Source organism: Oceanobacter mangrovi (assembly GCF_019740315.1).
Lineage (GTDB): Bacteria > Pseudomonadota > Gammaproteobacteria > Pseudomonadales > Oceanobacteraceae > Oceanobacter > Oceanobacter mangrovi.
This window is the reverse complement of the sequence record NZ_JAHXZR010000002.1, coordinates 576,714-634,384: the sequence shown is the minus strand read 5'-3', so window position 1 is coordinate 634,384 and position 57,671 is coordinate 576,714. Positions and strand designations below refer to the sequence as shown.

Sequence of the window (57,671 nt, the reverse complement as noted above, 5' to 3'; positions counted from 1 at the left end):
GGCACCGCCAATACCAATCCAGATTATTGCCATCAGTACTCCCCTTTATCGGCTGGTGTATTGGGCTGTTGCGGATAACGCTGGCGTTCGGAGGCCCGATTGAGACCCTCAAGATAGGCCAGCTTCTGACTGATCTTGCCTTCTAGGCCGCGATCCGACGGATAATACAATTTCAGACCTTTCAGCTCCGGCGGAAAGTAGTTCTCGCCGGCGGCAAAGGCTTCGGGCTCATCATGGGCGTAACGATACTCAGTGCCATAGTCGAGCTCTTTCATCAATTTGGTGGGCGCATTGCGCAAGTGCAATGGCACCTCATAACTGGGCTGTGAAGCCACCAGAGCCAATGCTTGCTTGTAAGCCGAATAAACCTTGTTGCTCTTCGGTGCTGAAGCTATGTAGGCAACGGCCTGGGCCAGACATAACTCACCTTCCGGCTGGCCCAGTCGCTCAATGGCATCCCAGGCCGCCAGACACAAAGGCAAGGCGCGTGGATCAGCATTGCCAACGTCTTCACTGGCCATGGCGACAATGCGACGGGCGATATAGAGCGGATCGCAGCCGCCGTCGATCATCCGTGCCAGCCAGTACAGTGCCGCATCCGGCGCCGAGCCGCGTACGGATTTGTGCAGCGCCGAGATCTGGTCGTAAAAGGCTTCGCCGCCCTTGTCGAAACGCCGGGCGGCCGTTCCGGCAATGGTGTTAACCGCTTCCAGGTCAAGCGGCTGACCGGCTGCCAGCTGCACTGCGTATTCCAGCTGATTCAGCGCCCGGCGGGCGTCGCCGTCCGCCAGCAAGGCAATCCGCTCCAGCGCACCTTCAACCGCCGGATACTGAATGTCGCCATCCTGCAGCAAGCGCTGCTCGGCCTGCTGCAAGATGGTCCGCAAGTCGTCTTCGGCAAGGCTTTTCAACACATAAACCCGCGCCCGCGACAGCAGAGCGTTGTTGAGTTCAAACGACGGGTTTTCGGTAGTCGCACCGATAAAAATCACCGTGCCATCTTCAACGTGAGGCAGAAAGGCATCTTGCTGGGATTTATTGAACCGATGCACTTCGTCGATAAACAATACGGTGCGTTTGCCCATGGTGCGATACTGCCGCGCTTGCTCAACCGCTTCACGAATATCCTTGATGCCCGCCATGACCGCACTCAGGGTGACGAAGCGAGCGTCGATATAGTTGGCAATCAGCTTCGACAGTGTGGTTTTGCCAACGCCCGGTGGACCCCAGAAGATCAGCGAATGCAGCTGCCCGGCTTCGAGCGATTGGCGTAGCGGCGTGCCGGGGCCGACCACATGCTGCTGACCAATATATTGATCCAGCGTGGTCGGGCGCATGCGTGATGCCAGCGGCTCATAGCCACCGGATCTGGAGCTATTGGCCTGAGTCTGGCCAAGTTCGCCGAACAAGTCTGAATTCATCAGAATTCGGTCCGCGCATCAATCACGTCAGCACCTTCCGGTACGTCAAACACAAACGCCATGCGGTCCAGTTTGACGTTGCGCTCAACGTTATTCAGTTTGATCAGCGTCAGCTGGCCGGTCGCGTCCATGATTCGCATTTCCTGCAAATCATTGCCGTTGTAGCCAAACTCCAGCGCGGTAAACAGCTGGCTGTGATCTTTTGGGGTCAGGCGATAAACCATCAGGCCATTGCGAGAGAAACGCTCAACATCAAAGTTGCTGGCAACTTCATCCGCTTTGCCACTCAGCAATAACGCCGGGGTTTCCTGTACTTTCATCTCCAGATTGCGAATGGTGACCTGTTCCAGATCTTCGTCAAATACCCACAACACTTCGCCGTCAGACACCACCAGTTGCTGAAATGGTGGTGCGGTTTCCCAGCGCAGCTTTCCCGGTGTGGCAAGCGCCAGATGACCCGTGACCGCCTGCAATTGTTGCCCCTGTGCATCCGTTACTGTCTGGCTGAAATCAGCCGTCAACGTAGTGGTGCCACCAAGACGCTCAACGAATCCATCCAGAGCGGATTTTGGCTCTGCCGCCAGGCTGGCAACACTGGCCACTAACAACATAAAGGACATCAAAAAGCGTTTGCTGCCAGCTAACATATTTGGCAATTTCCTGTTCCGTTTTTCTGATTGATCGTGAATAAACAAGCGGGTTCCGAAAAGACTCAGGGCATTTCCGGTGGCGGTGGCGCCAGAACCTCACGGCTGCCGTTGTGAGCTGGCGGTGAAACCACGCCAGCGGCTTCCATCGATTCCACCAGGCGCGCAGCACGGTTATAACCAATGCGCAATTTACGTTGTACGGAAGAGGTCGAGCATTTGCCGGTTTCGGTCACAAAGGCCACAGCCTGATCAAACAGCTCATCCTGTTCGTCACCACCACTGACAGCGCCACCCTCTCCGCCAGCTCGCTCTTCGGCGGTCTGGGTGATTTCTTCGATGTAATCCGGTTCACCACGAAGTTTCCATTCAGCGACCACACGATGCACTTCGTCGTCATCAACAAAAGCACCATGAACCCGTTCTGGCAAGGCCAGCCCCGGCGGCATAAACAGCATGTCACCATGACCCAGCAACTGTTCGGCACCGCCCTGGTCCAGGATCGTACGAGAGTCGATGCGCGATGACACCTGGAATGCGATACGGGTGGGTACGTTGGCCTTGATCAGACCGGTGATCACATCAACGGATGGGCGCTGAGTCGCCAGAATCATATGTATACCGGCGGCCCGGGCTTTCTGGGCGATACGCGCAATCAGCTCTTCAACTTTTTTGCCAACCATCATCATCATGTCGGCAAATTCATCGATCACAATCACAATGTACGGCAGTGGTTCCAGCGTGCGGGGCGTGGTGTCGTAGGACAGTGTGATATCCCACAACGGATCAATCATCGGCGTGCCGGCTTCGATAGCGTCTTTCACCTTCTTGTTGTAACCCGCCAGGTTACGAACGCCAACGGAGGCCATCAGCTGATAGCGACGCTCCATCTCGGCGACCGACCAGCGCAAACCGTTGGCGGCTTCCTTCATGTCGGTAATTACGGGCGTCAACAGGTGCGGAATCCCTTCATACACCGACAGTTCAAGCATCTTCGGGTCGACCATGATCATCCGCAGCTCTTCAGGCCCGGCCTTGAACAGCATGCTGAGGATCATGGCATTGATACCAACAGACTTACCGGAGCCGGTAGTACCGGCAACCAGCAAGTGCGGCATTTTGGCCAGATCTGCCACTACCGAATTGCCACCAATATCATGGCCGAGGGCCAGGGTTAGCGGCGATTTCGACTTGTCGTATTCATTGGAGGCCAGCACTTCCGAGAAAGACACTACCGCCCGGTTTTCATTCGGCACCTCGATGCCCATCACCGACTTGCCCGGAATCACTTCCACTACCCGCACACTGATCATCGCCATCGAGCGCGCCAGATCTTTCGCCAGGTTGGTGATTTTGCTGGCCTTCACGCCCGGTGCAGGCTGAATTTCAAAACGGGTGATCACCGGGCCAGGAGCTACCGCCACTACTTCAATCTTGACGCCAAAGTCAGCCAGTTTCTGCACCAACAGCTTCGACATTTCCTGCAGTCGCTCTGGTGAGAAACCACTTTTCTGGCCCTCCCGTGGCGGGTCCAGCACGGCGATAGACGGCAGTGGCGTTTTTTCCTTGAACAAATTGCCCTGTAAATCCTGCCGGGCGCGCTCACTGACACCAGAATCACGTTTTTCCAGTGGCGTGATTGGAATTTCTGCGGGTGCTGGCGTTACTGCTGCACTTTTGGGAGCTGCAGGAGTTGACGCAGGCGCTGCGACAGAAGCCAGCTGCTGGGCAAGTTCTTTTTTGAACTGGTCTGATCGGGCTGCGGATTCAGGTGCCGCTACCGGCGCAGAATCCTCTTCGTCAACCAGCCAGGGGATTTCATCATCGGTATCATCATCGTCAGCCAGTGTGGTTGCGGCAGGCACAGGCTGGCGGATATTCGCGGCACGACCTGCTGATTCCGGAGTCGAGGCCCTGACGGCCGCTTTGGCCGGTGGCTGAATCACAAGCGGGGCTGGCTCAGAAGTGACCTCCGGGATGTCAGTTACCGTATCCCGGGCTGTGTCGGCTGTCGAAAAATGGCCGCCTGCAATTGGCGCTGAAAGATCCAGCGTTGGTTCCTGACGGTCGTACAAAATCGCCAGGCTGTCACCCGTGTCTGCTGGATCCTCACCATCATCATCTTCTGGTTCTTGTTTGTGGCGCCTTCCCATTCCTTTCAGTCTGGCCAGCAAGCCGAGACGAGGTTGTTCGACGTCTGGTTCCGCAAAATCTGCTTCAAGACTCTCGACAATAACGGGAATGTTGTCCTGTTGTCGTTTTTCCTTTTGCAGCTCTTCCTTTTGCAGCTCCTCGTCATGCTGTTCATAGCGCTGTTCATCAGCTGCCGATTTGCGACGCTCAAACAGCCGAATGACAATCGTGCCGATTCTTTCAAACAGCAATAACCAGGAAAATTCGAGAAACAGCATCAAGCCAAGTGCCAGCATGCCCAGCAGAACGACCACGCTGCCGGGAAAACCAAACAGGGGCAGCAAGGCCTTGAATTCAGACATGCCGACCAGGCCGCCAGCTCCCAGTGGCAACTCTTGCCCGGGCCAGATGCTGATATGAGCCAGACTGCACAAAGAAGACACCGTTAATACCAGCCCGAGCGTACGTAATGCCCAGACGCCATAGCCGCTACGACTGCGTTTTCTGAACATTAACGCCAATTTCGCCAACACCAGCGCAGGCACAGCAAAAGCCAGATAGCCGAGCCCATGAAACAGCAGATCAGCGATGGTAGCACCGACCAAACCTGCCGCATTGCCTGAACTGCGACCAGCAAAGCTTGACCAGCCATCATCAGATGGTGAATAACTACCCAGCGCCATGAACAGCAACAGGCACACCAGAGTCAGGACAACAAACCAGGCATCCTGCTTGCGGCTCCAGCCCATCGGCATTTTCTCTGATGACGAATCAGGAGATTCCTTCATCGGCGGTGTATCCTTTTGCAAATCAATACTATGCGACAATATACGAAGACTTGAGTTTATCACGGATAGCGAATGATTGACTGGCTTGATGAGCGAAGCTCCCCACACTTTCCGGCGACCTCCCGGGCACTCAATGAGCCGGATGGATTACTGGCGGTTGGCGGTGGGCTAACACCTGTATGGTTGCATACTTCCTATCGCCAGGGGATCTTCCCCTGGCCAAGCGATGGCTTGCGCCTGTGGTGGACGCCAGCGCCGCGGGCGGTGATTCTAGCGGAATCATTTCGCATTCCACGTACCATTCGCAAGGAATTGCGCAAAACCCCTTACCGCTTTACCGCCAATCAGGCTTTCAAACGCGTGATCAGCTCCTGTGCCAAAACCCACGACATGGCGGGTGGCACCTGGATTGAGGCGGAAATGCTTGAGCAATACAATCGCATGGCCAAAGCCGGATTCGCCCTCAGTGTCGAATGCTGGTCTCCAAGTGGTGAGCTGATTGGCGGATTTTATGGCATCCGGATTGGCTCAGCCTATTTTGGTGAGTCGATGTTTTCACTGGCAGCAGGTGCCTCAAAACAGGCATTTGCGATTGCCGCCAGTCAGATGTTCGCCAACGGCATTCAAATCATCGACTGCCAGATGAAGACGGATCATCTGGATCGCTTTGGCCTTATCGAACTGAACCGCCAGGATTTCGAACAGCATCTGCATCGGGCAACCCGCACACCGCTGGCACGACCACCCTTGCCTGCCATCCTGAACCACTTCCCGGAACCAGCATCGACCACAAGAGCTAGCGGCTTATGACCCGAATCACCCTGTTAAAGCCGGAGCAATCCCATGATTGCGGATATTTTCCGGATCGTAAGGCGCAAAGCCTGTATGTCGACCCGCGCCAAAAGTGCGACGTCCAGCTACTCACCCAATTGAACCTGAACGGTTTTCGGCGCAGCGGCAAACTGATTTATCGCCCGGACTGCCCTGATTGCAACGCCTGTCAGCCGGTGCGCATTCCCGTGCAGCAATTTCAGCTGAGCAAGCGCTTTCGTCGCATCCTGAGAGGGGCTCGCCACTGGCAAATCGGAATCGAGCTACCCAGTGACAGCCTGTATGGCGATTACGCCAACTACATTAATCAGCGCCACGCTGATGGCAGCATGTATCCGCCCAACAAGGATCAGTTTTACGAGTTTTTGGTGGAAGGCCATCATAATCATCGTTTTCTGGTCGCCAGGGAGAATGGTGAGTTTCGCGCCTGCCTGGTAGTGGATCTGTTTCTTGATGGCTTGTCGTCGGTTTACTGCTTTTTTGACCCGGCTTACGAGAAGCTATCCCCTGGCAGTCTGATGATTCTGAAGACCACCCAGCTGGCGCAGTTGCTGGGTTTACCCTGGCATTACCTGGGCTACTGGATCGCTGGCAGCCGAAAAATGGAGTACAAACAGCAATATCAACCACTGGAAATATATAAAAATGATCAGTGGACGCAGTTTAAAAGTATATAACTTTGATTATTGCCGGGAATTAAGGCAGAATGCGCCCCGCTCTGCTCAATATCTAGACAGGTGATAAATGGCGAAAGATGATCATATTGAAATGGAAGGTGAAGTTATCGACACTCTTCCGAACACCATGTTCCGCGTGAAGCTGGAAAACGGCCACGTTGTGACAGCTCACATCTCTGGCAAAATGCGCAAAAACTATATCCGCATTCTGACTGGCGACAAGGTAAAGGTTGAGTTAACTCCCTACGACCTGAGCAAGGGTCGGATCACTTATCGCGCCAGATAAGAATTCAAAAGGCCTCGCAAGAGGCCTTTTTATTTGGGACTGCAGAAGTTTAACCGGCGAACCGGTTAAACAGCCGCGAGGGTTTCAGGTACGGCGATAACCAGCTCGCCATCTTCCACCCCAACATTGATGTCACCACCACCTGACAGTTCACCAAAGAGAATCTTTTCAGCCAGCGGCTTTTTGATCTTCTCTTGTACCAGGCGAGCCATTGGTCGTGCGCCCATTTTTTCGTCGTAGCCATTGGCTGCCAACCAGCGACGAGCCTCGTCATCCACATGCAGAGTGACGCGCTTGTCATCCAGCTGACCTTGCAGTTCCGCCAGGAACTTGTCGACCACGTGCAGAATGGTGTCGCGACCCAGTGCGGTAAACTGCACCACCGCATCCAGACGATTGCGGAACTCAGGCGTGAAGAATTTTTTCAGTTCTTCAGCACCATCCAGGCTGTGATCCTGCTGGGCAAAACCAATACTGGCGCGACTGATACGCTCCGCACCGGCGTTGGTGGTCATAATCAGGATAACGTTACGGAAATCCGTCTTGCGACCGTTGTTGTCCGTCAGGGTGCCGTGATCCATTACCTGCAGCAGAATGTTGAAGACTTCCGGGTGAGCCTTTTCAATCTCATCCAGCAGCAACACACAGTGCGGGGTTTTGTTCACCGCTTCGGTCAGCAAGCCACCCTGGTCATAACCCACATAACCCGGAGGCGCACCAATCAAACGGGAAACCGTATGGCGCTCCATGTACTCGGACATATCGAAGCGAATCAGCTCCATCCCCATAACATTGGCCAGCTGGCGTGAAACCTCGGTTTTACCCACACCGGTAGGACCGGCAAACAGGAATGAACCGATTGGCTTCTGTGGCGAGCTGAGACCAGCACGAGACATCTTGATCGCTGTAGACAGCGTCTGAATGGCTTCGTCCTGACCAAATACCACCATGCCCAGCTTGTCTTCCAGCTTGAACAGTAGCTCCTTGTCGTCGGCAGAAACACTCTTAGGCGGAATGCGGGCAATCGCCGCAATGACCTGCTCGATCTCAGCGACATTGATCTGTTTCTTGCGCTTGCTGAGCGGTAGCAGCTGTTGCAGGGCCCCCACTTCATCAATCACGTCAATTGCCTTGTCAGGCAGATTGCGATCAGTGATGTAACGATCAGACAGCTCGGCAGCTGCCTTGAGCGCCTTGTCGGTGTACTTGATGTTGTGGTGTTCTTCGAACTTGCTCTTCAGACCCTTGAGAATCTTGTAGGTATCTTCAACCGATGGCGCAGCCACATCAATTTTCTGGAAACGACGAGTCAGTGCACTGTCTTTTTCAAAAATGCCGCGGAATTCGGTAAAAGTTGTTGAGCCGATACAGCGAATTTCGCCAGAGCTCAGCATTGGCTTGAGCAGGTTGCTGGCATCCATAACGCCGCCAGAAGCTGCACCCGCACCAATGATAGTGTGGATTTCGTCGATAAACAGAATGCCATGAGGCTGACGTTTCAGCTCGGCCAGCAGGGACTTCAGACGCTTCTCGAAATCCCCCCGATACTTGGTGCCAGCCAGCAAGGCGCCCATGTCGAGGCTATAGACAACAGCATTCTCGATCACTTCTGGTACTTCGCCATCAACTATACGCTTGGCCAGACCTTCGACAATGGCGGTCTTGCCAACACCGGAGTCGCCAACCAACAAGGGGTTGTTTTTACGGCGACGAGACAGAATCTGTACCAGTCGACTGACTTCCTGATCACGGCCGATCAGAGGATCGATCTTGCCGTCTCGAGCCAGTTTGTTGAGGTTGGTGGCGTACCCTTCCAGCGCATTGCTGGCACTGCTTTCACCCTCTTCGTCCATTTGTTCGCTGGCCGGATTGGCGCCGGCATCACCTTCCTGACCAGCCACTTTGGAAATGCCATGAGAGATGTAATTCACGACATCAATACGTGCAATGTTCTGTTGTTTGAGGAAATAAACGGCCTGGCTTTCCTGCTCGCTGAAAATCGCGACCAGGACATTGGCTCCGGTGACTTCTGCCTTGCCGGATGACTGCACATGAAAAACGGCTCGTTGCAGAACGCGCTGAAAGCCCAGGGTTGGCTGGGTTTCACGCTCGTCGTCGGTTTCTGGAATCAATGGAGTTGTGGCATCTACAAAGTCGGTCAACTCCTTGCGCAAGCGGGGCACATCTGCACCACAGGCGCCCAGCACCGCAGATGCGGCTTCGTTATCCAGCAAAGCCAGCAACAGGTGCTCTACCGTCATGAACTCATGACGTTTGGAGCGAGCATCCTTGAACGCCTCGTTAAGAGTAAGCTCGAGCTCTTTGTTCAGCATTAATCGTCCCCCTAGTCTTCCACGGGTGCTATCTCGCACAGCAATGGGTGCTGGCACTCTCTTGCATATTGATTCACCAATTCAGATTTGGTTTCCGCAATATCTTTGGTGTAGATAGCGCAAACCGCACTTCCCTTGGTATGAACCGCCAGCATGATATGCGTCGCCTGTTCAGGGCTTTTGCTAAAAAACCGCTGCAGCACTTCGACGACGAACTCCATTGGAGTGTAGTCATCATTGAGCATGATCACACTGTACATGGCAGGGCGCTTCAGTTGCGGATCGGCATGTTGCACAGCAACACCACCATCCGAATCATCGCCTGTCTGTTGGCTCATGATTAAGTCTAGTTGAGTTTCAGATGTGAGGTACATAGCAGTATTCAAGATTAACGTGTCAGGAAATCATACCGGGGGTTGCCGCCGCACTCTAGCCGCTTGACGGCTGCGGCGATGAGTTTTAGTGTATTGCCACCCAACCATTGCCCCATGTGTGCAGTCACGAACAAGGAGGTGTCGCAATGAAGACCGGGAAAGTCAAATGGTTCAACAACGCCAAAGGCTATGGATTTATCCTCGCAGATGACAGCGAAGAGGATCTTTTCGCCCATTATTCCACGATTATCATGGATGGCTACCGCACTCTGAAGGCGGGCCAGGCGGTTCAATTCGAAACCAAACCAAGTGACAAAGGCCTTCACGCGATCAATATTCGCGCCCTCGACGAAGAGCCGGTCAGCAGCGAAAGTGAAAATTCCCAGCAAGCCTGATGTTTTGACGATGCCGACAATTTGTTGGCATCTGCCATTCATGACACTGATCATCATGACGCTCAGTGGAACTGTGTTATTTCGAGCCGACTGAATATTTTTTGAAAGACATAAAAAAAGACCGCCATTTGGCGGTCTTTTTTGTTGCCCGGTGACTGATTAACCAGCCAGACCATCAATAATGGCATTCAGGGTCGCGCTTGGGCGCATCACCTGAGCCGCCAGGGTGCGGTCGATCTTGTAATAACCGCCGACGTCAGTGGACTTACCCTGAACAGCCAGCAGTTCTTCAATGATCTTGCCTTCGTTGTCAGACATGGCTTTGTAAACATCAGCAAAAGTTGCTTTCAGTTCAGCATCGTCATTCTGTGCTGCCAGTGCTTCTGCCCAGTACATAGCCAGGTAGAAGTGAGAGCCACGGTTATCAATACCGCCAACACGACGTGATGGAGACTTGTTTTCAACCAGGAATTTGGCGGTTGCCTGATCCAGGGTTTTGCCCAGGATTGCGGCTTTAGGGTTGCTGGCGAAATCAGACAGGTGCTCCAGGGAAGCAGCCAGTGCCATGAACTCACCCAGTGAATCCCAACGCAGGTAGTTTTCGCTCAGCAGCTGCTCAACGTGCTTCGGTGCAGAACCGCCAGCGCCAGTTTCGAACAGGCCACCACCATTCATCAGCGGAACGATGGACAGCATTTTGGCTGAAGTGCCCAGCTCCAGAATCGGGAACAGGTCAGTCAGGTAGTCACGCAGCACGTTACCGGTAACAGAAATGGTGTTTTCACCTTTCTTCATACGCTCCATGGAGAACAGAGTCGCTTCTTCCGGAGCCATAATGCGGATATCCAGACCAGCGGTGTCGAACTCTGGCAGGTAGGCGTTAACTTTCTTGATCAGCTCAGCGTCATGCGCACGCTCAGGGTTCAGCCAGAAGATGGTTGGCCAGCCAGTTGCGCGAGCGCGGTTAACGGCCAGCTTCACCCAATCCTTGATTGGCGCATCTTTCACCTGACACATACGCCAGATATCACCCGCTTCTACTGCGTGAGACATCAGCACATTGCCATCTGCATCAACCACGCGCATGGTGCCAGCGGCGGCAGCTTCGAAAGTCTTGTCGTGTGAACCGTATTCTTCAGCCTTCTGAGCCATCAGACCAACGTTTGGTACGGTACCCATGGTGCGAGGATCGAAAGCACCGTTCTTCTTGCAGAAGTCGATAGCTTGCTGGTAAACGCCAGCGTAGCAACGGTCTGGAATCATCGCGATGGTATCTTCCAACTCGCCAGCCTTGTTCCACATTTTGCCAGATGAACGAATCATGGCAGGCATGGAAGCATCAACGATCACGTCGTTTGGTACGTGCAGGTTGGTGATGCCCTTGTCGGAGTTAACCATCGCCAGGTCGGCACGAGCTGCGTATTCAGCAGCGATATCCGCTTCGATTTCGGCGCGTTCTGCTTCTGGCAGAGTGGCGATCTTGGCCAGCACGTCACCAAAACCGTTTTTGGTGTTTACGCCCAGCTCGGCAAATTTGGCAGCGTGCTTTTCAAACACGTCGCTGAAGAATACGGAAACTGCGTGGCCAAACATGATTGGGTCAGAAACCTTCATCATGGTAGCTTTCAGGTGCAGAGACAGCAGTACGCCTTCGTCTTTGGCTTCCTGGGCGGCCTTGGCGTAGAACTCACGCAGCTTGGCAACGCTCATGCGGGAAGAGTCGATTACTTCACCTGGCAGCAGTTTCAGTTCTTTCAGAACCTTGACGTCATCGCCTTCAACCATTTCGATACGAACGGTTTTGGCGTCAGCAACAGTGACTGCCAGTTCGCTGCCGTAGAAGTCGCCGTCTTCCATGTGAGCAACACGGGATTTGGAATCAGCAGACCATTCACCCATGGAGTGTGGGTTGGCACGAGCGTAGGCTTTAACAGACTCTGGAGCACGACGGTCGGAGTTACCTTCACGCAGTACAGGGTTTACAGCACTACCCTTGACGCGGTCGAAACGGGCCTGGATTTCTTTTTCTTCAGCAGTGTTGGCAGAAGCCGGGTAATCTGGCAGAGCGTAACCCTTGGCTTGCAGTTCTTTAACTGCAGCAACCAGCTGAGGAACAGAAGCACTGATGTTTGGCAGTTTGATGATGTTGGCTTCAGGAGTCTGGGCCAGCTCGCCCAAGTAAGCCAGATCGTCAGACTGACGCTGTTCTTCCGTCAGGTAGTCAGGGAATTGGGACAGAATGCGACCGGCCAGAGAGATGTCACGCACTTCCATTTCGATGCCAGACTGGGAAGCAAAAGCCTGAACAATCGGGAGCAAGGAATAGGTCGCCAATGCTGGCGCTTCATCGGTCTCGGTATAAATAATCGTTGGATTCTTGGTAGACATTCTTACTCCTAATTGAGCTGTTATTGCTATGGCGCCTGGCCCCTCCCACAGTCGCTTGTGGCGATTGTGCTTTGGTAGGAGGCCCAAAACGTAGGTTAAACAGGAGCAGGGTTGCCGCCCCTGTTGGAACACTGCCGGTCCCGGCGGCATTCCAGTCTCAAAATCGGCGCATAATTTGTAGTTTTTCTACAAAAAATGCAAGCTAGACCATTGGTTAAGTAGTTTTCTTACAACAGTATCGACACATGTCCAAATTGATTCTTTTGAATAAGCCATTCAATGTTTTGTCGCAGTTCACTGATTCCAGCGATCGGGCCACACTTGCGACCTACATCGACCTGCCGGGTGTCTATCCGGCCGGACGACTGGACCATGATTCCGAGGGATTACTACTCCTGACCGATGACGGCCAGCTCCAGGCTCGCATCGCCAACCCCAATCACAAGATGGAAAAGACCTATTGGGTACAGGTCGAAGGCACTCCTTCCAGTGAATCCATTGATCAATTGATTCGCGGCGTTACGCTCAAGGATGGCCCCACCCGACCCGCCAAGGTCCGACTACTACCAGAGCCACAACTGTGGGCAAGGAATCCCCCCATTCGCCAGCGTCTGAATGATGAAACCAGCTGGCTGGAAATCAAGATCAGTGAAGGTCGTAACCGTCAGGTTCGACGTATGACGGCACATATTGGTCACCCAACCTTGCGTCTTGTCAGGGTTCAGATTGGCCCCTGGACCATTGAGGGGCTGCAGCCCGGCGAATACCGTGTCGAACAGATCAACATGCCAGCCCCGGCAAACAACGCCCGGCCGAAGCGACCAGGCAGCTCAGGCACGAGCAAACCCCGTAATAGCAATCAGGCGACCAGCAAGACTGGTAATAAACGCAGCCGGCAAACGCCGTCGACCAAATCAACCAAACGACGCTAGCGCTGTCATTCAGAGGCCATCCCTGTTGGGCGACCGGGCAGCTTTCGTATATCATGGCGACCCAATTTGATCTGGAGTAACTATGAGCGAACGCTGGACGCCCCATGCAACGGTTGCCGTTGTTGCTGAACGCGACGGTAAATTCCTGATGGTGGAAGAGATCAGTGATGGCCAGCGTGTCATCAATCAGCCTGCGGGCCATATCGAAGCGAACGAAGCCATCCTGGATGCCGTCATTCGCGAAAGCATTGAAGAAACCGGCTGGCAAGTAAAACCAACCGCCCTGATTGGCCTCTATACCTACACCGCACCCGCCAATGGCATCACCTATCATCGCTATTGTTTTGCCGGTGAGCCGATTCAGGCGATTCCGGATGCACAGCTGGACGACGGCATTGTCGGACCACGCTGGATGAGCATTGAAGAATTGCGCGACTGCCCCAACCTTCGCAGTCAAATGGTTCTGACTTGTATCGAAGATTACCTGTCAGGCAAGCACTACCCACTGGATGTGATTACAGAGCACCCTTAAGCAGATGTCTAACCAGAACACCAAAGTCATCGTCGGCATGTCCGGCGGGGTCGACTCTTCCGTTTCAGCCTACCTGTTGATGCAACAGGGTTATCAGGTTGAAGGCCTGTTTATGAAAAACTGGGATGAAGATGACGGCACGGAATACTGCACCGCCAAGGAAGATCTGGCCGATGCCCAGGCCGTTTGTGACAAGCTGGGCATCAAGCTGCATCAGGCCAACTTTGCCGCCGAATACTGGGACAATGTGTTCGAGTACTTCCTTGCCGAATACAAGGCTGGCCGTACACCAAATCCGGACATCCTCTGTAACCGCGAAATCAAGTTCAAGGCATTCCTCGAATACGCCAAAGTACTGGGTGCTGATCTGATCGCTACCGGGCACTATGTCCAACGCCATGACACCGACGACGGCAAGACATTGCTGTTGAAGGGCCTTGACGACAACAAGGACCAGAGCTACTTCCTGCACGCCGTCGCCGGCACTGAAATCGCCCAGACCCTGTTCCCCGTCGGTGAACTGGAAAAACCGGAAGTACGCCGTATCGCCGAAGAACAAGGTCTAGCCACAGCCAAGAAGAAAGACTCCACTGGCATCTGCTTTATTGGTGAACGTCGCTTCCGCGACTTCCTCAAGCAGTACCTGCCAGCTCAGCCGGGGAAAATCGAAACGCCAGACGGCGACGTCATTGGTGAGCACCAGGGGCTGATGTACCACACTCTCGGCCAGCGTCAGGGGCTAGGTATCGGCGGCTTGTCGAACTACTCCGAAGACCCCTGGTTTGTGGCAGGAAAAGACCTAGAACGCAATGTGCTGATCGCAGTACAGGGCAAGAATCACCCGTTGCTGTTCAAGGACTGGCTCACCACCGGCGAAATTTTCTGGGTCAATGGCGAACCGGCTGAGCTGCCACTGCAGTGCACCGCCAAGGTCCGTTACCGCCAGGACGATCAGGACTGCCGCATCGAGCGGGCCGACCAGAATGGTAAAATCGGCTACCGCATTGTTTTTGATCAGCCACAGCGTGCTGTGACGCCCGGCCAATCCGTTGTGCTCTACTCCGGCAACGTTTGCCTGGGTGGCGGCGTGATTGAAACCACTGGCACTGCAGACCAAACCACAGGAGGCAACCATGGCTGATCGTCGCGAACAAGCCATCGCCATGGCTGCCATCGTCCAGGCCGCAACGCTGGTTGAAGAGCTCGCTCGCACCGGAGACATGTCCAACAAGGACGCAGCCCCCCTGCTTGCCAGCCTGTTTGTGCAAAACCCGGATCGCTTCGATGATATCTACGGCGATGCTGCGCGCACGCTGGAACCCGGCATGCGCAGTTTTGTAACCCTGGCCTCTGGCCAGGGCTCTGGCATCAGCCCGGACGTTACCCGCTACGTCGTTGCCATCCTTAACCTGGAAGGCAAGCTACGTCGCAACCAGGCCATGATTGGCGAACTGGGCGACGGCATTCAGCAGGCATCACGCCAGGCTGAGCACTTTGACATCACCCACGAAAACACCGTTGCAGCACTGGCGGATCTCTACAAGCGCACCCTCAGTAATCTCAGCTACCGCATTCACGTCACCGGCAACCCAACCCACCTGCAGAACCCCCTGACCGCCAATCGCGTCCGGGCACTGCTGCTGGCAGGTATCCGTGCGGCGATCTTGTGGCGCCAGGTTGGCGGCCGCCGCTGGCAGCTCCTGCTGTCTCGCAAACAGTACCTCAACGAATTGAAATCCCTGCTTGATCGCTCGTGACCCTGACGCTATGACCCTCAATCGACGTTTTACCACCGCACCCATGATGGACTGGAGCGACCGCCACTGCCGTTACTTCTGGCGTCAGCTCAGCAAAGATGCCGTGCTTTACACTGAAATGGTGACCACTGGCGCGTTGATTCACGGCAATCGTGAGCGTTTTCTGGAATACAACGACATTGAGCACCCGCTGGCATTGCAGCTCGGTGGCAGCAAGCCGGATGAGCTGGCCCAGTGTGCCCGCTTTGCTGAAGAATGGGGCTATGACGAGGTCAACCTCAACGTTGGCTGCCCCAGTGACCGGGTGCAGAATAATATGATTGGCGCCTGCCTGATGGGCCACCCGCAACTGGTGGCCGACTGCATCAAGGCCATGATGGACAGCTGCACCATTCCGGTCACCATCAAGCACCGCATTGGCATTGATGAGCTGGACAGCTACGAATACATGCGGGACTTTGTTGGCACAATCGCCGAAACCGGTTGCAACGTATTTATCGTTCACGCCCGCAAGGCGATTCTGCAAGGCTTGTCACCCAAAGAGAATCGAGAGATTCCGCCGCTGAAATACGATTACGTTTATCGTCTGAAACAGGAGTTTCCGGAACTGGAAATTCTGATTAACGGTGGCCTGCAGACTCATGAGCAATGCCAACAGGCCTTGCAGCACGTCGATGGCGTAATGCTTGGTCGTGAAGCCTACCACTCGCCGGAAGTACTGATGCAGGTTGATCAACGCTACTACCAGCAAACCAATGAAGCAGCGCTGACAGAGGTGGCTGGCGAGCAGAAAGCAGCAGCTATTCGTGCACTCTACCCCTACATTGAAGAGCAGCTACAGCAAGGTGCACTATTACATCACATCAGTCGTCACACGCTGGGGCTGTTTCAGGCTCAATCCGGTGCTCGTCTGTATCGCCGCCATTTGAGCGAAAATGCCCATAAAAAAGGCGCTGGCCCGGAAGTCATGGACGCCGCGCTGGCGCACATGGGTTACTGAGCCCTGCCAATACAAGCCTGGCCAGCAAATCACCACCGGCCAGGTTCTTCTGATTATTGTGGATGCGCCACTTGCCAGCCCCTGGCACCATCCAAATCCCGCACATTGGTCATATTGCTATAACCCATGGACTCCAGGGTTTTAATGGCCATGCCAGCACGACGGCCAGAGCGGCAATAAACCACCAATTCATCATCCTGCTTTAACCCGGCAGCCGCCGCTCGCTCACCAATTTGATCAAAGGGAATATTGATCGCCCCTTCCAGATGCCCTTGCTGAAATTCCTGCGGCGTTCGCACATCAAGATATACACGGTCAGCCAGCGCAGCGGCCGAAAAGCTGCTCAGAGCTGCCACCACGGCGGTTATCGAGCCAATGGAACAGAGTTTTTTAATCATTTGTAAATTCTCCGGTTTTACTGCGTTATCCGGCTTGCCGAGGCATTTCTGCATCAAAGACACCATTTTGAGCCAAATTCTGGCCATAATTCAATCGATCCATACTTGCGACCTATCACATAAATAAAACGAATAACGAATATTTATGATAGGCTCTTGCCCTCGCTGAGATCCATGTCCATCTAGCAACAGGAAACAAGATGTCACGTTCAAGCTTCAGACCCGTAAATCGTCCAGTCCGCACCCCAAGTATGGCCGCGCCACGCTTCGCTCAAGCGAAAGAGCAGCACCATCAGCCGACATCCCAAATGAACAACAATGTAGCCAAAGGAAATAATCAACCGAACAAAGGCTGATTATTGATTCGTTGCATAGTTATATCCAAACGGTAAAATCACCGAATTCCATTTATCCGGATGATTTCTATGGATTTATTATGCGGCAGACCAACAGGAATGGCCCTCGCGGCTGTGGTTATCACCCTGATGACCAGCGCTTGCTCAAGCCCGGGCCATAGCTCAGAAGGCGAAGAGCCCGTCACAGCAAAAACCGACACCGCACAGCCGGTAAAAACCACCACCCTGTTTTATCAGGGTCACGGTGAATCCCGCTCGGTAACGACTGCCGACTAATCGGCAGCCGCCCCACTTTTCAGCCGAACTCCGCCATAAAATCCAGCCCCGCCTGGTGGCGAATGGTCTTGCGGTGGTTGGCCCACAATTCCTGAATGCGTTCCTGGTTACATTTCTGCCGGTCAACCAGAACACGGGTCTTCAATTCACCGGTCTGCTGGTCACCCAGCAACGGAATCTTGCTGAACACAAACTGGTTGGAAATCATGTCCATAAACGGCCCGGACTTACTGGTCGGCATAATAAACAACAACTGTAAACCAAGGCTTTCGGTCAGATAGTTGATCACCTCTTTTGAGCGCGCCTCGTCCATTTTCGAGAAGGCCTCATCGACCAGTACCATACGCAGGTGGGTGTCGCCTTCATTGAAACGGAATGCCGAAGTGATCGCCGCAGAGCGAATAATGTAAGCCGGTGTTTCCAGCTGGCCACCAGAGCCGGTGCCGTACTGACTCAGGGCAATCGGGTCCTTGTTGGCCGGCTGCTTGTAGATTTCATAGCTGCGGTAGTTGCGATAATCAGATATACGCTCCAGCTCGCGCATGGCCTTCTGTTCATCTTCATCCAGCAGCATGGCAATCAGGCGGTCTCGCACCTTCAGCGCAGACTTTGGCAAATCAGCATCAAACAGCGTTGCCCCTTCACCCAGGGTCGGGTTTTTGATCACCTCTTCGAAGAACTGCCAGTATTCCTTGTATTCCGGCACCCACTCCCAGTCAAACCAGTAGCATTCCTGGTCAGCACCAAAACGGTGGTGCGCCAACTCCCGATTCAGCTCTTCCAGCACCCGCTTGCCGTCGTTAATCGACTGATAGATGGAGTGGCAGAGGTTGGTCACAAAGGCGTTGTTAAAGCTCTCGCGCAGCTTTTGCAGCTGATCCTGCTTGGCCACCAGAATGTTGTTCTTGAGGCGGTTATGAACCCGTTCAATCTCCCGCGTCAGGCCACAGAGGGTTTTGAAAAACACCTCGCTGTGTTCATGACGGTAGTCCGGGCTGTAAACAATCGCATCAATGGTCTGGCAGCTCTGGTTGTGTTCGGCAATATGCCGCTCGACTTCGTAAGCGATTGAATTCAGTTCCTGCACAATCGCCTGTGCCTGCTTCTGCAAGCTGTCCGCCGAGTTGGATGACGCCTCACGGTCGGCATTTTCCAGCGCCTGCTCAAGATCCAGATCCGGCCACAGGGAAGCCACCTGACGCAGCGCCGCTTCGGCTTTGTCAGCCAGCTCGGAGGTCTGCTCCTGATGATCACTCAACTGCTTGCAGCGCAGCTCGATGTCCTTTAATTGCTGCGCCAGGCTGCCCAGCAAACCATCCAGTTCGCGGATGCGCAGATCCTGCTCATCCGCTTTTTGCTTGAGTTGATCAAATTCATGTTCAACTTCAGAAAAGTCTGACAAGTCTATGTTTTCAAGAGATTTTTCTGATTTCTGAAGCTGGTAGTGCGTATCCAGCATCTGCTGCATCTGGTCGCCAAAGTCGAGCTGGCGCAGCAGGTTGATAGCATCCAGTAACTGACTGGCTTCTTTCAGACTGCTGGCGGCCTCATTGGCCTGCACACCGAGCAGCTGCAATTCATTTTGCTTGGCCAGCATCGCCCGTTCACGGGCAGCAGCACCAAACACCAGCTCGGCATCGTCGATATCACAGCGATAGATGGAATAGGAACCGGAGCCGAGGCCATCACAGGTCAGGCCCCGACGGGTCGACTTCAGCGCCTGTGCATCAGCCACCTGCTCGACGCTGCCGTAGCTGGCATGCAGATAAGCGCGCGCTGTAGCGTGTTCGAATTCCAGCACGTCCATGATGGAGTTATCCGGCAAGCGGATACGATCAGCATCCTTGCGAGCCTTTTCGCCCTGGATGACCCGCGCCTTGCTACCACCCGGAATCGCTCGCAGAATGCGTGCCGCCTCGGCTTCAAATTCCGGCTCCACAATAATGCTGAAACGGGCCCCGCCAATATAGCCTTCGATGGCACTTTGCCACTCGCCTTCGGTCACCGAGACGTAATCCGCCAACACCCTTGGGTCAGCTTCCGGGCACTCGCGCCGGATAAACTCCAGCGCCTGGCGCACGAAGCCGGGATAATTCATCTGACGGGCTTCAAGGCTGTCGATGTCGGCCTGCTTCTGCTCCAGTCGAGCGCGCAGCTGCTGCAGTCGCTGCTCGCGACGATCCACCACCCGGCTGATCTGCTCACGAATCGACAAACCGGAAGACTCCAGCTCGGCATCGTGGAACCGCATACGCCAACTGTTCATCAGACCCTGCTGCAGGCGGGCGGCATCCAGATGCTGCTCCAGCGGAGACAGGTCAATCCAGTCCTTGCCGAGCAGCTTGCGCAGGTCAATGCTGTCCTGGTCCTTGATCGCCAACACCTGTTTGATTTGATCGCTCAGGCCACGACTGGCCAGTGACGGAATCTCCAGCGCCAGGCTGCTTTTCTGCATGCTGTTATGGATCAACTCAGAAGCGCGCAAAGAGGCCTGCAGCAACTGATCCTGCTCCAGCAATGGCAGCGCCTGACGTTGCAGGTCCTGCTTGCATTGCTCAATCGACTTTTCAGCAGCATCCTTGTCCTGCAAGGCACTGATACCCAGACGCTTGGCTTCCAGACCAATCAACTGTTCCCGCAAGCTGGTGCGCCGTTGCTGGGCAACTTCCCGCTCCTGCTCGGCATTTTTCAGTTGCTGACGCAGATTCTGTTGCTGTTCCTTGGCACCGAGATAACCCTTCTGATCTTCCAGAAAACGGCTTTTGGCGGCGGTATAACCCAACACCTGATGCTCAAGCCACTGGTCGATGTAACGGGAAGACGCCCCGGATGCCAGATTCAGCCGTTCAATAGTGGCCGCCAGCTGACGGGATTCGGACTCCATCGCATGGATGGTTTTCATCAGGTCAGATACCGAGCGAATGGCATCGCCCAGATCGCGCTGTTCGAGAATCTCGTTGGCGACAAAACCATTGATGCTTTTGACCGGCTTGTAGGCCATAAAGCGCGAAAAGGTACGCGCTGCGTTGATAGCTTCGCGTTCGCTGACGGCGTCAAACCGCCCACGCAAGGCACCGTACAGGCGGCGCAGGTATTGTTTTTTGGTGTCGTACTGTTCGACGTTCAGGGCACCGGCAGCGTTATCCCGGCCAAGACGGTTCTGCAGCCAGTTCCGAAGCTTGCCGAGCGGTACAACCAGGCGCTGCCCTTGCTTATTTTCCTGCAAAAAATCCGACAGTGTCAGCTGCTCACCCGCAACGACGTAGAACTGGATGTCATTCTGGCGGGCTACCGGCTGACTGCCAGCCCGATCCAGCGAGGCTGACACCCCAATAATGGCCGTAAAAGCTTCACCCGGTTCGTTTTTGGTGGGATGAAACACCGCTGCCAGATAACCCACTGCGCCCTGGGGCCGCGCATAACTGCCGTCGTCACAACCGAGCACATAACTGGCGAGCGTGCGGACATTCTTGCCGCGCCCGCGCTGGGTTGCTTCATCCTGACCCGGGTTGTAGTTGAACAGCGTGTCGTGTGCGGCCGTCATAATGGTCTGAATCGCGTCGGCGGCCGTGGTCTTGCCAGAGCCGTTACCACCTGACAGCAGATTGATCGGACCGAATTCAAATTCACTGGCCGGAATATTGCCCCAGTTCACATAGATAAATTTCTTCAGAAACATAACCTAGTCCTGTTGCTCCGGTGCTTTGGGTGTATTGCTTTCAGCTACGCTATTTGCAGTTTCGTTTTCGTCATCCAGCCCATCCGACAAATCACCAAACAGGCTTGGGGTGGAGACTGACGCTGCCGCTTCAAGCTCAGCTTCAGCAGTGTCAGGGCGGGTGTCATCTGCCTGGTTATCTGTTTCGTCATCGGCAGACTCTTCATCTGCAGTATCAGAAGCAGCTGCATCAGGATCGCCTTGCAGTGCCGACAAGACCTCATCAGAAACATAGCTCATGATCATCGGCCGAATTCGCAACCAAGCATCGGTATCGCCAAGTTGATCGTCGTTAACGATCTGCACCAGCCGCAGTTGGCGCAAGCGCCGGAACAGTGCCTTGCGTTCGGTCAGCTGGTCTGGCAGAGCCCGCTTGAGCAGGTTTTTCATGGCAATGCCGAGGGTTTCCAGCGACACCATCACGCAGCCATGCTCGTCGACTGCACCTTCGCGCAGGGCCTTGTCGTACTGGGTGCGCAGCACCAGCGTCAGGGCCACTTCGTTCTGGTTCAGCCGCATCCGGAAGGACTGTGACTGGTCAAAGCCGTCCTGTTCCAGTCCCGGCACCACAGCACCCGGCGGCACCAGCCGCAAAAACTGAAAGCGGCGGTCGTGCAGCACCCGCAAACCGATGACCTGCAGATAGTCCTGCACCAGTTCTTCAAGTCGCAGGTAACGGTCGTACAGTTGCTGCTCGATCTGGCTTTCGTCGCGACAGATCACGCCATAGTCGAGCAAGCGCATCAGCAGCTCGGTCAGGTCCCGCATGCCCAGACCCTGCTTTTCCAGTTGTTTATCAATCAGATGTAACATGATTTATTCCGTGGTATCCGGCTGCCTTGGCAACAGCTCAAACACAAAGTGATCCTTGAATTCGAAATAACGACCAACGTCGCCTGACTGCGGTCCATCCACAGCAACGCCAGTCGCCGGGTCTGTCTCCGGGGCTGCCGCCTCGGTTTCCGGCCGCACCACAATGCGATATTCACTGCTGCTATTGGCGACCGCGCTGTCAGCGGCGCCCAAGCCAATGGCATGAGCCACTGCCAGCAAATCGGCGGCACTATTGACCGGTAGTTCACGACTGGAAACCGCTGCGCCGCTGCGAAATTGCTGACCGAGATACTCCCGTAACGCTTGCTGGTTAATCAGGAAAGCCTGGTCCAGCACCTGGCGGATATAGGTTTCCTTGCGAGCTTCGGAATCAAGCTGACCGCGTTCTTCCGATAGGGCGGCAGCAATCTGATTACGCTGACGGGGTGCCGTCAGCCGCACCTGGGCCGGATCGACGTAGCCAAATTGCGGCACCCCCATCAATTCGCCGGCTTTCGCCAGTAATTGGTCCTGTTGTGCGGCCGAGGTCGCCGCCAGTTTTTTACACACCGCCAGTACGTCGTTGTGCTGCTGCGATGCCAGATAGCTCATCTGGCGAATAATGATGTCGGCACGCTTGGTAAAGCTTTGCAGTGCCTTGCGCAGCGCTGGCAACATGATTTCCGAGGCGTTACGCAAGCGTTGCTCAATGCCGTCCAGCACCCACCATAACAGCGACTGCCCTGCCACCGCCTGCTCCGGCAGCAACTCGCGCAAGCGTCGTTCGGCATTGGCCTTGAAGTCGGTGTCCTGACGCCGAATAGTGCGGATCAGCTCTTCGATACGATCACGATGGCGTTCCACGTTATCGGCGGACAACCGCACGGACAGGTCTGGCTGGAAGCGGTTTTCCATAAAATCAAAGAAGGCGTCACTGGCGTGCTGCACCAACAGCTGATCTTCCATTTCCTGCACCAGCTCGCGTTTGCGCTCATCCAGTTCAGCAATCACGTCGGTGAAATCACTGATGATACGTTCGGAATATTCAAAGGCATCCAGCAGGTCATACACATCACCGCGCTCAACAAAGCTTTCCAGCGAGTTACGGGTGTTGCGGGTATTGCGATGGCGGGTGCGGGCGGTGGTACGATTTTCAGCCCCGAAGGGTTCAGTGAACTCACGACCGTACCGTGTGAACGAAAATGAGCTGTGCAGCGTCGCCTGATCAACCTGCTTTTCGATCCAGCCATGTTCGAGCAGCTGGTTAAGAATCCACACTGCCTGTTCGCGAGTGGAGCGAACCTCTTCTGCAGCCGAATCATTACTGCCGTCACTGATGCCATCATTGAGCAGCGATTGCGGCCCGCGCACCAGCGCTTCCTGGAAAATTTCGATCAGCTGGTCACGCATCAGTGCATGGCCGTAGTCAGCATTGGCAGAGCTGTAGAGACGCTGATAAAGCTCCTTCAGGCACTCAACGATTTGCTCGCGGTACTTGCCTGTCAGCGGCCGAAAAAAATGCTCGCGTTCCTGTTGAAAAAACATTCAGCAAGGGGTCCGTGTAGTCAAAACAGAAAGAGGCTGAAGTATAGACTCCAGCCTCTGGCATGTGTGGCGTATAGGTGGCTGAAATCAGCGCTTTTTTGCTACCCGGTTCAACAACTCGATCGAAGCTTCCACTTCAACCTTGCGAACCGCAACACTTTCAATGTTGCAGCCAACCGGAATGCCTTTTTCGTCAGCAAAAGCCTTCAGCTCCAGCCAGTTCTGCTCGGAATGTTTAACCGAGGTTTCCAGAATGTCGCGGGCATGCACCAGCTCATTTTCCAGCCAGCGAGGAATACTGATGCCAAGCCATTTCATAAAATTCAGGGTCTGGATTGAACCGCACGGGGTCAGGGTGAAAATCACCGGCACCAGTGGCAAGTCGTTGTCGCGACCGTAGTAATAATAATCCGACAGGAAGTTCTTTGACGCCTGCAGATCGTAAACGCCCTGCGAAACAAAGAACGAGCAGCCTTCACGAATTTTTTCGAACACCCGCAGATGCTCAGAACCCTTGGCGTTATGACGCTCCGGAATGGTTACACCGCCGATAAGCAGGTCTGGCCGCACACTGCGCTTCAGCGCATAGGCTTCCGTCATGGTCATGGTAACCGGCTGGTCTTTCGACGCTGCTCCGACAAACACCGTCATGTTATTGGTAACCGATGCTTGCTGCAGGAATTCGCTCAGCTCCGCTTCACTGTATTTACCGGCTGCGCGATAGATAATTTTCGGCAAATCCAGACTTGCCAGCTGGTTACGGCTGTAATCAAAGCTGTCGAGAGTTTCGATGTAGGGGAACGGCCGCTCTTCATCAGTACGGCTGGCTTCATCCTGAATATCGTACAACACCAGACCGTCAATCGGCTGGCCTTCCAGGCGGGACATCTGTAACGCGGCGATTTCCTCTACCCGTTCTGGCGCTGTGCCCTTTTTGGGCGGCACAATGCCGTATAAAACAATGCCGGTTTCGCGGTTACGGATTTTATCTGCGAGCATGAAGAACCTGTTATTGGAATGGGTCAAACACAAAGCGCTAGTTTAACCCAGCCAGCCACGCGGCACGAATCCTTATGCCGCCCGGAATGACAATCCTCAGCACAACTATCGATCAATCCTCAGTGCTGCAAGGCGCCGCTGCTGGCTAAGCCCCTCGCGAGTCCCCAGCAACAGCGCAACCAGAACGCCCGCAGCAACAAACGCAATCAGGGTTGCCATGATGTCGGAATCAATGGCTGCCTCATATTGCAGGTCCTGCAGGGTTAACGTGGCAGGCAGGCCATAGTTCATGTGCATCGCCGCCATGCCGGTATAGTGCATACCACATACGGCCACGCCCATCACCATGGCACTGAGTAGCTGCAACCTGAAGCCGTCAACATTAAACGCCAGCCACAGAGCGCAAATAGCCGCACCAACCGCAATCAGAATTGACACCAGAAACAGGGTCGGTTCATAACTCATGCTACCCGGCATCACCATGGCAGCCATGCCGGTGTAATGCATCACTGCAACCCCGCAACCGGTAATGGTCCCAGCCAGCACCAGATGAATCAGACTGCCCGGCCGCTTGCCAACCACGAACAACCCCAGGCCAACAACAAAAACCGCCAACACAAGCGACAGCAAGGTCATGGGCAGGCTATAGCCAAAATCCAGCGGCGTGTTATACGCCAGCATGCCAACAAAATGCATCGCCCAGACAGCGCCGCCACCAAGGGCAAACGCCGAACCCACCAGCCAAAACCAGAACAGCCGGCCACTGGTGCCAGGGATTCCAGTGGCGAGTTTGAGCGCCGTATAGGATCCAAAGACCGACAGTAAATAAGACAGGGCAACAAGCCCCAGATTGTATTCAGAAGACATGGCAGACCTCGGCGTCAGGCATAAATGAGCATTCACGAACAGGATCTTTCGTGATTATCTTTTATACATTTATTGACAGAGATCAAGTTTTTTTGTGAACTAGTTCAAGTGATCAAGGAGGAATCGTCCATACTCCCCCTTGAAAATCAGTCAGTTATCGAGCGATCTTAAAGCTGCGCTGCCAGCTCGCTGGCCATTTTTATTGCGCGCTTGGCATCCAATTCGCCCGCTTTTTCGGCACCACCAATCAAGTGCAGGCCAAAGGCTGGCTCAGCCGCCTGCAGTTCCTGATACAAGCTGTTGACGGACTCCTGACCGGTACACAGCACGATATGATCAACGTCCAGCAGTCGCTGCTGAACAGCATCACCATCCGTCACTTCGATATGCAGACCCTGATCATCAATACTCAGGTAGTTGGCACCGGTAATCATTTCAACCTGCTTCATCTTCATCGCCGCCTTGTGAACCCAGCCGGTGGTTTTGTTGAGTCCTTTCCCCATAGAGGAAGTCTTGCGCTGCAGCAGATATAATTTACGCGGTGAAGGCTCAATATGTGGTCGGGTCAAGCCGCCAGCCTGCTGACTGCTGATGTCCACACCCCACTCTGCCCGCCAGAGTTCAGCATCCAGTGATGGTGATTTACCTTCCAGCGACAGATATTCCGCCACATCAAAGCCAATGCCGCCAGCTCCCATGATGGCAACCCGGCCGCCCAGTTGGCGCCCTTCTGCCAGCAACTGCTGATAACTGACCACCTTGGCATGATCCACCCCTGGCAGCTCTGGAATGCGCGGCTGCACACCCGTGGCAACCACTACTTCTTCAAAACCGGCCTGCTGCAGTTCGGCGGCACTAGCACGGCAAGCCAGTTTCAATTCGATACCCAGTTTGCTGATCATGGTCCTGAAATAACGAATGGTTTCGAGGAATTCTTCCTTGCCAGGAATTTTGGCAGCCAGGTTGAATTGGCCACCAATCTGCTCACGAGCCTCAAAAATCGTCACCTGGTGACCACGCTGCGCAGCGACCACCGCACACGCCAGACCTGCCGGGCCGGCACCGATAACGGCGACCTTTTTGACTTGCTCCGCCGCCAGATACTGCAGGCGGGTTTCGTTACAGGCGCGCGGATTAACCAGACAGCTCGACAACTTGTTCTCGAAAGTGTGATCCAGGCAAGCCTGGTTACAGGCGATACAGGTGTTGATTTCGTCCGCCTGTCCCAGCGCCGCCTTGGCGACCCAGTCAGGGTCAGCCAACATTGGCCGTGCCATTGAAATCAGATCGGCCTGACCACTGGCCAACACAGCCTCTGCCACATCCGGCATGTTAATCCGATTGGAAGCAACGACTGGAATTTTCACCTGCTGCCGGATATTGGCCGTTACTTCGGCAAAGGCAGCACGTGGTACAGACGTCACAATGGTCGGCACCCGGGCTTCATGCCAGCCAATACCGCTGTTGAGAATATTGACACCTTCAGTCTCCAGCGCCTGTGCCAGCTGGACGATTTCAGCATGAGTGGAACCGCCTTCAACCAGGTCCAGCATCGACAGGCGGAACATCAGAATAAAGTCCTCGCCCGCCTGGCGGCGAATCTCACGCACAACCTCAAGCGCAAAACGAATACGATTTTCGTAACTGCCACCCCACTCATCTTCACGCTGGTTAGTACGCAGACTGATCATCTGGGTGATCAGATAGCCTTCCGATCCCATGATCTCAACACCGTCATACCCGGCCTGACGCGCCAGCCGGGCAGCCCGGCCATAATCACGGATGGTTTGCCACACTTCCTCGCCAGACATGGCCTTGGGCCTGAACGGACTGATGGGAGATTTAATGTCACTGGCTGACACACACGCCGGGGTATAGCCGTAACGACCAGCATGCAACAATTGCAGCAGAATTTTACTGTCATGCCGATGCACGGCCTCGGTCACCAGTCGATGCCACGGCAGCTGGGATTCATCGACCAGCTTGGAGCCAGCCGGAATCAGGTCACCTTCGGCATTAGGGGAAAAGCCCCCTGTGACAATCAGGCCAACGCCACCACGGGCGCGCTCTTCGAAATAGGCAGCCAGCTTGTCGAAATGCTCAGGCTTGTCTTCCAGGCCGGTATGCATGGAACCCATAACAATGCGATTACGCAGCTGGGTAAAGCCCAGATCAAGGGGTTGGAAAATATGTGGATAGGCGCTCATTGGGGTGTCTCTGATCATTATTATCAGAGCTAGTGTAGAGCGCCCGATCCTATAAGACGATCACTTCACAGACCAGAAAAGCAACCGCACAGAACAAATAAGGGCATTCTACGCCAGCAACAGCCAGAGACCGGACCCGATAAACAGTGCTGCCGTAATCCGGTGAATCCACACCATCGGCAAACGATCAACCAATGCCCGACCGAACCACACCAGTGGCACGTTTGCCAGCAACATACCAATAGTGGTACCAACAGCAACGGTCAACGGCTGCTGGAACTGGGCTGCCAGCATCACGGTCACGATCTGGGTCTTGTCGCCCAGCTCCGCCAGTGAGAACAGCACAAAGGTCGCCACAAAAGCACCAGCGGCCATCCACTTTTCGTTAATACCGTCTTCTTCATCCGGCACCAGCAACCAGATCCCCATGGCAATAAAACAGCCGGCCATAATCCAGTTCAGCCACTGGCTTGATAGCCACTGATCCATATTGACGCCAAGCCAGCCACCGGCCAGCGCCGACAAACCATGATTAAGCACTGTCGCCAACAGGATGCCGAAAACAATACCAGCACGATTTCTGAAACGGACAGCCAGCAGCAAAGTCAGCAGTTGGGTTTTGTCACCCATCTCTGCCAGAGCAACAGATGTAATGGAAGGAATTAATGCGGAAGGAATTACAACAGGATCCATAATCTTTTCCGGGTGGCGCAATTCCAAAGACATACCCTGATGGCCACCCATGGCATCAGTGAATGTCTCAGGTCTTGTCAAACACCTCAGTGTCTCCTGCACCACGGGCTTGAGGCCCAATTATGTTGATACAGGATTCGCGGCGCTGTGTTGTAGCGCCAGCAAAAGACTACTCCCCCAAGAGTGCGCGCATCCTAACGGGAAACGCGCCCTGGTTCAAGCATCTAACGCCCAGTCAGGCCGTCAGACTGCGAGAGGCCCGCTGACGGGCGTCCGAACTACCGTCTGGTTCTGGCAAGGCGCCGACCAGCAGATCAATACAATCCAGCACCTGCAGAATCGATAATAAGTTGGCCAGGCTGACACTATCGGTTCCGGCTTCCAGCCGCTTGATGGTGGAACGGCTAACGGCAGCTTCCCTCGCCAATTGTTCCTGACTCAGATTCATAGCCAGCCGAGCAGCCCTGACACGGATTCCCACTTCTGCCAGCAGACCGTTCACACTGAATTCGCGATAACTCATATGAGGCTTTCCGCTTTAAATAATTTTATTGTCCTGCAAACATCTTGCGATGCGCACACCTCAACCATAGTCAGGATTCCGCGATAAACAAGTGTTCAGATTTGTCGTCTGACACATTCCTAGCTATAAAGGCTCCCCAATCCTGTCCACCGGAGTCAGTCATGGCCCTCAAAGCCACCATTTGCAAGGCATCCATCAACCTCGCCGACAACGACAGAATGCTGTACGAACAGCTGACACTGACGGTTGCATTACACCCGTCAGAGACCCCTTTGCGGATGATGAGCCGGATTCTGGCGTTCTGTCTGCATGCTACCGAAGGCCTGACTTTCACCCGCGGCCTCAGCACAGACAACGAGCCCGACATCTGGCGAAAGGACGACATCAACGCCATTACCGACTGGATTGAAGTTGGCCAGCCAACCGCCGAGCGCCTTAAAAAAGCAAGCCGCCAGGCCGCTCAGGTGTGGGTTTATGGCTATAGCGATAAAAATCTCAGCAGTTGGCTCAGCGATTGCCAAAAGCAGCTCGGCAATATCGACAACATTCAGATTGCCGGGTTTCAGCCAGCCGCCATGCAGCAACTGGCAGACCTTCACAATCGCAACATGGATCTCGCCGTTCAACGGGATGGTGACGATCTCTGGATTACCGCCGACAACCAGCTGCTGCATGTACCGATACAGCATTTCAGCCTGAACGACCAATAACCCCTTCCACCGCCGGTAGTAATGACCGTTTTTTTGATGTGACGGCCGTCAAAATCCCCGGCAAGGTCTAGTATTGGGAGTGACCCTGTCACTCCTTTTACTTCCTTTGCGCCGGAGGTCATTCTGGGGATTCGCAAACTGTTGCTGATCAGCTCGGCAATTTACATGCTGGTACTGTTAGCCGGTCTGATTGGCATCCGGCTGGTGTGGCTATATCCACAGGAACTGGCTGATTCCGTTAACCAGCAACAACAGGAAATATCCGGACTGGCGGAAATTATCGATGCCAGCCTGGACGAGCTCGGCTATCTGGCAAGAGGCTATGCCGAAAGCAGTGAAGTCTTGCAAATGCTGCGCAATGATGAGGCCAACCAGATATTTGAGCTGTTTTCAGTCAATCAGCTAATAGCCCTGGGACTGACGTCGGCCAGTTTGCTGCGGCTTGACGGCTCAACCCTCTTTCGAGCCCACCTGCAAGGTGAAACAGAAAGCATTAACCTTGACTCCAACAGTGAGTGGCTGAAATCAAAACCGGGCAAGGCCTCTGGCGGCGGCATGATTCTGGATATTCGCCAGATTGATGATCAGCCAACCCTGATCGCTATCAGCCCAGTGCTTGCCGACCCACAACATCAAGAGCTGAGCGGCTGGATTGTACTGACCCGACCACTGCAGAACCGCCAGCTAAGCCAGTCGTTCAGCCAGGCCCGTATCCTGGCAGAATTGGTCAGCCCGGCATCTTTGCCAGCAGGTCAGCCAGTCACCGATTTGCGCGCTCCCATAGAGCGACCAGCCAGCCAGCACCAGCGTTGCCTGACCAACCTGGACGGCAACGCGGAACTCTGCATGATAATCCATCATCATGTTGCACCACCGGCGTTTTTCGATCAGCGACTGGGATATACGCTCGCCTTCGCCTTGCTACTGCCCATTCTGCTGCTCTTGCTGATCGACCACGCCTTGCTACCTCCAATTCGGCAGGCCACACGCATGCTGGAACGCAACGCCCGTAACAATCAGCTCAAGCCCGTCTTGTTCAACACCCGTATTCCGGTGCAGGAGCTTAGCCAACTGAAAGATGCATACAACGAACTGGTGTATAAAGTCATGCGCCAACAAAGCCAGTTAAAAACCCTGTCGGCGACCGACCCGCTGACCCAAATCCCCAATCGACTGGCCTTCGACCGCACACTGGAGGCAACCTGGTCGCGAATATTGCGCCGTTCGTCATACGTCGCAATGGTGCTGGTAGACATTGATCACTTCAAGGAATACAACGACCACTACGGCCACCAGGCTGGCGACCTGGCATTGCGTCAGGTTGCCAGCGCCCTGATGGAATGCGCCAAGCGCACCGATGAACTGGTAGCCCGCTATGGTGGCGAAGAATTCGCCATGATTGTTTACCTGCAGGATGCAACCGAACTGGAAAATTTCCGCAAGCTGATACGCCGTACCATCAGGAAACTGGAAATCTGTCACGAATATTCCCCAACCTCTCCTCAGCTTACGGTTAGTGCCGGTATCGCCTGGATTCTGGATTCCGGTTTATGGCTGCAAAAATGCAGCCCGCGCGATTGGGTGCAACTGGCAGACATCGCCTTGTATGAAGCCAAGCGCGAAGGTCGTAACTGCAGCATGTTGCAACTGATGCACAGGGAAGTACCGAAAACCAGTCATCACGCGTTCTTCAACTCCGGCCATAAGCGCGACTGAAGAACAAACTGGCGGACGTTTCGAAATTCACTAAGCTTGAGTGATACCGCTCAGCACAGGAGACAAGACCCTGAGAGCTCTGGATATTTCCATCAAGACCCTTTACCTGACTCTGGTATTGGGCTATCTGCTGTTCTGGCTGGCAGGACTGGTGAGCTTTCGGACCCTGGTGGTTCACCCGAAGGAGGTGGCCGACGTCGTGCGCCACCAACAGGCCAGTATGGGGAGCCTGGAGGAAGCCTTTGACATCGATCAGGAGCAGCTGGAAGTTACGGTACAGGACTATTCCGTCTGGGATGACACCTGGAATTACATCCGCAACAGAGACGCCATATACATCGAATCCAATTTTGTTGCTGACACTTTTGTTTCCCTGCACCTGAATAATGTAATCATCCTTGATGCACAACAGCAGCCAATCGACATCTTTCTCTATGACGCGGAGGAAGAGCGGCTGTCGACCCCCAAAAATCTCGACAACGATACCTTTCAGGAGCTGCAGCAGCTGCTAAGTCTCGATGGACCTCGCAGCGGCATCATCAAAATTAACGGCCAGGCCAGCATTGTTGCCGCCCACCCTGTGCTGCCCTCTAATCGTGACCAGCCCTCCAACGGCTGGCTGATTTTCAGCCGCAGCATCGAAGCCGACAGCCTGGCAACCAAGGAGCGGCTGACACGTTTGCAAGTTAACCTGTTGCCCTGGGTCGATAATTCCCCTGCTCTGGACGCACCGGTCGATGAACCCAGAACAACCTTTGTTCGCTGTCTCTACTCACCGCTGCAAAAACCGGTTTTATGTTTGGAAATCAGCGACCCCAATACCCGCGTACCAGACTTGCTGGGGAGTGAAGTATGGAAAGAACTGGTGCTACTGGGCATGGTGCCAGCGATGATTTTTGCGCTGATTTTGCGCCTCATCGTCTCTCCGTTAAAACGGGCAGAAGCCCACCTGAGGGAGACGGCCGAAACTGGCAAAATCACACCATTCCCGGTTCGGGGTGGCTTACGCATTGCTGAGCTGGTACGAGCTGCCAATTCCCACAACCAGATGGTCGAAACCATTCGACTGCAAAACACCCAGCTGAAAGAGTTGAGCCGCACGGATTCGCTGACATCGGTTCTGAATCGCCGCGGTTTTGATGATCGCCTGCTGAAAGCCTGGGAGCGATTGCATCTCCAGCCGCTGTCAAAAGTGCTGATTCTGGTCGATATCGATCATTTCAAGCGCTACAACGACAGTTATGGCCATCCACGTGGTGACATGGTGCTGCAGCAAGTGGCACGCGCATTGGGCGGTATCGACACCAACGAATCATTGGCACGTTGGGGTGGCGAAGAGTTTTCGCTGCTACTACAAGCCGGCACCCGCAAGGAAGTGGAAGAAATTGCCCGCCGGATTCATGAGCCGATTGAGCGAATTGCCATTGCCCATCACAGCTCACCAACGGCAGCACAGTTGACGATCAGCGTTGGTATTGCCTGGATTCACCAACAGGAAGGCGATGACTGGCTGAACAAATTTCAGCTGGCAGACTGGGTCAAGTGTGCTGACCTGGCGCTCTATGACGCCAAGGCCAGTGGTCGCAATCAGAGTTGCGTGCGGGAATTACGCTATTGTCAGGAATTGATCGCCGAGACACCGACGCCCAACCCCTCCTGAATTCAATCAAAGCGTGACATCAATCGCTGTAGCGCTGCGGGTGGCTTTCTGGCGCGCCTGCTCGATGTTTTCATCAAGTGCCAGCGCCACGCCCAGACGACGTTTGCCCGACATCTCCGGCTTGCCAAACAAACGCAGCTGCGTGCCCGGTTCTGTCAATGCAGCAAACAGATTACCGTAGGTCATAGTCGTTGACTGGCCTTCAACCAGCAGCACTGCCGATGCCGACGGGCCGTACTGGCGAATGAACGGAATCGGCAGCCCGAGAATTGCCCGTGCATGCAGGGCAAACTCTGACAGCTCCTGCGAAATCAGCGTAACCAGTCCGGTATCGTGAGGACGTGGCGACACTTCACTGAAAATCACTTCATCGCCTTTTACAAACAGCTCAACGCCATACAAGCCCCAACCACCCAGTGCTTCAGTAACCTTGGCAGCAATCGCCTGAGCGGACTGCAGCGCGGCTGCGGTCATCGCCTGCGGCTGCCAGGACTCCTGATAATCACCATCTTGCTGACGATGACCGATCGGCTCACAGAAGCTGGTAGCGGTACCACCCTGGCCATCACTATGACGAATGGTCAGCAAGGTGATTTCAAAGTCAAAATCAACAAAGCCTTCAACGATTACCTTGCCCTTGCCAGCACGACCACCCTGCTGAGCGTATTCCCATGCAGCTGCCAGCTGATCTTCGTTACGTACGAAGCTCTGGCCCTTACCGGAAGAACTCATGATCGGTTTGATCAAACATGGCAAACCGATTTCAGCAACTGCCTGATAATATTCGGCCTCATCAGCAGCAAAGCGGTAACTGGAAGTTGGCACTTGCAGTTCTTCAGCAGCCAGACGACGAATGCCTTCACGATTCATGGTCAGCTGGGTGGCGCGGGCAGTAGGCACCACATTGAAGCCCTGCTGTTCCAGCTCTGCCAGCGTATCGGTAGCAATGGCTTCGATTTCAGGCACAATCAGATGTGGCTGTTCAGCCTCGATCACCTGACGCAAGGCCGCGCCGTCCAGCATGCTGATCACGTGGCTGCGATCAGCCACCTGCATGGCTGGTGCATTGGCGTAACGATCAACCGCAATCACTTCGCATCCCAGGCGCTGCAACTCGATAACCACTTCCTTGCCCAGCTCTCCGGAGCCACACAACAGCACACGGGTAGCGGTTGAAGAGAAAGGGGTTCCAATAACCGCTGAACGACCGTAATCAGACATAGTTTTTAACTCGACTAGCAAAAAAAGGGGGAGAAAGGCCTAGTCCTGATCGACTGAGAAAATCATCAGATTGCCGGAATCCTGTTCACGCTGCTGACAGGCTTGCAATACCAGCTGCTTCTCAGCGTTGTCCATTCGCCCCCAGCGACTGATTTCCATACCCGTGCGATAACAGCCTTCGCAGACATCATCATTATTGAGAATGCATACATGCACACAGGGGGATTTGACCGGGATTAAGGACGTCACAGGCAGTCTCCACTTTGAAAGGGGGCGAATGCTAACGCGCTGCTTGCCAGAGCTCAAGTAAACAGCCGTTTACTCTTCGTTGCTGTCCTGACTGGCGGCAGCCACCCGACCCACATTGATAGAGGCATCAAAGTAGCGATTCATCAACTCGGCAATCATGTAGGCAGTGAGCCCCCAGATACGGAATTTCTCGTAGCGCCAGGTTGGCATCACAATGCCATCACGCTGAAAATACTCATCGGGCTCACGGGAAAAGAAGGACAAGGGCACCCGGAACATACAATCGAGTTCACGACTGTCGGCGACCAGTTCGACGTCATGAGGAATGACCGCCAGCACTGGCGTTACCAGAAATCCAAACTTGGAAATCACCTGATCCAGTTCGCCAATCACCCGAACACGTGAAGGATCCAGCCCTACTTCTTCTTCGGCTTCACGCAAGGCAGTGGCGATATGGTCAGCATCATACTGTTCACGCTTGCCGCCAGGAAAGGCAACTTCACCTTTGTGGGTCGGCATTTCAGTAGTGCGACGGGTCAGCAGCAGTGACAGCTCACCCTGCTCTTCGGAAATAGCAATCAGGACCGCAGCTTCGCGCAGCCCGGTGCGGATAAATTTACGGGGCGAATGATTGCTCCACCGATCCGCCAATCTGGACAACAGTTCTTCGTTCGTCATGGTGTTTAGTCTAGTGTCGTCAGACCTGCTACTCCAGCAATTAATTCAAAGCGCCAGCGGCTGCACTGAAATGGTCTATTTCAGTAAAGATTCAAAATCAGACCCTTACCAGATTCCAAAGGCCAAACTATAGAATTCTCACAGTTTAGACAGGTTTCAAAACATAGAGATAAGTTTTTTAACACAATGTAACTGAGGTAGACTAAATCCACTCAAATGCAAGTTCGATTATGACTTTTTACGAGGTAGTCGTTGTGGAAATGCCGTCTTTTGATGAAATGGTGCAACTTGCGCAGTCCAACCCACAGGAGTTTGAACAGTTGCGCCAGCAACTGATTGCGGATCTTATCGATAACTCACCAGTTCACAGTCAGCGACGCTTGCGCGGCCTTCAGTTCCGTATCGACATGGAACGCCAGCTGGCCAAAACTCCGCTGAACACCTGCTTGCGGGTGTCGCGCATGATGCATGACCAGCTTGACCGTCTGCGTCAGGCCCTGCTTAACAGCCCTCAATCCGAAACATCAGTCAGCGGTCAGTCCGCCGATCCGGTTGCCAGCATCATTCCGTTCCGCCAGATTGCCAATCGCTAAAGCAGACAAACGGGGTATACTCGCGACTGATTTGTAGCCTTGGGTCCGAAAGCGAGGAAGGGATGAAATACTGCAGCCAATGCGGTGGTGCTGTCGAAGTACGCATACCGGAAGACGATAACCGGCCACGCCATGTATGCACTCAATGCAACACGATTTTTTATAGCAATCCGCGTATTGTTGCTGGCACTATTCCGGTCTATGACGGCAAGATTCTGCTGTGCAAAAGAGCGATTGAACCCCGCTACGGTTACTGGACCCTGCCCGGTGGTTTTATGGAAAACCACGAAAGCACCGAAGAAGCCGCCTTGCGTGAAACCTGGGAAGAAGCGGCCGCCAAGGTCACTTTGGGGCCGCTTTACAGCATGGCCAGCGTGATTCACATCAGCCAGGTGCACCTGTTCTTCAAAGCGGAATTACCCGAGCCCGTGTTTGCCTCCGGCCCGGAAAGCCTGGAAGTGCGGCTGTTCGAACCGGCTGAAATCCCTTGGGATGAACTGGCCTTCGCCACCGTATCAGAAACCTTGCGACGCTATCTGCAAGACCCGTCCCCGGCCAGCCCACAACTGTTCGATATTCGCACCAATCAGGGCTGATTTTTCAGCAGTGCTCACTCCACTGGCAGACTGCCCGACTCAGGGCAGTTCGCTTTCTTCAACCAGCCTCACAATATCAAAGGCTGGCTCCTCATAAGGATGCGCCAGCTTCATGGCCGCCAACACCGCTCTCACCAGAGCATCTTCCACGACCAATTCAACCCGATATTCATCCACCGTCTCCAGTTTTCCGGGTTTGCCAATAAACGGATTGGCCGCTGCTCCAGCGCGAAACTGCCCGACACCGGCAACCTGCCAGCAGCAGTGTTCATAGTCACCGATTCGGCCGCCGCCAACATCAAAAACGGCCTGCTTGACCAACTCAAGGTGGCTTTCTGGTATGTAAAATCCAAGTTTGTACACGCGTTTTAAACTCCAATGATCAAAGCTGCGAAATGCGAGCAATTTCAATTTACTGGGCTAGTGTTAAGAATAACAAAACCTCTATTTGCTTCAGATCGGTCACAAGGAATCCAGAATGACCATTCAAAACAAGCTCAATCTTGCCCTCGCGGGGATCCTGTTACTGGTGCTGGTTATTGCCGTCCGGGTCAGCATGCAGTCAGAGCAGGAAATCAGCGACACCATGGTTCACGACCTGCTCCATGACAAGGCCAGTGGCTATCTGGATTCCATGAATATGCTGATGGTTTCGGGCGCCATCAAAAATCGCGAGCTGCTGCGCGAAAAACTGCTTTCCGACAAGCGTATTCTGGAAGCCCGCATGATTCGGGCACCGCGTATCGATTCTCTCTACGGCAAAGGGCTTGACCACGAATATCCCAAAGATGAGTTGGATCACCGCGCCCTGGCTGGCGAGTCGCTGTCGGTTGAAAAGAATGGTCCCGATGGCCGCTCTATCACTTATGTGACACCGGTAGTGGCCTCGTCCAACTACCGTGGCACCAACTGCTTGCTGTGCCACCAGGCCAAGGAAGGAGAAGTCATTGGCGCTACTCGCATCACCTATTCGATGAATGAGATTGACCAACAGATCAACAGCAACATGATCGAGCTGGCGTCGCTACAAGGTGGCATGATGCTGGCCGCGCTGGTGATTTTGTCGCTGTTACTGCGCAAGCTGATCGTTTCACCAACCCACAAGATGCAGCGTACTCTAACCCAGATTGAAGAAAGCTCAGACCTGACCCTGCAACTGGACGCTTCCAGCACTGACGAAATTGGTCAAACCGCCAAAACCCTCAATCACATGCTCAACCGCATCGCCAACTCACTCAAGGCGGTAGCCAGCTCATCCGGCCAGGTCGAAACCAGCGCCAGCAATATCCTGACGAGCGCTGAACAAGCTCGTCAGGCGGCTGAAAAGCAACGCGCCGAAACCAGCCAGATTCTGCACGGTATTGATGATCTGATGTCCAGCACCGCAACCGTCACCGACAACGCTCGCGCCAGCAGCCAGTCGGCGCTGGAGGCTCGCCAGGTCGCCAATGACGGCATGAGCAAGACCTCGGTGGCCGTTGATCACATCATGGCAATGAAAGACTCGATACTGGAAACGTCCGGCGTTATTGGTTCGCTGGATGAACGTAGCAACAACGTCGGTAGCGTATTGGTCGTTATCAAGGAAATTGCCGAGCAGACTAACCTGCTGGCACTGAACGCTGCCATTGAAGCAGCGCGGGCTGGCGAATCCGGCCGCGGGTTTGCCGTTGTCGCCGACGAGGTACGCACTCTGTCCCAACGTACCCACGACTCTGCCCGTGAAATTGAATCCATGATCGCCCAGCTACAGACGGAAGCCCAAAAAGCCGTTGGCACCATGCACACCGCGCGGGAAACCGCTGAAGAAGGCGTATCACGCATCCAGGACGCCGCCGAAGCCCTCAACCTGACGATCGAACGCATGGACCAGATGACCCAGCTCAGCCAGTCAACCCTGGCCGATATGGAACAGCAGGTGCGCATCAGTGAGCAACTGTCATCCAGCATTCACCGGATCAGCCGGGAATCAGAAGCCACCGTTGGCAGCGCCGACTCCACTTGCAACACCGCCAACGAACTGCAGGTGCTGTCGCAGCAATTGAATGCACTGATCCGCCAGTTCAGACTATGACTGCAGCAGCCGGATCAGGTGATTTGCTCCAGATAGATCAGATTGTCGAGCGCTTGCTGATCGGTCTGGCCGCAAATCGCCGCCTCCGCCTTGAATCCAGCGCAGACGGCTGGTCTCTCCGACTGACCGAAGATTCGACAGAGGTTGTGCTCATCGAGCTGAATACAGCGCACCCCCGCCGGTTTACCATTTGGCATTCCCGGGATTGCGGAACTGATGGATGGTGCAATACAACAGGCTCCACAGCCTAATCGACATTCCAATCTGAAAACCTCAAGTAGCCAAATCCCATACTCCGCAAGGCGGAATGGATCGCTGTTTTTCGTCAAACACATCACAAACCACTGTTTGTAAATACAGTGGTTCTAAGAAATCACCTTGAACCGCGAAGCACGCTGGTTTAGCCTTCGCGACATAATCATCTGCAGGGATTTTGCCATGAAGGCGATCATTGTTGGTATTGGCAGCAGCCTGCTGCTCAGTACATTTTCCGCAACGGCAGCCGCCGCTGACAGCGAACCCACCAATTTCCGCGTTGGTGTCACCAGTACTGCGCTGGATGTATCCCCTTCTGCTCCGTCCTTTCCAGACAGCAGCCAGCGTGGCTTTGGCCTGTATGCTGAATTTCCGCAGAGTAACCACGCCGCCTCCCGTTTCATCTGGTATCGTATCCACGACGACGATCAGGATGTCACCGGCTTTGAAACCCAGTTAATGTGGGGCTGGGGGCTGGCACAACCGGGTTTCCGGCTTTACACAGGCCCAGCCTGGCACCGCGACAAGGTCCTGATCCAGCGCACCGCCGGCTCCCACACCGGAATTTTTAACGGCTGGGGCTGGCAAATTGGTACCGGCTACCAGCTTGGTCCCGTCATTCTGGACGTTGCAGCCACTTTCCGCGACGATCAGGACTATCGTAATGAAAATCGTCGGGCGGGCATTTCCGGTGAGCGCCCGAACGTCTGGCTTACCAACGCCATGATCAGCTACCGCTTCTGAGACCCTGTTATGACCAATGCAGTAACCGTTCGCTATATGTCACGCTCCGAGATCGAGAGTCTGATGTATAGCCTCCACGCCGCCAGTGACAACGAGCAAGCCCAGCTGTTTGAAGCCATTGCTCGCCGCTTGCTTGAACTTATGGAAGAAGAAGCCCGTCGCTGATTATATGAATTGTCCGAGTTTTACCACCCTGCAGGAAACCGACGACTGGCTGGCGATTTACAAGCCAACCGGCATGAGCATGCACACTGAGCACGACCAGCCTGGCGCTGTCGTGCTGGCAAGCCAATATTTCAATCGCCCGCTGTGGCCAGTACACCGACTCGACAAGGTCACCTCTGGCATTTTGCTACTGGCCAAAAACAGTGAATGCGCCAGCCGCTTTGGCGAACTGTTTTCCAACCAGCAGATTCGCAAGTTCTATCTTGCCCAATGCAGCTCCAAACCTTCCAAAAAGCAGGGCTGGATCAAGGGCGATATGGAAAAAACCCGTAACGGCAGCTGGAAACTGTTGCGCTCTTGCAGCAATCCGGCGATCACCCGGTTTATGTCGAGCTATGACGAAGCCAGTGGCAAACGCTTGTTCTTGCTGGCCCCGAAAACCGGCAAAACCCACCAGATTCGGGTTGCGCTGAAAAGCCTTGGTAGTCCGATTGATGGCGATGGCCGTTATAAGGGCGCTGCCGCTGATCGCACCTATTTGCACGCCTACGGCATGGCCTTCACCGATGGAGATCAGGACTGGCAGATCCTTTGCCCACCACAGTCTGAATCCAGTGACCCGACTGAAGCCGCCAGCAATGGCCGACTCTGGTGTCCATTGCCAGCAGAATGGCTGTCACCCTGGGATATCTTCGGCCGCCGCTGACTCTGTTGCTGAGGCCAATCCCAACCGCTGTTCGATCTGCTGACAGACAATTTTCAAGGCTTTCACCCGCGCAAATCGCTTGCTGTTAGCCTCGATCAAATGCCACGGCGCCAGCTCGGTGCTGGTGCGCTCAACCATATCGTTAACCGCCACCTCATAGTCGGACCAGCGCTCACGATTTCGATAATCCTCATCGGTGATCTTGTGGCGCTTGTAACTGATTTTCTCCCGCTCCTTGAAACGACTGAGTTGCTCATCCTTGTCGATGTGCAACCAGAACTTCAGCAACACAGTGCCGTGTTCGACCAACTGGGATTCAAAGTGGTTGATCTCACTGTAGGCGCGCATCCATTCCGCCCGGCTGGCAAAGCCCTCTACCCGCTCTACCAGCACCCGTCCATACCAGCTGCGATCATAGATGGTGACCTTGCCGTCGCGGGGAATATGCCGCCAGAAACGCCAAAGATAATGGTGTGCCCGTTCTTCATCGGTTGGTGCCGCAATCGGAATAATCTGATAGTTACGGGCGTCCAGCGCGGCGACCAGCCGCCGAATCAAACCACCCTTGCCAGCCGCATCCCAGCCTTCCAACACCAGAACCATCGACACCCGCTGCCGCTGCGCTTCGCGCGCCAACTCGGCCAATCGCCCTTGCCAGAGCTCCAGCTCGTGGTGATAGGCCTGTTTGTCGATGCTCTGGTGAAGGTCGAGACTATCGAGCAGGGTTTTCTGCCGCTGAATCAGCGGCACATTTTCGACGTCACCTTCCTGTTGCTCTGAACGAGCCTGCAGATGATATTCAACGCGCTGGAGAATGTGATTGGCGACGGTAATGTCGCGGTAGTTGGTGTCGGCACTTTCAACCACTACCCAGGGCGCTTCGGCGCTACTGGTCTGACGCAATGCATGTTCAGCAATGCCACGAAAATCGTCGTAGGTTTGCAGGTGTTTGCGATCAAGCTCGGTCACTCGCCAGGACGTCAGCGGGTTGGCTTCAAGCTCGTCGAGGCGTTTGGCCTGGGCTTCTTTCGACAAGTGCAGCCAGACCTTGATGACCAGTGCGCCATCATCAGCCAGCTCGCGCTCGAACAGTCGAATCCGTGCCAGATAGCCGTCCAGTTCGACGTCGTTGATCCGGTGACTGACCCGCAAGGCGATCGGATCGCTATACCAGGAGCCAACGTACAGGCCAATACGACCTTTCTGGGGCAGCTTGCGCCAGAAACGCCAGTAATCAGGCCGCTCTCGTTCGTCCTGGGTTTTGTCGCCAAAGGCAAAGGTGCGCATGTATCTGGGATCGAGCCACTCATTGAGGCGATTAACCATTTCGCCCTTGCCTGCGCCGTCACTGCCGGAAATCAGTACAACAACCGGAAAGTCTGCCTGGCTCAGTGTCTGCTGGATTTCCAGCAGCCTGGTGCGCAAATGTGGCACCTGATGATCAAACTCATCCTTGTCAATTGCCTGTCCCAGTTCGGCTACTTCAAACATCCATTATCCCCGTTCATGCTTTGGTTTGGTTCAAACTCTGGTTTGGCTCAAGCATAGGCCGGGATAGCCAATCAGGTCGAGCAATTCCCCAAATGCAAAAAAGCCGACCATCCCATGGCCGGCTTTTTTGACTCGCTGCCCGCAGACAGCGCATTCCAGGGTGCGGAATTCTGTTAGCGGCCGTTAATCATAGCCGCAAATTCGGTGTAACCACCGACATGCTTCGAGCCTACAAAAATTTGTGGCACGGTATGAACTGGCTTGCCAATGGTTTTCTCCAGATCGGCCTTGCTGATGCCTTCTTCGATGATATCAACGTACTTGAAGTCAAAATCACGGGTCTCACACAGCTCTTTGGCACGACGACAGTAGCCACAACCTTCCCGACCGAAAATAGTTACTCGTTGCATGTACTGGTTCCTCAATTCTGTTAGCCAACGGTTGATGCATTCTGGACTCGGTTCAAAATCCACTCCGAATGCATCAGGCGTTCTCAATCTATGGTCATAGTGTATTTCTTGACTCTGAAGCTGATAAATCAAAAAAAACTATTCTGGCCATAGTCGACGTTCCTGTCACACGCGCAAGGCAGTATGGTTAGCGCACTACCTGAGCGACTTGTAACAGCCTGCGTCGAGCGCCAGCACCCCATACAGGGCTTCAAACAGAGGCTCGCGTAGCAGGATGCGGCCCCGGACTTTGCCCGCCCGGCAAGCCGCATAAAGACACCGCAGCTGTTGCATTTCAAATATTAGTATATTCTAATGCAGTAATATTTAAATCTGCCGATGTCTGGCGTATCCGGAATTTTGAGGAAGTCATCATGTCCCGACCATCTTCGCTGCCGCGCAATCGACTCAGCCTTGCTGCCGCCCTGCTTGTGACCGCCACCGGTGCTTTCACTATGAATGCCCATGCGGTCGAAAGTTCGGTGATTCAACCCAGCACAATTGCTGACTTTTATGACCTTGAGGCAACGCTGGAAGCGGTCAACGAAAGCACGATCTCAGCCCAGACCAGCGGCCAGATCCTGACCGTTCACTATGACGTTAACGACCAGGTCAGCAAGGGCGCCTTGCTGATCGAGATCGAAAACTCCCAGCAGAAAGCCCAGCTGGCGCAGGCCAATGCCAACCTGGCACAGGCCAAGGCCCAGAACGAAGATGCCCAGACAGCATTCAAACGCAACGCACGGCTGTTCAAGCAAGGCAGTATCTCCCAGGGCCAGTACGACAGCTCCGAGGCCCAGGCCAAAAGCGCCGCCGCCGCCGTTGAAGCCGCTACCGCTGCGGTTGAACAAGCGCGCCTGGCACTGTCCTACACTCGCGTCACAGCCCCTTATGCGGGTTACGTCAAGGCCCGCCTGGTTGAAACCGGCGAACTGGTTAACCCGGGCCAGCCGTTAATGACCGGCATGGCGTTATCGCCGCTGCGTGCCGTTGCCGATGTACCACAACGACTGGCCAGTCAATACCAGTCCGCCAGCCAGGTTTCCGTTCAACTGGGCGAACAAAGCATCGAGCCGGTCAAAGTAACCCTTTACCCCTATGCCGACAGCCAGCTGCACAGCGTACGCCTGCGTGCTGAACTGCCAGCCAACACGGCCGGCACCATGCCTGGTATGTGGACCAAGGTTCGACTGCAAACCGGCGAGCGCCAGGGGTTGCTGGTGCCAGAATCTGCCCTGATTGAGCGTTCGGAAGTCACTGCACTGTACGTCAGGGACGGTAGCCAGTGGAAAATGCGCCAGGTTCGCACAGGTCGTGTCGAAGCTGGTCAGGTAGAGATTCTGGCAGGTCTGAAAGCCGGTGACAGCATTGCCATCGACGGTTATGCCGCCCTTGCCGAGCTGGCCCAGGCCGCCCGCAACAGCAGCCACGGGGAGTAACTCTGATGACCGATAACGCTCAGACACTGGGCATTTCCGGCCGGATTGCCCGCGCCTTCCAGAATTCAGCGATCACCCCGCTGCTGGCCCTGCTCGGCCTGCTGCTGGGCTTCTTTGCGGTGATGATCACGCCGAAGGAAGAAGAACCACAGATCGACGTGACCTTCGCCAACGTTTATATCGGCTACCCCGGTGCCAGCGCCCGCGAAGTCGAACAGCTGGTATCAATTCCGGCCGAACAGGTGCTGTCTGAAATCAAGGGTGTCGACGACATCTTTTCGATCAGCCAGCCTGGCCAGTCGATTCTGACCGTGGCCTTCGAGGTCGGCGTACCACGAGATACCGCCATTCTGAACCTGTACAACCAGGTGATGATGCACAAGGACTGGTTCCCGGCCAATCTGGGCGTTACCGATCCGGTGGTGAAGCCCATGGGCATTGATGACGTGCCGATCATGTCGATTACCCTGACGTCAAAAGATCCGGCAGTCAGTGCCGCCGACCTCACCCAGGTTGCCCACGCGCTGGAAACCGAACTGAAAAAAGTCCCGGGGACCCGTGATATTTACAGCATTGGCGAGCACTCCGGCGTGGTTCAGGTCAAGCTCGACCCGGCCCGCATGAACGGCCATGGGCTGGCCTTTGACGATGTTCGCAACGCCCTGATGAGTGCCAATGCGGGCGGCTATCGGCTGCCGGTTATCCAGAATGGTGAAGTGATTCAGGTTCAAGCAGGCGCCTTTCTGAAAAACACCACCGACGTCGGTCAGTTGATCGTTGGCAAAAATGCTGGTGGTCTGGTCTATCTGGCAGATATTGCCGATATCACCATGCAAGCCGACGTGCCGGACCAAACCGTCATGTATCGCGCTCTGGGTGATGCCGCTGCCAGCCCGGCGGTGACCATCGCAATTGCCAAGCAGCCAGGCGAAAACGCCATCGACATTACCCAGATGATTGATGAGCGCCTGCAACAACTACATGACCGGGTTATTCCGGACAACGTCCAGGCCGAAGTCACCCGAGACTACGGCATCACCGCCAAGGCCAAATCCGACAAGCTGATCGCCAAGCTGCTGTTTGCCACGGCTGCCGTTGTGGTGCTGGTACTGGCAACCATGAGCTGGCGCGAAGCCATCATTGTTGGTGGTGCTATTTTTATCACTCTCGCCATCACCCTGTTTGCCAGCTGGGTGTGGGGCTTTACGCTCAACCGGGTGTCGTTGTTCGCGCTGATTTTCTCGATTGGTATTCTGGTTGATGACGCCATTGTGGTGGTCGAAAACATCCATCGACATATCCATATGGGTAGCAAAAAGCTGCTGGAAGCGATTCCCTGCGCAGTTGACGAAGTCGGCGGTCCAACCATTCTGGCCACCTTCACCGTGATCGCGGCTCTGATGCCAATGGCGTTTGTATCCGGTCTGATGGGGCCCTACATGAGCCCGATTCCGATCAACGCCTCCACCGGCATGCTGATTTCACTGGCCGTGGCCTTTATCGTCACCCCCTGGTTGTCGTACAAGCTTCTGAAGCGTCATTTGCCAGACGGCAATACTGCCCACGACGAAGAACATCCTGAAACATCGAAACTGCACAGCTTCTTCCACAAGTTGATGTCGCCGTTCCTTGGTCCCAAAACCGCCGGTCGTCGGGTCGCCCTGTTTGCCGGCATTACCGGCCTGATCGTGCTGGCGGTGGCCTTGCCTGCCACCGAACTGGTGGTGCTGAAAATGCTGCCGTTCGACAACAAGTCTGAATTCCAGGTGATCGTCGACATGCCAGAAGGCACGCCGGTAGAAGAAACCCTGACGGTACTCGACCAGCTCTCTGACGAGCTGATGAAGGTGCCGGAAATCAAGGACGTACAGATGTACGCAGGCACCGCCGCGCCGATCAACTTCAATGGTCTGGTGCGTCAGTACTATATGCGCGCCCTGCCCAACCAGGGTGATATTCAGGTTAACCTGGTCGACAAGCATCACCGCGACCGCCAGAGCCATGAAATTGCCCTGTCGGTGCGCGAGCCACTGCAGGCGATTGGCAAAAAACTCAACGCCAACGTCAAGGTGGTTGAAGTGCCTCCTGGCCCGCCAGTGATGTCGCCAATCGTTGCTGAAATCTATGGCCCGGAATACAGCCGTCAGATCGACGCTGCCAAACAGCTGCGCACCCTGTTCGAGCAAACGCCGGATATTGTTGACGTGGACGACTATGTCGAAGACAACCAGCAAAAATGGCTGGTGCAAATCGACCGTCAGCGCGCAGCCATGCTGGGCGTCGCCCAGTCCTCCATTGTGCAGGCGATCAGCACCGCACTGGGTGGCGAAGACGTTTCCTACCTGCATAACGACAACTCCAAGTACCCGCTGCCAATCCGGCTGGAGCTGAGCGAAGGTGACAAGGTTGGTCTGAACCAGTTGCTGGTAATGAAGGTAAAAGCCCAGGACGGTTCGTTTGTGTCACTGGCTGATCTGGTCAGCATTGAAAAATCCGTCACCGACAAAACCATCTACCACAAGAACATGCAGCCAGTGGTGTTTGTGGTGGCAGATATGGCCGGTGAACTCGACAGCCCACTGTATGGCCTGTTCGGTATTTCCTTCGGCATGGCAGACGCAGGCATGAACTGGGAGCAATGGTTTATCCAGCAACCGGCACTGACCGACGACATCAGCATGAAGTGGGATGGTGAATGGCAAATCACCTATGAAACCTTCCGTGACATGGGTATTGCCTATGGCGTTGGCATGATCCTGATTTACCTCCTGGTAGTTGCCCAGTTTCGCAGCTATCTGGTGCCGCTGATCATCATGGCGCCGATCCCGCTGACCGTGATTGGCGTCATGCCGGGTCATGCCCTGTTTGGCGCCCAATTCACCGCCACCTCCATGATCGGCATGATCGCGCTGGCCGGGATTATCGTGCGCAACTCCATCCTGCTGGTGGACTTTATCAATCAGCAGCTGGGTACCGGTATGAAGTTTGAAGAAGCCGTTATCAGCTCTGCCGCCGTACGGGCACGCCCGATTGTACTGACCGCAGTCGCCGCCATGATTGGTGCTTTCTTCATCCTCGACGACCCGATCTTTAACGGCCTGGCGATTGCCCTGATCTTCGGCATCATGATCTCGACTCTGCTGACGCTGATCGTCATCCCACTGCTGTATTACAGCTGGATGCCAAAGAATCTCGGCGAACGGATTCGGGGTGAAGTGGTAGAGGACTAATATCAATCCCGTGAAAATCAAAGCCCGCCAACCAGATGGTTGGCGGGCTTTTTGTTTGGATCACAGCCAGCTGTCGTTTCTTTTGTAGCTGCTGTTGAGGCTGCTTTTGTCGTCACTGCTGCCGACGACGGGCAAACACCCCTCCCAGGCCCAGCAACGCCAGAATCCAGGCTCCCAGTGCACCACCGCCGCCAGAACCACCACCAACCGAGGGTGCTGGTGCGGTGTACAAGGGCTGCTGCTGGTCAACCCTGTGATCTTGCACCGGCTGTGCGGCACGTTGCTCGCGAGCTTGTTGTTCAGTAGCCACCCGCTGCTTGTTGGTTTGCTGGATCCCCTTGGCCTGAAACACGTCCTCTCGCAACACAATCATTGAGGTGTAGTCCGTCACCAATCCATATTCCTTGGCGATATCAACGATGGACTGTTTGGTATCGGCATTGGCGCCCAGATAGTCTTGCTGGTCCTGCAAGCCTTCAATGGCGGCGTAAGCCCACAGCCGTTCAAGTTCCGGATAGGCATTATCTTGCTGCGGAAATTCGATGCGGGTTTGATAAAGCTTTTGTTCAGCACCGATGCGACCACGGATTTTCACGTCGGCACTGCCGCCCTGCCAATAATGCCCGAACAGTTGCAGTTGCTGGCCCTGATACAGGCTGCCGATGGTTTGTGGTTGCAGATCCTTGATACGCACGCCATCAATTTCGACCTGCACATCACGCAACGCCTGATGTGTGAGCTTGGCAGTGGCCAGCATAATCTGGCCAACCAGATCGTCGGCGTTGGACACTTCCTGATAAAAGCCCTGGGAAACCTTGCTCATACCCTGCAGTAACGGCCGATTGGCCTGGTTACCCATAATGAAGGAAAATAACCGTACGTCAGTGCGTTGCAGCAGCTCAAGAAACGCCCGTTTTTCGGTGGTGCCCACGTTGGCTACGCCGTCGGTTACCAGCACGATACCCGCCGGACGATCAGCATCCAGATGCTGCAGGGCGTCTTTCAAACCGGCGTACAGGTTGGTGCCATTTTGCGGCTGCACCGCATCCAGCAAAGCCAGCAGCTGGTTAACGTTTTCCGGTTTTACGGCCACATAACCCTGGCTCAGATCAGTGCTGGTGCTGTTAAACAGAATCACCCGTACCCGATCCTGGGCGGACAGTTTGCCCATCGCCTTGCGCACACCTTCCACCAGAGTACTGAACTTGCCTTGCATGGAGCCGGAGACATCCAGCACAAACACCCAGTCACGTCCTTGCTGAATCGGTGCCAGATCCATCGCCGGCGTCAGTGTCATCATAAAGGTGCCTTTACTGTCCGGCGTCGGCTTGTAACTCACCATGTCCAGTCGGCCCGGCAGACCTGGCGTATGACGCCAATAGGTGACGATATCGTGATCCAGTGCGAAGACGGGGGCATTGGCTGAGGCACTGGCTGGTACGTCCCCCTCAAGCTTGCCATCGAATTCGCCCTCGGCCTGGGCATTGATCGCCTGACCGGCAGATGCCTGATTGGATAAAGAAGTCTGATTGGATAAAGAAACCTGATATTCCTGTTCGCTGATCCGATTCACCACCGCCCCCGGCTGATCCGGCAGCCTCAGGCCATCAATCGGATAACTGGAACGCAAGGTCAGGTCAAAACGAAAAGACTGCTGCACCTTGTCGTTGCGGTTCCAGAAATTATCTTTGGCAATGTCCACACCGCCTTCTTCGAGCGGATAGACATAACGGCCAACGCCGTTGTCGGTATGCGTTGGCTGAATGTAAACCAGCCGAATTTTTACCGTGTCTGAAGCCGGCACCGGATAAACAGCGATATTGAAGTCCTTGTAGCTGTCCTGCTCAACCAGCGCGGTTTCGTTGCCCGCCGCTTTCTGTTCTTCATAGACTTCTCGCGCCTGCTGCTTCTCCAGCACCTCGCCAGTCACTGGCTGGCCGTTGATCCAGTAAGTGAATTCTCCGACAGCAGCCTTGTCGGGCACAGGAAAGGAATACATGGCTTCCAGTTCGCTGGCGTTGGGGTTACGAAACACCTGTTCGACCTGAGTCGTCGCGTAACCATCAGCAATCACCACCTTGACGTGTTGTGACTCAATGGTCAGCGGTTGATAGCTGGCATTTTTCGGCGTTAACAGCCCGGCTGCTTCTGACTGGCCAGAGGCCAGCAAGAGTGCCGAAGCCAGGCTGGCAGTCGCCAGCCAAAGACGTTGGTTATGGAAAGTACGAAAAGATTGAGCAATACGTGGCAGTTTCATGATGGCGTCCCTTTGCTGATCACGGCGCTGCGATGGCCGCGTTGGGCGCACTATTGGTCAGTTACCAGTCGACGCAAAGGAGACTCTGCAAAGGTTAATCCGGTGAGACGTCGGGTATCAGCTGACGATACTTTTGACAGTCGGCGGTCGAAACAGCTGGTTATTCGCAGTCCGTGCAACCGTTTCGAATCGCCTGACTGAAGTCGTCGGCATCTGGCGTAACCAGCGGGTTAACCCGTACTGTCTGACGTATTTGTTCGATCGTTTGAGTCTGATTGAGATAACCCAGCTCATAGGCAACCTCATCACTGTAGCCAGGCAGCAGCAGTCGCCAATCGGTCAGCACATCCAAGGTATCAAAAGCACCACTCAGCAACAGTAAATGACTCAGGCAATTATCCAGCACGGTATTATAAAAGCGCGGTTGCTCTGCCAGTTGGCGAGCATCCTGCAAAAACATCCGCAATAACTGCTGCACTTGGGCAGGGGGCAAAGTCATCGGATACAGGTACAAGCGCTCCTGCCGCACATGGCTGCGCAGGCCGAGCAGGTCTTGCTCGGTTCCAAGTACCCAGGTCATCTCATATTGGCGTAACAGCCCCAGCAAGGGATTGTAACTCTGGCCCTGCTCCATGCGCGCTTCAAGCGACATAACCAGATACCGGCCATCATCAAATTCGAAACTGACCAGGTTGTGTGCCATGCCGTAATCGGCAAAGTGCGACAGCCCGAACCACAGACGCTGTGCCTGAGAGATCTCAAATTCATCATCGAGATAAGACAAACCCGCTGGATGGCCGTCTGAGATATAGCGAAAATCGCGCATATCGCCGATTCGAACATGGTTATTGTTCAGCTCAACAAGTGCAGGACGCCGATGCTCAGGAATCCAGTTGCCATCGTTGCTCGGTTGCAGACCCGCCAGATACATGACAGCTACGCCCAGCAGAATCAGTGGCAATCCCAACCAGAACAACCAACGGCGTTTGGATGCCAGCTTCATATCAGGCGACTCACAGGGTTTTGGTGTTTTTCTGACGGCGGAAATCGGCAAACACCCGGGATTCCCAGGGGCGTGTCGCCAACAACAAACTGGTACCGTACCTTTGCTCCAACGGCAGGATTTCATCCTGCTGGTGGCGGTCGTTAAACTCGGCCACCACCTTGCGCAGCTTGCTGATCAATTCCAGAATGGCCGCTTCGGACAACATACCTGACACAAATTGGCGGTATTCGCCCTTGCCAGCAAAGCGAGACTGGAAAAATTCGGCCTGAATCTGTTGTTCAAAAAAGCGCTGGATTGGCCCATCCGGAATCCAGCTGAAATCCTGCGCGATCAACAAACGGGTGCGATTGCCGGGTAGCAGCTCGATAATTTTCATCCGATCAAGCCGCGCCAGCAGCTGAATGCCTTCATGCTGGTCGATGCGGTAGGTGTCGATGATTTGCTCGAAATTCCACTTGTTCATCAGACTATGCGCAACCAGTAACAGCCGGATATCACCAACCAGTTCCCGCTCCTGCTCCATCGACAGTCGCGAAGTGTGTTGGCGCTGCTGCTCGGTTGAGCGCATCAACTCCAGCAGTTCGATGTCGAGCATCAGGCATATTTTTTCGAGCCGATCGAGCGTAAACCCCTGATCAGCAAACAGCCGTTTGACACTGGGTTCAGACAATTCGAGGCAATCGGCAACATCCTTATAGGTCTTGCCATTCGCTCGCAGCAGCTTTTTCAGCGTATCGATAATATGACGGGTCTGGCTCACCTTGAGCCTCCAATGGACTACAAATCGCCATCACTATAAACCATTGTTGCTGGTTTGCTTGAGGTAAGCGTTTGGTTGCGACAACTGTTTCACAGAATGGTATCAACCAGGCGGGAAAGCCCGCCAGGTTGATTGGTCAGAGCGCGTCAGGCAGGCACGCTGCCGTGTGGGTCGATAACAAATTTCTTCGCCGCACCACCGTCAAAATCGGCGTAGCCAGCCGGCGCATCATCAAGGCCGATCACCTGTACGTTGACGGCATCGGCGATTTTGATCTTGTCGAACAGGATCGCCTGCATCAGTGGGCGGTGATATTTCATGACCGGGCACTGGCCGGTATGGAAAGAGTGAGACTTGGCCCAACCCAGACCAAAACGCATGCTCAGCGCACCCTGTTTGGCGGCGTCATCAACTGCGCCAGGGTCTTCCGTAACGTACAAGCCTGGAATACCAATCTGGCCGCCCGCACGGGTGATAGACATCGCCGAGTTCAGTACCGTCGCCGGTGCTTCTACATGGGAATTACAGCCACAGGCGTGAGCCTCAAAACCAACACAGTCAACGAAGCAGTCGACTTCACGTTCGCCCAGAATTTGCTCCAGCTTGTCTTCCATTGAACCCTCTTCTTTGAGGTTAATGGTTTCACAACCAAAACTGCGTGCCTGCGCCAGGCGGTCGTCGATCATGTCACCAACAATCACACAGGCAGCGCCGAGCAGCTGTGCAGAAGCCGCAGCGGCCAAACCGACCGGACCAGCACCAGCAATATATACGGTAGAGCCCGGGCCAACACCGGCCGTCACACAACCATGGAAACCGGTTGGCAGGATGTCAGACAGCAGCGTCAGGTCACGGATTTTTTCCAGCGCCTGATCCTTGTCCGGGAACTTCAGCAGGTTAAAGTCTGCGTAAGGCACCATCACGTATTCAGTCTGACCGCCAACCCAGCCGCCCATGTCAACGTAGCCATAAGCAGCACCCGGACGTGACGGGTTCACATTCAGACAAATACCGGTTTTGCCTTCCTTACAATTACGACAGCGGCCGCAGGCGATGTTGAACGGCACAGAAACGAAGTCGCCGACTTTGAGGAATTCAACGTCGCGGCCACACTCGATGATCTGACCGGTAATTTCATGACCGAGAACCAGACCAGATGGCGCAGTGGTACGGCCACGAACCATGTGCTGGTCGGAACCACAGATGTTGGTAGTAATTACCTTGAGGAGCACGCCGTGTTCGCATTTGCGATCACCCAGACTCAGTTCAGGAAAGGCAATGGATTCGACAGCGACTTCGCCCGGGCCCTTATAGACCACGCCGCGATTGGTGTTGCTCATAGCTTGTATCTCCAGAATCTTGTTTTTATTGCATTAGGAGGCAACCTGCTGAACAGGTTGTTGAACACGCTACGCGGCAGACCCGGCCCAGTCTTGCCGAAAATGGACCCTTTTATGCCTGCTACGGCCTCAGGAGATGAGAAAGAGTTTTACCAGATAGAAAAATGAACTTTGGCGGCCCGGAGTTTATTGCCCGACTACCAGGGTCGTAGCCGATCAAGCGGTACTGGCCAGCCCCTTCAGCCCGGCGATCAAAAAACACAGCATTTGCTCCGCCACCTGTTCTGGCGGTTGCTGTCGAACCTCACCAACAGGAAGTGGCAATCGCTCGTCGACGACCAGCAGCATCAGGCACGGCCCGGCCAGCTGGATCATGGCGGTTGCCAATCGTGGGTCATTAACATCAAGCCCGGCAATAGCGGCCAGCAGCTGTCGGACAATGACGATCTTCGGAGTGATTTCAGCATCCACCAGGGCTCGTAAATCAATACTGGGAACCAGGATCTCACGCACCAGCACCCGGACATTCCAGCTTTGCCGAGCGGTTACCACCCTTGCCAGAAAACGTACCAGCCCGGCCAGCTTTTGTTCAGGCGAAGCCGGGCTCTGTTGTAGTTGCTGCAAAAAATCCAGTGAAACAATGCTGCGATGGGCCTCAACCAGCACCGCCTGATACAAACCGTTACGGCTACCAAAATGGTAATTGATGGATGCCAGATCCACCCCGGCAGATTCCGCGACGGATTTATTGGTGGTCGCCGAGAACCCCTGCTTGCCGAACAAGTCCCCCGCCGCCTGTAATATTCGCTGGCGAGTCTGATCGCCATCCGAGCGCGAGCGTCCGCGGCCGGATTCTGCGGGTGAATTGGTTTTGTCATTCGAATCAATCATATTTTTGTGCTTTTACCAACACAGCCATTCCAATCTGGATTTTTTTTAGTTTAAATCGAATTTAAACTAATGCCAGCAGATCGTGCATGGAGCATCTGATGAAAAAGCCATTGATTATAATTGTTCTATTGGCTGCCGCTTTGATTGGTTACCTGCTTTACCAGCAAACCCGCCCCCAGCAGGACCCTGATCAACTGACCCTGTACGGCAACGTCGATGTGCGCCAGGTATCACTCTCCTTCGAAGGTTCCGGACGCATCACCCAGATGCTGGCAGAAGAAGGTGATCAGCTTCATCAGGGAGATGTAGTTGCTGTGCTGGACACCCAGCCACTGGAATTGCAGGCTCAGGAAGTCACTGCCCGTATCGAAGCCGCCCAACAAGGCCTGCTGAAACTGCAGAATGGTGCCCGCCCACAGGAAATCGCCCAGGCCCGCAGCCAACTGACCGCCGCCAAAACCCAGGCTCAACAATCCAGCCGTGATTACCAGCGTCTGCAAGACATATTCAAGGCGTCCAAAGGTACCAGCGTCAGTCAGTCTGATGTCGACAAGGCTCACAGTGCGCTGTTGATTGCCGAAGCCCAGGCCAATCAGAGCCAGCAGGCACTTGAGCTGCTGCTGGCCGGTGCCCGCGCCGAAGACATCGCCGCCGCCGAAGCCCAGTTACAGGTATTGCAGGCGAACCTGCAGTTACTGCAATTGCAGATTCAAAGAGGCCAGCTGATTGCCCCTGCCGACGCCAACATCCGTTCGCGTTTGCTGGAAGTCGGCGATATGGCGTCGCCCTCTCGGCCGGTTTTCACACTGGCACTGACCAATCCCAAATGGATTCGCGTTTACGTTAACGAAACCCGTCTGGGGCGAATTCATGAAGGCATGAAGGCCAGTATCAGTAGTGACAGCCAGCCAGACAAACCAATAACCGGCAGCCTGAGCTACATTTCATCCTCGGCTGAATTCACACCCAAGGCAATCCAGACCGAAGAGCTGCGCACCAGCCTGGTCTACGAAGTGCGTATCCGCTTCGACGACCCTCAAGGCCAGCTGAAACTGGGCCAGCCAGTAACCGTCAACATCGCTCTGAATCAGTAATTCAGCATGAGCATTCTGGTTGCAGCCAACAGGCTGTCAAAACAGTTTATCGATGCCAGCGGCGTGCCTTTTAACGCCGTTGATGAGCTCACCCTGACCGTAAAAGCAGGCCAGCTGACCGCACTGGTTGGCCCTGACGGCGCGGGCAAAACCACCCTGATGCGCATGATCGCCGGCTTGTTGAAGCCGACTGAAGGCACTCTGACCGTGCTGGATACGGATATCAGTCTGGACCCTCAGTCCGTGCAAGATCGCATTAGCTATATGCCGCAACGCTTTGGTTTATATGAAGATTTAAGTGTGCAAGAAAACCTCACCCTGTATGCCGACCTGCACAATGTGCCGCTGCAGCGGCGCCAGCAACGTTTCGAGCGTTTACTCCAGCTGACTGACCTGGCCCGCTTCACCGACCGCCCGGCCGGCAAGTTATCTGGCGGCATGAAACAGAAACTGGGACTGGCTTGTACGCTGGTCCGCTCTCCCGACCTGCTGTTACTGGATGAACCCAGTGTGGGGGTTGACCCCTTGTCTCGACGGGAGTTGTGGAAAATCATCCAGCAACTGGTGCACGACGAACAGCTCAGCGTGATCGTCAGTACGGCTTACATGGATGAGGCTGAGCGCTGCCAGCAAGTCTATGTGATGCATCACGGCAAGACGCTCGCCAGCGGTTCCCCGGATGAACTGCGCCACCGCGCTGACGGCCTGACGTTAACCATGGAGCCCCCTGCTGAGACACCGGCCCGCAATGTGCAGGCGCGTTTGCTGGATGCTCGCGAGCTGATTATCGACGCAGTTCCGGCAGGCGGTGCCGTGCGATTCAGTCACTACCCTGACGCTGATAGCCGCCAGCTTGACCAGCTCTATCAGCCGTTACCAGTCAGCGAGCGCCCGACTGAACTGGAAGACGCCTTTATGATGTTGCTGCGTGAACACAGTGACGGCTCTGCCAGCCAGAAAAGCGTCAACCAGAATCCCGCACCAACAACCGGGCCCACGACGCCAGCGCCAGATTTTCAGGTAATCAAACAGGACGACACCCACAAACCGGCGATTGAAGTCCGCAACCTGGTTCGAACTTTTGGCGACTTCACCGCCGTTGCCAGTACTTCTTTCAGCGTCCAGCGTGGCGAAATATTTGGACTGCTGGGGCCGAATGGCGCTGGTAAAACCACCACCTTCCGAATGCTTTGTGGGCTGCTGCCAGCGTCCAGCGGGTTTCTGGAAGTTGCTGGAGTTAACTTGCTGACTGCCCGCGCCAAGGCCCGTGGCCGGATCGGTTATGTATCGCAAAAGTTCGCTCTCTATTCCAATCTGACCGTACTGGAAAACCTGGAGTTTTTTGGTGGCGCCTACGGTCTGCGTGGCAAGCACTTGCGCCAGCGTATTCAGCACACCCTTGAGCAATTCCAGCTTGATCCCAAAGCCAGCAGTGGCAAGCTGCCCGCCGGTTACAAACAACGACTGGCGATGGCGACCGGCCTGTTACACCAGCCAGATATTCTGTTTCTGGACGAACCGACCAGTGGCATCGACCCTCTGGCCCGGCGCGATTTCTGGCGCACCATCACCAGTCTGGCGCAGCAAGGTGTGACCATCATCATCACCACCCATTTCATGGAAGAAGCTGAATACTGCGATCGCATCGCCATTCAGGATGCAGGCAAGCTGTTGGCACTTGGAACGCCACGGGAGGTTCGCGAACTGGCCGGTGATGGCTACAACAGCAACATGAATGATGCCTTTATCGCCATCGTCGAGATGAATCGTGACCGTCTGGCGCAGCAAGAATCCCGCAACCGGGCTTCTCAACCGCAGGAAGCCAGCACATGACCGCAGCCAGCAACGCTACCAAGCCCCAATCAACGATCCGATCATCCAGCCCCTTCCGCAGGCGTCTGTGGGCATTGACCAAGAAGGAATCCCGCCAGCTCTGGCGTGACAAAAGCAATCTGATGGTTGGCATCCTGTTGCCCGCGATTCTGATTCTGCTGTTTGGTTACGGCATTTCATTTGATGTCAAAAACACCCGCATCGCCGTGGTGGTCGAAGATCATTCCCCGGTGGTGGAAAACGTTATCGCCGGACTGGCAGGCAGTACTTATCTGGAGCCTGTGCGGGTCAATCATATTCAGCAGGCAGAAGCCCTGATGCGGGCCAGCGAGGTAAAAGCCATCGTGCGTATTCCGCAGGATTTCTCGCGGCAGCTGAATGACGGCAAAGCCCAGATCCAGCTGCTGACCAATGGCATCGACACCACCACCGCAAACAGCATGGAGAATTTTATTTCTGGTGCGATTCAGTCCTACGGCTTGCATCAGGCCGACCGCAACGGCCAGGGCAATGCTGAAACGGGTGTTATGGTGGTGTCGCGCATGTGGTACAACGAAGCCGCCAACAGCCACTGGTTTGTGGTGCCCGGTCTGATTGTGATGGTAGTCACCCTGATCGGTGCCTTTCTGACCGCCTTACTTATTGCCCGCGAATGGGAACGCGGCACACTGGAGTCGCTGTTTGTAACGCCCGTTCGGCCGCTGGAGATCATCATTGCCAAGCTAATTCCCTACGCCCTGATCGGCGTATTTGATGTGTTTATGTGCATGATGGCGGCCCGTTATCTGTTTGAAGTGCCGATTCGCGGTTCCATCAGCCTGATTGTGATCGCCTCGCTGCTGTATCTGTGGGTTGCCCTGCTGCTGGGGCTGGTGATCTCCGCCCGCACCCGCAACCAGTTTCTAGCCAGCCAGATGTCGTTAATCATCAGCTTTCTGCCAGCCTTGATGTTATCTGGCTTTGTCTTCGACCTGCACAACGTGCCGGTGGTGGTTCAGGCCGTCAGCCAGATACTACCGGCGACTCACTTTGTCAGCTTGCTGAAAACCCTGTTTCTGGCCGGTACCGACTGGCAGATGTTCTGGCAGGAGTGCGGCATTCTGGTGATTTATATTGTTCTGCTGACGCTGGTTGCCAGGCGCCTGTTACCCAAATCGCTCGACTAGACGGAACCGGTTATGACTGAGCTGATCGCTTATTTGCACCAGATTCTGGTGTTGTGTCGCAAGGAGCTGCTGGCGCTGTTCAAGGATCCGTCCAGCCGCGTGGTGTTGGTTGCGCCGGTACTGGTGCAGTCAATGCTGTTTGGCTACGCCGCGACTTACGATCTCAACCATATTTATTACGCCGTTTTGGATCAAAGCCACAGCGAAGCATCGGCAAAACTGTTGAATCGACTGGATGGCAGCGGCGTGTTCGAACGCAACGTCACCCTCACCTCACCGCAACAGATCCCACAAGCGGTGGACCGGCTGGACGCCATGCTGGTACTGAGTATTCCGGCTGACTTCGCCGATAAGCTACAGTCTGGCGAACCTGCGCCTGTGCAGGTCATTGTTGATGGCCGCAACTCCGCCACCGCCAGCAGTGCACTGCTGCACATGAACCGGGTGATTACCAGCTTT

53 protein-coding genes (2 of these 53 cut by a window edge) are annotated in these 57,671 nt (G+C 54.7%); 24 read left to right on the top strand and 29 right to left on the bottom strand.

Going from position 1 to position 57,671, the window contains the following annotated elements:
• The 4 genes from crcB to K6123_RS23360 all read right to left on the bottom strand — a co-directional run.
• Positions 1-33, bottom strand: partial view of a fluoride efflux transporter CrcB gene (crcB, locus tag K6123_RS06715; protein WP_221795499.1) — the beginning only. 354 nt of this gene lie to the left of the window's left edge; 33 of the gene's 387 nt are visible here — the first part of the coding sequence; its start codon is at positions 31-33; its stop codon lies off the left edge, out of view.
• A complete protein-coding gene (locus tag K6123_RS06710) occupies positions 33-1,421 on the bottom strand; it encodes a replication-associated recombination protein A (protein ID WP_221795495.1) in 1,389 nt (462 codons plus the stop codon). The genes crcB and K6123_RS06710 overlap by 1 nt, the downstream gene beginning before the upstream one ends.
• Positions 1,421-2,068 carry an outer membrane lipoprotein periplasmic chaperone LolA gene (gene lolA, locus K6123_RS06705; RefSeq protein ID WP_221795492.1) on the bottom strand — a complete coding sequence of 216 codons (648 nt, stop codon included), beginning with the start codon at positions 2,066-2,068 and terminating at the stop codon, positions 1,421-1,423. The genes K6123_RS06710 and lolA overlap by 1 nt, the downstream gene beginning before the upstream one ends.
• Positions 2,069-2,133: 65 nt before the next feature.
• Positions 2,134-4,989 (bottom strand): DNA translocase FtsK, encoded by a 2,856-nt coding sequence (locus tag K6123_RS23360; RefSeq protein ID WP_221795489.1) that lies wholly within the window; start codon positions 4,987-4,989, stop codon positions 2,134-2,136.
• Between the two features lie 72 nt (positions 4,990-5,061).
• On the opposite strand from K6123_RS23360, the gene aat reads away from it, so the two are divergent.
• From aat to infA, 3 genes are all read left to right on the top strand, one after another.
• On the top strand, positions 5,062-5,799 hold the full coding sequence (gene aat / locus K6123_RS06695) for a leucyl/phenylalanyl-tRNA--protein transferase (RefSeq protein WP_221795486.1): 738 nt from the start codon (positions 5,062-5,064) through the stop codon (positions 5,797-5,799).
• Complete coding sequence (locus K6123_RS06690; RefSeq protein WP_221795483.1) at positions 5,796-6,497, top strand: arginyltransferase; 702 nt, start codon at positions 5,796-5,798, stop codon at positions 6,495-6,497. The genes aat and K6123_RS06690 overlap by 4 nt, the downstream gene beginning before the upstream one ends.
• A gap of 67 nt (positions 6,498-6,564) precedes the next feature.
• Complete coding sequence (gene infA, locus K6123_RS06685; protein ID WP_028292799.1) at positions 6,565-6,783, top strand: translation initiation factor IF-1; 219 nt, start codon at positions 6,565-6,567, stop codon at positions 6,781-6,783.
• Between the two features lie 65 nt (positions 6,784-6,848).
• On the opposite strand, the gene clpA is transcribed toward infA, so the two are convergent.
• The 4 genes from clpA to K6123_RS06665 form a co-directional block, all read right to left on the bottom strand.
• Positions 6,849-9,116: an ATP-dependent Clp protease ATP-binding subunit ClpA gene (clpA, locus tag K6123_RS06680; RefSeq protein WP_221795480.1), complete on the bottom strand. Its 2,268-nt coding sequence runs from the start codon at positions 9,114-9,116 to the stop codon at positions 6,849-6,851.
• 11 nt (positions 9,117-9,127) lie between these two features.
• Positions 9,128-9,454 (bottom strand): ATP-dependent Clp protease adapter ClpS, encoded by a 327-nt coding sequence (gene clpS / locus K6123_RS06675; protein ID WP_246624646.1) that lies wholly within the window; start codon positions 9,452-9,454, stop codon positions 9,128-9,130.
• 50 nt (positions 9,455-9,504) lie between these two features.
• Positions 9,505-9,942 (bottom strand): hypothetical protein, encoded by a 438-nt coding sequence (locus K6123_RS23500; protein WP_425517701.1) that lies wholly within the window; start codon positions 9,940-9,942, stop codon positions 9,505-9,507.
• Positions 9,943-10,044: 102 nt separating this feature from the next.
• Positions 10,045-12,273, bottom strand: coding sequence for an NADP-dependent isocitrate dehydrogenase (locus K6123_RS06665; protein ID WP_221795472.1), 2,229 nt, complete (start codon positions 12,271-12,273; stop codon positions 10,045-10,047).
• A 245-nt stretch (positions 12,274-12,518) separates the two neighbouring features.
• On the opposite strand from K6123_RS06665, the gene K6123_RS06660 reads away from it, so the two are divergent.
• From K6123_RS06660 to dusA, 5 genes are all read left to right on the top strand, one after another.
• A complete protein-coding gene (locus K6123_RS06660) occupies positions 12,519-13,205 on the top strand; it encodes a pseudouridine synthase (RefSeq protein ID WP_221795469.1) in 687 nt (228 codons plus the stop codon).
• An 82-nt stretch (positions 13,206-13,287) separates the two neighbouring features.
• Complete coding sequence (locus tag K6123_RS06655) at positions 13,288-13,737, top strand: NUDIX hydrolase (RefSeq protein WP_221795466.1); 450 nt, start codon at positions 13,288-13,290, stop codon at positions 13,735-13,737.
• Positions 13,738-13,741: 4 nt separating this feature from the next.
• A complete protein-coding gene (gene mnmA / locus K6123_RS06650) occupies positions 13,742-14,878 on the top strand; it encodes a tRNA 2-thiouridine(34) synthase MnmA (RefSeq protein ID WP_221795463.1) in 1,137 nt (378 codons plus the stop codon).
• On the top strand, positions 14,871-15,494 hold the full coding sequence (hflD, locus tag K6123_RS06645; RefSeq protein ID WP_221795460.1) for a high frequency lysogenization protein HflD: 624 nt from the start codon (positions 14,871-14,873) through the stop codon (positions 15,492-15,494). The genes mnmA and hflD overlap by 8 nt, the downstream gene beginning before the upstream one ends.
• 10 nt (positions 15,495-15,504) lie before the next feature.
• Positions 15,505-16,494, top strand: a complete 990-nt coding sequence (gene dusA / locus K6123_RS06640; protein ID WP_221795457.1) for a tRNA dihydrouridine(20/20a) synthase DusA — start codon at positions 15,505-15,507, stop codon at positions 16,492-16,494.
• A gap of 53 nt (positions 16,495-16,547) precedes the next feature.
• Here dusA and K6123_RS06635 read toward each other — a convergent pair whose 3' ends face one another.
• Complete coding sequence (locus K6123_RS06635) at positions 16,548-16,892, bottom strand: rhodanese-like domain-containing protein (protein WP_221795454.1); 345 nt, start codon at positions 16,890-16,892, stop codon at positions 16,548-16,550.
• A 455-nt stretch (positions 16,893-17,347) separates the two neighbouring features.
• Here K6123_RS06635 and K6123_RS06630 point away from each other — a divergent pair, with 455 nt between their 5' ends.
• Positions 17,348-17,524: a hypothetical protein gene (locus K6123_RS06630; protein WP_221795451.1), complete on the top strand. Its 177-nt coding sequence runs from the start codon at positions 17,348-17,350 to the stop codon at positions 17,522-17,524.
• Positions 17,525-17,543: 19 nt separating this feature from the next.
• Here K6123_RS06630 and K6123_RS06625 read toward each other — a convergent pair whose 3' ends face one another.
• The 8 genes from K6123_RS06625 to K6123_RS06590 all read right to left on the bottom strand — a co-directional run bounded on the left by K6123_RS06625 (position 17,544) and on the right by K6123_RS06590 (position 28,889).
• A complete protein-coding gene (locus K6123_RS06625; RefSeq protein WP_221795448.1) occupies positions 17,544-21,203 on the bottom strand; it encodes an ATP-binding protein in 3,660 nt (1,219 codons plus the stop codon).
• Between the two features lie 3 nt (positions 21,204-21,206).
• A complete protein-coding gene (locus K6123_RS06620) occupies positions 21,207-22,055 on the bottom strand; it encodes a DUF4194 domain-containing protein (RefSeq protein ID WP_221795445.1) in 849 nt (282 codons plus the stop codon).
• 3 nt (positions 22,056-22,058) lie between these two features.
• Positions 22,059-23,600 carry a Wadjet anti-phage system protein JetA family protein gene (locus K6123_RS06615; RefSeq protein WP_221795442.1) on the bottom strand — a complete coding sequence of 514 codons (1,542 nt, stop codon included), beginning with the start codon at positions 23,598-23,600 and terminating at the stop codon, positions 22,059-22,061.
• An 87-nt stretch (positions 23,601-23,687) separates the two neighbouring features.
• Positions 23,688-24,599 carry a methylenetetrahydrofolate reductase gene (locus K6123_RS06610; RefSeq protein ID WP_221795439.1) on the bottom strand — a complete coding sequence of 304 codons (912 nt, stop codon included), beginning with the start codon at positions 24,597-24,599 and terminating at the stop codon, positions 23,688-23,690.
• Positions 24,600-24,704: 105 nt separating this feature from the next.
• Entirely contained in the window at positions 24,705-25,466 is a 762-nt protein-coding gene (locus tag K6123_RS06605) for an MHYT domain-containing protein (protein WP_221795437.1), read from the bottom strand.
• Between the two features lie 167 nt (positions 25,467-25,633).
• Positions 25,634-27,673: an NADPH-dependent 2,4-dienoyl-CoA reductase gene (locus K6123_RS06600; protein ID WP_221795434.1), complete on the bottom strand. Its 2,040-nt coding sequence runs from the start codon at positions 27,671-27,673 to the stop codon at positions 25,634-25,636.
• A gap of 108 nt (positions 27,674-27,781) precedes the next feature.
• Positions 27,782-28,366 carry a TMEM165/GDT1 family protein gene (locus K6123_RS06595; protein WP_246624645.1) on the bottom strand — a complete coding sequence of 195 codons (585 nt, stop codon included), beginning with the start codon at positions 28,364-28,366 and terminating at the stop codon, positions 27,782-27,784.
• A 235-nt stretch (positions 28,367-28,601) separates the two neighbouring features.
• Positions 28,602-28,889 carry a helix-turn-helix domain-containing protein gene (locus tag K6123_RS06590; RefSeq protein WP_221795432.1) on the bottom strand — a complete coding sequence of 96 codons (288 nt, stop codon included), beginning with the start codon at positions 28,887-28,889 and terminating at the stop codon, positions 28,602-28,604.
• A 161-nt stretch (positions 28,890-29,050) separates the two neighbouring features.
• Here K6123_RS06590 and K6123_RS06585 point away from each other — a divergent pair, with 161 nt between their 5' ends.
• The 3 genes from K6123_RS06585 (at position 29,051) to K6123_RS06575 (ending at position 32,975) form a co-directional block, all read left to right on the top strand.
• Positions 29,051-29,599, top strand: coding sequence for a YaeQ family protein (locus K6123_RS06585; RefSeq protein WP_221795429.1), 549 nt, complete (start codon positions 29,051-29,053; stop codon positions 29,597-29,599).
• Between the two features lie 165 nt (positions 29,600-29,764).
• Positions 29,765-31,315, top strand: coding sequence for a diguanylate cyclase domain-containing protein (locus K6123_RS06580; RefSeq protein ID WP_221795426.1), 1,551 nt, complete (start codon positions 29,765-29,767; stop codon positions 31,313-31,315).
• 40 nt (positions 31,316-31,355) lie between these two features.
• Complete coding sequence (locus K6123_RS06575; protein WP_221795423.1) at positions 31,356-32,975, top strand: diguanylate cyclase domain-containing protein; 1,620 nt, start codon at positions 31,356-31,358, stop codon at positions 32,973-32,975.
• Positions 32,976-32,981: 6 nt separating this feature from the next.
• On the opposite strand, the gene purT is transcribed toward K6123_RS06575, so the two are convergent.
• The 3 genes from purT to K6123_RS06560 all read right to left on the bottom strand — a co-directional run bounded on the left by purT (position 32,982) and on the right by K6123_RS06560 (position 35,123).
• A complete protein-coding gene (purT, locus tag K6123_RS06570) occupies positions 32,982-34,196 on the bottom strand; it encodes a formate-dependent phosphoribosylglycinamide formyltransferase (protein ID WP_221795420.1) in 1,215 nt (404 codons plus the stop codon).
• 39 nt (positions 34,197-34,235) lie between these two features.
• A complete protein-coding gene (locus K6123_RS06565; RefSeq protein ID WP_221795417.1) occupies positions 34,236-34,445 on the bottom strand; it encodes a DUF1289 domain-containing protein in 210 nt (69 codons plus the stop codon).
• A 69-nt stretch (positions 34,446-34,514) separates the two neighbouring features.
• Positions 34,515-35,123, bottom strand: a complete 609-nt coding sequence (locus tag K6123_RS06560; RefSeq protein WP_221795414.1) for an NUDIX hydrolase — start codon at positions 35,121-35,123, stop codon at positions 34,515-34,517.
• A gap of 230 nt (positions 35,124-35,353) precedes the next feature.
• Between K6123_RS06560 and K6123_RS06555 the strand changes: the two genes are divergently transcribed.
• Together K6123_RS06555 and K6123_RS06550 are read left to right on the top strand one after the other, a co-directional pair.
• Positions 35,354-35,716 carry a DUF3135 domain-containing protein gene (locus tag K6123_RS06555; protein WP_221795411.1) on the top strand — a complete coding sequence of 121 codons (363 nt, stop codon included), beginning with the start codon at positions 35,354-35,356 and terminating at the stop codon, positions 35,714-35,716.
• 62 nt (positions 35,717-35,778) lie between these two features.
• Positions 35,779-36,312 (top strand): NUDIX hydrolase, encoded by a 534-nt coding sequence (locus K6123_RS06550; protein ID WP_221795408.1) that lies wholly within the window; start codon positions 35,779-35,781, stop codon positions 36,310-36,312.
• 39 nt (positions 36,313-36,351) lie between these two features.
• Here the strand turns inward: K6123_RS06550 and K6123_RS06545 are convergent, their stop codons facing one another.
• A complete protein-coding gene (locus K6123_RS06545) occupies positions 36,352-36,717 on the bottom strand; it encodes a YqfO family protein (protein ID WP_246624644.1) in 366 nt (121 codons plus the stop codon).
• 73 nt (positions 36,718-36,790) lie between these two features.
• On the opposite strand from K6123_RS06545, the gene K6123_RS06540 reads away from it, so the two are divergent.
• On the top strand, positions 36,791-38,386 hold the full coding sequence (locus tag K6123_RS06540) for a methyl-accepting chemotaxis protein (RefSeq protein ID WP_221795406.1): 1,596 nt from the start codon (positions 36,791-36,793) through the stop codon (positions 38,384-38,386).
• 14 nt (positions 38,387-38,400) lie between these two features.
• Here K6123_RS06540 and K6123_RS06535 read toward each other — a convergent pair whose 3' ends face one another.
• Entirely contained in the window at positions 38,401-38,649 is a 249-nt protein-coding gene (locus K6123_RS06535) for a YkgJ family cysteine cluster protein (protein ID WP_246624643.1), read from the bottom strand.
• A gap of 175 nt (positions 38,650-38,824) precedes the next feature.
• Between K6123_RS06535 and K6123_RS06530 the strand changes: the two genes are divergently transcribed.
• From K6123_RS06530 to K6123_RS06520, 3 genes are read left to right on the top strand one after another with little or no spacing between them, the layout of a single operon-like run.
• Positions 38,825-39,385 carry a hypothetical protein gene (locus tag K6123_RS06530; protein WP_221795400.1) on the top strand — a complete coding sequence of 187 codons (561 nt, stop codon included), beginning with the start codon at positions 38,825-38,827 and terminating at the stop codon, positions 39,383-39,385.
• A 9-nt stretch (positions 39,386-39,394) separates the two neighbouring features.
• A complete protein-coding gene (locus K6123_RS06525) occupies positions 39,395-39,550 on the top strand; it encodes a cell developmental protein SirA (protein ID WP_221795397.1) in 156 nt (51 codons plus the stop codon).
• 4 nt (positions 39,551-39,554) lie between these two features.
• On the top strand, positions 39,555-40,256 hold the full coding sequence (locus tag K6123_RS06520; RefSeq protein ID WP_221795393.1) for a TIGR01621 family pseudouridine synthase: 702 nt from the start codon (positions 39,555-39,557) through the stop codon (positions 40,254-40,256).
• On the opposite strand, the gene pap is transcribed toward K6123_RS06520, so the two are convergent.
• Positions 40,227-41,747 (bottom strand): polyphosphate:AMP phosphotransferase, encoded by a 1,521-nt coding sequence (pap, locus tag K6123_RS06515; protein WP_221795391.1) that lies wholly within the window; start codon positions 41,745-41,747, stop codon positions 40,227-40,229. The two genes, K6123_RS06520 and pap, sit on opposite strands and share 30 nt — an antisense overlap.
• Positions 41,748-41,920: 173 nt before the next feature.
• Entirely contained in the window at positions 41,921-42,157 is a 237-nt protein-coding gene (locus K6123_RS06510) for a GrxA family glutaredoxin (protein WP_221795389.1), read from the bottom strand.
• Between the two features lie 413 nt (positions 42,158-42,570).
• On the opposite strand from K6123_RS06510, the gene K6123_RS06505 reads away from it, so the two are divergent.
• A complete protein-coding gene (locus K6123_RS06505) occupies positions 42,571-43,635 on the top strand; it encodes an efflux RND transporter periplasmic adaptor subunit (protein ID WP_221795386.1) in 1,065 nt (354 codons plus the stop codon).
• A 5-nt stretch (positions 43,636-43,640) separates the two neighbouring features.
• Entirely contained in the window at positions 43,641-46,865 is a 3,225-nt protein-coding gene (locus K6123_RS06500) for an efflux RND transporter permease subunit (RefSeq protein ID WP_221795383.1), read from the top strand.
• Positions 46,866-46,977: 112 nt separating this feature from the next.
• On the opposite strand, the gene K6123_RS06495 is transcribed toward K6123_RS06500, so the two are convergent.
• The 5 genes from K6123_RS06495 to K6123_RS06475 all read right to left on the bottom strand — a co-directional run bounded on the left by K6123_RS06495 (position 46,978) and on the right by K6123_RS06475 (position 53,119).
• The gene (locus K6123_RS06495) at positions 46,978-49,122 is read right to left on the bottom strand and encodes a VIT and vWA domain-containing protein (protein ID WP_221795380.1); all 2,145 of its coding nucleotides are present in this window, start codon (positions 49,120-49,122) and stop codon (positions 46,978-46,980) included.
• Positions 49,123-49,282: 160 nt separating this feature from the next.
• Complete coding sequence (locus K6123_RS06490) at positions 49,283-50,125, bottom strand: lipoprotein N-acyltransferase Lnb domain-containing protein (RefSeq protein WP_221795377.1); 843 nt, start codon at positions 50,123-50,125, stop codon at positions 49,283-49,285.
• Between the two features lie 10 nt (positions 50,126-50,135).
• On the bottom strand, positions 50,136-50,888 hold the full coding sequence (locus K6123_RS06485; protein WP_221795375.1) for a helix-turn-helix domain-containing protein: 753 nt from the start codon (positions 50,886-50,888) through the stop codon (positions 50,136-50,138).
• Between the two features lie 146 nt (positions 50,889-51,034).
• Entirely contained in the window at positions 51,035-52,228 is a 1,194-nt protein-coding gene (gene fdhA / locus K6123_RS06480) for a formaldehyde dehydrogenase, glutathione-independent (protein WP_221795373.1), read from the bottom strand.
• Between the two features lie 216 nt (positions 52,229-52,444).
• The gene (locus K6123_RS06475) at positions 52,445-53,119 is read right to left on the bottom strand and encodes a CerR family C-terminal domain-containing protein (RefSeq protein ID WP_221795371.1); all 675 of its coding nucleotides are present in this window, start codon (positions 53,117-53,119) and stop codon (positions 52,445-52,447) included.
• A 98-nt stretch (positions 53,120-53,217) separates the two neighbouring features.
• Between K6123_RS06475 and K6123_RS06470 the strand changes: the two genes are divergently transcribed.
• The 4 genes in view from K6123_RS06470 to K6123_RS06455 are tightly spaced (at most 12 nt apart) and all read left to right on the top strand, a layout consistent with a single transcriptional unit that may run on beyond the window.
• Entirely contained in the window at positions 53,218-54,213 is a 996-nt protein-coding gene (locus K6123_RS06470; RefSeq protein ID WP_221795367.1) for an HlyD family secretion protein, read from the top strand.
• Positions 54,214-54,219: 6 nt separating this feature from the next.
• On the top strand, positions 54,220-56,046 hold the full coding sequence (locus K6123_RS06465; RefSeq protein ID WP_221795364.1) for an ATP-binding cassette domain-containing protein: 1,827 nt from the start codon (positions 54,220-54,222) through the stop codon (positions 56,044-56,046).
• Positions 56,043-57,212, top strand: a complete 1,170-nt coding sequence (locus K6123_RS06460) for an ABC transporter permease (RefSeq protein WP_221795362.1) — start codon at positions 56,043-56,045, stop codon at positions 57,210-57,212. The genes K6123_RS06465 and K6123_RS06460 overlap by 4 nt, the downstream gene beginning before the upstream one ends.
• Before the next feature lie 12 nt (positions 57,213-57,224).
• A protein-coding gene (locus tag K6123_RS06455; protein WP_221795359.1) for an ABC transporter permease crosses the window boundary here: on the top strand, positions 57,225-57,671 show its 5' end (the start). It continues 669 nt past the right edge of the window; only the first 447 of its 1,116 coding nucleotides appear in the window; the start codon lies at positions 57,225-57,227; its stop codon lies beyond the right edge, outside the window.

Excerpts from the sequence above, each read along its gene's own strand:
- K6123_RS06710 (WP_221795495.1), bottom strand. The coding sequence starts at position 1,421 with ATGAATTCAGACTTGTTCGGCGAACTTGGCCAGACTCAGGCCAATAGC.
- lolA (WP_221795492.1), bottom strand. The coding sequence starts at position 2,068 with ATGTTAGCTGGCAGCAAACGCTTTTTGATGTCCTTTATGTTGTTAGTG.
- K6123_RS23360 (WP_221795489.1), bottom strand. The coding sequence starts at position 4,989 with ATGAAGGAATCTCCTGATTCGTCATCAGAGAAAATGCCGATGGGCTGG.
- aat (WP_221795486.1), top strand. The coding sequence starts at position 5,062 with ATGATTGACTGGCTTGATGAGCGAAGCTCCCCACACTTTCCGGCGACC.
- K6123_RS06690 (WP_221795483.1), top strand. The coding sequence starts at position 5,796 with ATGACCCGAATCACCCTGTTAAAGCCGGAGCAATCCCATGATTGCGGA.
- infA (WP_028292799.1), top strand. The coding sequence starts at position 6,565 with ATGGCGAAAGATGATCATATTGAAATGGAAGGTGAAGTTATCGACACT.
- clpA (WP_221795480.1), bottom strand. The coding sequence starts at position 9,116 with ATGCTGAACAAAGAGCTCGAGCTTACTCTTAACGAGGCGTTCAAGGAT.
- clpS (WP_246624646.1), bottom strand. The coding sequence starts at position 9,454 with ATGAGCCAACAGACAGGCGATGATTCGGATGGTGGTGTTGCTGTGCAA.
- K6123_RS23500 (WP_425517701.1), bottom strand. The coding sequence starts at position 9,942 with ATGATGATCAGTGTCATGAATGGCAGATGCCAACAAATTGTCGGCATC.
- K6123_RS06665 (WP_221795472.1), bottom strand. The coding sequence starts at position 12,273 with ATGTCTACCAAGAATCCAACGATTATTTATACCGAGACCGATGAAGCG.
- K6123_RS06660 (WP_221795469.1), top strand. The coding sequence starts at position 12,519 with ATGTCCAAATTGATTCTTTTGAATAAGCCATTCAATGTTTTGTCGCAG.
- K6123_RS06655 (WP_221795466.1), top strand. The coding sequence starts at position 13,288 with ATGAGCGAACGCTGGACGCCCCATGCAACGGTTGCCGTTGTTGCTGAA.
- mnmA (WP_221795463.1), top strand. The coding sequence starts at position 13,742 with ATGTCTAACCAGAACACCAAAGTCATCGTCGGCATGTCCGGCGGGGTC.
- hflD (WP_221795460.1), top strand. The coding sequence starts at position 14,871 with ATGGCTGATCGTCGCGAACAAGCCATCGCCATGGCTGCCATCGTCCAG.
- dusA (WP_221795457.1), top strand. The coding sequence starts at position 15,505 with ATGACCCTCAATCGACGTTTTACCACCGCACCCATGATGGACTGGAGC.
- K6123_RS06635 (WP_221795454.1), bottom strand. The coding sequence starts at position 16,892 with ATGATTAAAAAACTCTGTTCCATTGGCTCGATAACCGCCGTGGTGGCA.
- K6123_RS06630 (WP_221795451.1), top strand. The coding sequence starts at position 17,348 with ATGGCCCTCGCGGCTGTGGTTATCACCCTGATGACCAGCGCTTGCTCA.
- K6123_RS06625 (WP_221795448.1), bottom strand. The coding sequence starts at position 21,203 with ATGTTTCTGAAGAAATTTATCTATGTGAACTGGGGCAATATTCCGGCC.
- K6123_RS06620 (WP_221795445.1), bottom strand. The coding sequence starts at position 22,055 with ATGTTACATCTGATTGATAAACAACTGGAAAAGCAGGGTCTGGGCATG.
- K6123_RS06615 (WP_221795442.1), bottom strand. The coding sequence starts at position 23,600 with ATGTTTTTTCAACAGGAACGCGAGCATTTTTTTCGGCCGCTGACAGGC.
- K6123_RS06610 (WP_221795439.1), bottom strand. The coding sequence starts at position 24,599 with ATGCTCGCAGATAAAATCCGTAACCGCGAAACCGGCATTGTTTTATAC.
- K6123_RS06605 (WP_221795437.1), bottom strand. The coding sequence starts at position 25,466 with ATGTCTTCTGAATACAATCTGGGGCTTGTTGCCCTGTCTTATTTACTG.
- K6123_RS06600 (WP_221795434.1), bottom strand. The coding sequence starts at position 27,673 with ATGAGCGCCTATCCACATATTTTCCAACCCCTTGATCTGGGCTTTACC.
- K6123_RS06595 (WP_246624645.1), bottom strand. The coding sequence starts at position 28,366 with ATGGATCCTGTTGTAATTCCTTCCGCATTAATTCCTTCCATTACATCT.
- K6123_RS06590 (WP_221795432.1), bottom strand. The coding sequence starts at position 28,889 with ATGAGTTATCGCGAATTCAGTGTGAACGGTCTGCTGGCAGAAGTGGGA.
- K6123_RS06585 (WP_221795429.1), top strand. The coding sequence starts at position 29,051 with ATGGCCCTCAAAGCCACCATTTGCAAGGCATCCATCAACCTCGCCGAC.
- K6123_RS06580 (WP_221795426.1), top strand. The coding sequence starts at position 29,765 with ATGCTGGTACTGTTAGCCGGTCTGATTGGCATCCGGCTGGTGTGGCTA.
- purT (WP_221795420.1), bottom strand. The coding sequence starts at position 34,196 with ATGTCTGATTACGGTCGTTCAGCGGTTATTGGAACCCCTTTCTCTTCA.
- K6123_RS06560 (WP_221795414.1), bottom strand. The coding sequence starts at position 35,123 with ATGACGAACGAAGAACTGTTGTCCAGATTGGCGGATCGGTGGAGCAAT.
- K6123_RS06555 (WP_221795411.1), top strand. The coding sequence starts at position 35,354 with ATGACTTTTTACGAGGTAGTCGTTGTGGAAATGCCGTCTTTTGATGAA.
- K6123_RS06550 (WP_221795408.1), top strand. The coding sequence starts at position 35,779 with ATGAAATACTGCAGCCAATGCGGTGGTGCTGTCGAAGTACGCATACCG.
- K6123_RS06540 (WP_221795406.1), top strand. The coding sequence starts at position 36,791 with ATGACCATTCAAAACAAGCTCAATCTTGCCCTCGCGGGGATCCTGTTA.
- K6123_RS06530 (WP_221795400.1), top strand. The coding sequence starts at position 38,825 with ATGAAGGCGATCATTGTTGGTATTGGCAGCAGCCTGCTGCTCAGTACA.
- K6123_RS06525 (WP_221795397.1), top strand. The coding sequence starts at position 39,395 with ATGACCAATGCAGTAACCGTTCGCTATATGTCACGCTCCGAGATCGAG.
- K6123_RS06520 (WP_221795393.1), top strand. The coding sequence starts at position 39,555 with ATGAATTGTCCGAGTTTTACCACCCTGCAGGAAACCGACGACTGGCTG.
- pap (WP_221795391.1), bottom strand. The coding sequence starts at position 41,747 with ATGTTTGAAGTAGCCGAACTGGGACAGGCAATTGACAAGGATGAGTTT.
- K6123_RS06510 (WP_221795389.1), bottom strand. The coding sequence starts at position 42,157 with ATGCAACGAGTAACTATTTTCGGTCGGGAAGGTTGTGGCTACTGTCGT.
- K6123_RS06505 (WP_221795386.1), top strand. The coding sequence starts at position 42,571 with ATGTCCCGACCATCTTCGCTGCCGCGCAATCGACTCAGCCTTGCTGCC.
- K6123_RS06500 (WP_221795383.1), top strand. The coding sequence starts at position 43,641 with ATGACCGATAACGCTCAGACACTGGGCATTTCCGGCCGGATTGCCCGC.
- K6123_RS06495 (WP_221795380.1), bottom strand. The coding sequence starts at position 49,122 with ATGAAACTGCCACGTATTGCTCAATCTTTTCGTACTTTCCATAACCAA.
- K6123_RS06490 (WP_221795377.1), bottom strand. The coding sequence starts at position 50,125 with ATGAAGCTGGCATCCAAACGCCGTTGGTTGTTCTGGTTGGGATTGCCA.
- fdhA (WP_221795373.1), bottom strand. The coding sequence starts at position 52,228 with ATGAGCAACACCAATCGCGGCGTGGTCTATAAGGGCCCGGGCGAAGTC.
- K6123_RS06475 (WP_221795371.1), bottom strand. The coding sequence starts at position 53,119 with ATGATTGATTCGAATGACAAAACCAATTCACCCGCAGAATCCGGCCGC.
- K6123_RS06470 (WP_221795367.1), top strand. The coding sequence starts at position 53,218 with ATGAAAAAGCCATTGATTATAATTGTTCTATTGGCTGCCGCTTTGATT.
- K6123_RS06465 (WP_221795364.1), top strand. The coding sequence starts at position 54,220 with ATGAGCATTCTGGTTGCAGCCAACAGGCTGTCAAAACAGTTTATCGAT.
- K6123_RS06460 (WP_221795362.1), top strand. The coding sequence starts at position 56,043 with ATGACCGCAGCCAGCAACGCTACCAAGCCCCAATCAACGATCCGATCA.